This is a genomic window from Aeromicrobium sp. 636 (assembly GCF_024433585.1).
Taxonomy (GTDB): Bacteria; Actinomycetota; Actinomycetes; order Propionibacteriales; family Nocardioidaceae; genus Aeromicrobium; species Aeromicrobium senzhongii.
In genome coordinates this window covers 1,241,515-1,299,185 of the sequence record NZ_WNJU01000001.1, presented here as the reverse complement: position 1 = coordinate 1,299,185, position 57,671 = coordinate 1,241,515, and the positions used below count along the sequence as shown (strand labels likewise).

Below are 57,671 nucleotides of genomic sequence, written 5' to 3'. Positions count from 1 at the left end.
AAACGCCCCTGTCCCTACGAACTTTCGTAGCATGCGTGCCGAGTGTTGGGGAGGGCGGAGCAGCTGATCTGACGGTCTGAGTTGGAAGCCATCAGCGGTCATCGATGTTCGTGAGGCCAAGCACGAGCCCCATGTTGGTGCAGACCCTGACGAGACGCTTACGCGAGGGTGATGTTCTGGATGTACTGACGGTGTCCGTCGACCCGCTTGGAGACGTCTCGGTCCCTGATCTTCGGAAAACTAGTGCGGAAGCCCCGCAACCCGATTGGTGTGCTTCCTGCCTGCGCGATGCGATACATGTTCTTCAGCACGAGGTCATTGGACGAGTGGTAGTTGTACACGGACTTCGTCACGGCATCGTTGAGACTGCGCCAGTTACCCTTGGCTGCGATCGCCCCACCGAGCAGATGGATGGTTTCGATCTTCGGATTCGACGATCCGGCCGCCACAGTCTGAGCCGCGACAACCATCACCCGGGCGCCCAGGCTGTGCCCGATCAGCACGAATGCGTCGGCGTCCGTCCGAGTCAGCAAGTCTCCAAGCACGACGCCGGTCTTGTCAGCCCGTGATTTGGCGACGTGCCAAGGGTTCTTAGCGACGTCCGCCACGAGGAGCGCCGCAGCGGAAGGTCCGATTTTCTTCGCACCGAGCTTGGTTGCCTTGGCTGCAAACTTTGAGCCGACTACTGCCGCGCCGCCCTTCCCTAGAGTAGGGCTGATCAAGCCGGAGAGCTTTTTCAGTTCGCTGCTCCCCCAATTGACGAGGTAGACCGGCGAATCGGGGTACCTAGCCCGGACCATCGGCTTCCACTCCACCCAAGGTGACTTACCTTCATTCATGAAGCCGGCAGCGATCACGACCGGGATTCCCGCGCCCTCCCTCAGTTTCTGGATGTTGAAGGACTTGTCGTCCCGGGCGTAGGCGGTGGTCACCATGCTGCCAAGGCCCCCGCCCAGGATGCCTCCGCCGATCCCGATCGCTGCGGTCCCGCCCGCCACACCGAGGCCTCCCGACGCGATCGATCCGCCCCCAAGCAACGCCAAGCCGTAGCTGGTCGCTGCGGCGCCGCTGTATCCCCCAGCGAAGACGCCGATGGCACCACCGATCGCTGGGGCCATGAAGACGGCTCCGGTCGCGACAGCACCGGCGGCAGGGATAGCCATCGCGAGGGTCTTCGTCCCTCTCGACAGGTTCGGCTTGTCGAACGTCAGAAATTCGTTGGCGTCTGCCAGGTCACTGAAACCACTGGACGCCTTCTCGAAGCCGGTGATGTCGTGGCGATGCTCCGCGCAGTAGCGAGGCGTCTTCACCATTTTGAACGAGCGAACTGCCATGTTCGAACACGGCGGTGCGGCGCAAACCACTGTCGGTGAACCGCAAGAGCCGCAGAGGTACGCAGGAAGGCGCCCGAAATCCCCCTTTGATTTGGCATGGGTGGTCAAGGAGATGCAAGACGAGCACCAACCCTTCCTCACGCTGCTCGTTTGAGTTTCGATCAGATCGGCGATGTGTGCCGCAACCTTGTGGTGAGCCTTCGACTCCTTGAGGTGTGCCTCGACCTTCTCGGGCTTGCGCATGCGGCGACTCAGTTTGTGATGTTTCGCGTAGGCCCACGCATTGCGAACGAGCGCGGGATTGGCCGTGAGTTCGATGGCACCGGAAATCTCGGGTTCGACTGTGTCTAAGTCGCCTTCGAGGATCATTTCGCGACCCGACGGGGTGGTGACCTCACATCTCATGCCTGAACGACCGACGGTTACGAAGTCGACTGATGACCCCAACAGAGCCCTCCGTACCTAGTTCTCAAGGTTTTCGTCTGCATTGTCGTCCATTGACCGACGGAGGGTCAGACGAATCGACAATTCGCCGCCGGGCGAGTCTGTTGATGTGAGGATGGCGACCATGGACAGGGATCAGCTCGCCCACGATATGGCGATGGCCTACATCCACAACCGATACGGCGCTGAGGTATCGGGCGAGTTCTCGGTGAGTTCTTCGACCGACTACGACAGCGGAGCGGTCAACGACGTATCGGGCAAGGGAACCGTCGAAACGGATCGATTGCCCGAGGTCTTCGAGGTTGAGACGACTCGCGTCAAGACCGGCGAAAGACACCTCTTCGGGCTAGGCCCGGCGAAGACGATGGAAGTTTCGACGGGACAGTACGCCGTAGACCGAGTATTTCGTCGGATGATTGAGGACTATTAGGGCGCCTTCGCGCGGTTCCAGGAGTTGCTTGAGAACCGGTAGTCCTGTGAACCGTGCACGTTCGTTATCGGAGCGCTCCTGAGGTTCGCCCGCGTCGCCGGACCCGGTCAATACACTTGCGCTGTGTCCGACGAACTCTCTCTTTTCGGCGACGAAACATCCACGCCGGAGCCGGCGGATCAGGAACCCGCACCGATCAGCGACTGGCAGGTCCAGCTGCTGCGCAAGGCACTCGATTCCCGCGGCCTCACTGAGATGGTCGATCGTCAGAAGGCGATCGAAACTGCTGCCGGTCGCCCGGTCGAGTCGCTGAGGTCGCTCAGCCACGAGGAAGCCCTGCAAGTCCTGGCCCGGCTTGGGTCCGAGCCGCCCGCAAAGCCAGTCGTGACATCCGCGTGGGATGACCGAGAGGAGGACACGTGGATCGACCGTCTATGAGGCGCGAGCCTCACGACAGGCCAATCCCTCGTCCAGTCGGAGGCTGCGAGACGCCGCTTTTCTGCCACGACAACTTCGCGCGCGAATCTCGCGATCGAACTTCGCCAAGTCAGGGAGCTTCGCGAGAGCGCCTGATTGATCCCGCTGCGAGCTATGGACTCAGCAGTGACGTGAGGGTTTGCAGTTCATCCCGAATCTCCTCCAAGACGTGGACCACGTCCCAGAGGTCTTTGGAGAACCCCTTAACTCCTTGATGTCGGTGATTGCATCGACTACAGCGTGCAGATCGGCCATTCGCGGTCCCTCAACTCGTGGTAGTTGCTAACAGACGTTCGCGCTCCGCCGCGACGACTTCCCGCGCGATCTCCGCATCCGAAATATCAAATGCTTCCGGTGCGCTATCCGCAGTCTCCGATACGCGCGCGAAGTCGGCGAACAGCTCACTCTTTCTCGCCAGAATCTGAGTGATTCGACGGTCGACTCCATCTTCGGACAACAGCCGGTGGACCTGTACCGACTCGAGTTGCCCCATGCGGCGCGATCGCGCGATGGCTTGCCACTCCGTCGTGGGCTTGAGTTGCGGCTCGACAATCACCACGACGGAGGCGGCCTGAATGTTGAGCCCGACACCTCCGGCGACGATCTGAGCCACAAGCACCGCGCCGTGCGATGCGACCGAGAACTCATCGACCATCTGTTGGCGCTTCGCTGCGGGAACGGATCCCGTGAGCGGACCGAAGACCTTGCCAGGCAGGATCGACGCGATGTCGTCGAGAGCATCGCGGAAGTGGGAGAAGACCAGGACCTTCCGCTCGTTGTCTTCGGCTTCTTCCACGATCTCGAACAGTCGCTGCATCTTCTGGGACTTCGCGCCAGCACGCATCGCGGCTTGGCGCATCCCCATGAAGTTCCCCTCTACCACTGCCGCTCGGTAATGCTCGTAGTCCGACGATGAGAGCGGCATCCACTCGTCCACTTCTACGAGATCGGGAAGCTCGGTGAGGACGTCCTCCTGGTTCCGGCGGAGGTAGGCCGGGGCGACCTGTTTGCGGAACTGGCGCGGAGCGAATTCCGACGCGTTGACGGTGAGGTCTGGCCGGAGGTAACCCACGAGGTTGCGGAACTCCTCGATGCGGTTCTCCAGCGGCGTACCGGTGAGGAGAATCGCCCGATCTGCTTGCTCGATGAGGGCGCGTGAGCGACGGGTCCGTTTGGCATCGGGGTTCTTGATGTAGTGCGCCTCATCGAAGACGACGCACGCGGGCTGGGCCCGATCGGGGATCTGTCCGTCGAGCCAGGTCAGGCTGTCGTAGGTGGTGATCGCCACCCCTCCGCCACGGATCCACGCGGTGAGCGCGCCATCGCGCCCCGGTCCGTGAAGACGGTGGGCGCGCAATTTGGACTTGTCGGTCACCTCGCGCATCCAGTTCGTCACGACGGCGGCTGGGCACACGACGAGAAAGTGATGGGCACCCTTGGCGCGGAGGTGCGTGAGGACGGCGAGTGACTCGACGGTCTTTCCGAGCCCCATCTCGTCGCCGATGATGACCTTGCGCTGTACGACCGCGAAGCGCGCGGCGAACGACTGATAACCGCGAAGTGAGGCGTCAAGATGGGACATCTCAAGCTTGAGATCGCGAATCGCATCGAGAATCTCTTCGGGCAGGTCGCCCTCACTGGCCTTGTCGTCGTCAGGCAGGAAGCCGAGCTCAGAAAGCATGGCGTAGTAGTCAGCGGGCCGAGCCAGGAAGTCATCCCAGGGGTCTTTAGTCGAAGGACCCTTTTCGCCCGCGATCAGCGCGGCGCGTCTTGCGATGGCATCGATGGCTGCGCGAAGGTCCGGGGCAGGCCGTGAGTCCGCCTTGACCACCACGTGAGTGGTCTTGGGGTCTAGGGAGTTCAGCAGGAGACGGATGTCATTCGCGGCCGCGAGATCGTCGGTCGCGGTCTGGATGGATCGGGCGGCTTCCCAGCTCCGCATGGCGGAAAGGAGCTCCGCGGTCGCCTGCGTGCGGTTCTTAATGTCGATTCGCACAGGCATCTCATCGAGGGTGGTCTGCCAGATCGTCCGGGCAGCGCCAATCATCCGGCGGCCGGTTGTCTCACCGACTCCCGGTAGCGACTCGATGAGGAACTCGCGTTCGAGGACTTCGAGGACCGTCCCGATGCCGGCGGCAGTCAGAGCATTGATTCGTACCTGGCCGCTTGTCGCGTCTTTCAGCCGCTCGACAGGGATGTCCGCCACCATGGAGCGGGCCTCCGTCTGCCGAACGGCATTGGCAGCGGTAGTGACGGCGGACCTGAACTCGTGCTCCTGATCCAAAGCACGGTCGATCGTCCGGATGTAACGGTAGGCAGAGTCCAGGTCTGTCTGCGTTAGCAATTCGGGCGCCACGCCGAAGAGCCTTCTGAGGCCAGCAGCGTCATCAAGAACGGTCTCGGGTGGGTACTTCTTGGACGACTTGGTCCGACTCTCAAGCGCTCCCAGCTCCATGGTCAAGTCTTCGCGACTCAGTTCACCGTGAAGCTGAGTAAGGGAGTTCGTCGCCAGGACGCCGGCCTCCTTTTGGTCCCGTCCCGCGAACATCCGGCGCGCACCAACAGCGGCCTTCGCGTCTGCGAGGAATTTCAACGTCTCATCGCTGGTCACCCGTTTGACCGCACGCTGCATCGAAGAGGACAGCTTCGGGAGCGCGTGCGCGCGTGCACAGGCGGCAAGGATTTCGCCGTCTGAAGGCATGAGTCCGACGGTCCGCCAGGAAGGCTTTTTGCCAGTTGGGATGGGAGTGAATCGTGCTGAGATCTCGGCCGTGGCATCGGCCGCGGCAGTCATGATGCGCTGCCGTTCATCGAGGACCTTCGCGAGTCGGTCGACCCAGTCCTTGACGTCCTTGACTACGGCTTTGGCGCGCCGACGTTCTTCTCGGTCCATGTCTCCTGCTGACTCGAAGCTGGTGACTGCGAAGATAGGTGATGCGTCGAGGCGAGTTACGAGGAACCCCGAATTCGTCAGCGTCTTCGCTTAGCGTGCGGGGGTTGGCAATGAGGAGGTCAAGACGTGCAGCTAGAAGAGCTGAAGCCCGGGTTGCGGGTTGAGGGCCTGATCCCGTCCGATGTCATCACCGTCGTTTTTGCGCAGTGGCATGGAGCGGACGCCGTCGAGTTGACCTACAAGAACGGCGCGGGTGCGCTCGGTCAGCAGGTCGTGTTCCGCAAGGATCAGGACGCGCTGAGTGTCGCCCAGAGCGGCAGCCGAGCGTTTGATGCAAAGGCGAGCGACTTCAAGTTGGTCGCCGAGGCTCAGAGAATTTCGCTCGCCGGTCTCTTCGACCCGATGTTGGCTGTCGCCACCAGCGACGTGCAGCCTCTCCCACACCAGATCCGCGCCGTCTACGGCGAGCTGTTGCCGCGCACGCCGCTCCGGTTCCTGCTCGCGGACGACCCTGGCGCCGGCAAGACGATCATGGCGGGGCTGTACATCAAGGAGTTGCTGCTTCGTGATGACGTGAAGCAGTGCCTGATCATCGCCCCAGGTGGTCTCGTCGAGCAGTGGCAAGACGAGCTCTTCTTCAAATTCGGTCTCCGGTTCGACCTGCTGACCAATCAACTCATCGATGCCCAGGCGAACTTCAACGTCTTCGAGACCAACCCGTTGCTGATCGCGCGGATGGACCAGCTCTCCCGCAACGAGCAGCTTCAGGCGCAGCTCAAGGAGACAGAGTGGGACCTGATCATCGTCGACGAAGCGCACCGGATGGGCGCGCACTACTTCGGCGGCAAGCTCAACAAGACCAAGAGGTTCCTCCTGGGCGAGATGCTCGGCGAGATCACCCGTCACCTGCTGCTGATGACCGCGACCCCGCACTCGGGCAAGGAGGACGACTTCCAAGCCTTCCTGACCCTGCTCGATCGTGACCGGTTCGAGGGCAAGCGGACGAAGAGCGTTGACGTGAGTGGCGTGATGCGCCGGATGGTGAAGGAAGACCTCCTGACCTTCGAGGGGAAGAAACTCTTCCCCGAGCGCATCGCCGAGACCGTCCCGTACGAGCTCACGGCGATCGAGTATGACCTCTACGAGGACGTCACCCACTACGTCCGCGAAGGGATGAACCGCGCCGACCGCATCGGTGGCAAGCGCAAGAACACCGTCGGCTTCGCTCTCACTGTGCTCCAACGGCGGCTCGCCTCCAGCCCCGAGGCGATCTACAAGAGCCTCGTGCGCCGTTCGGAGCGCCTGGAGCGTAAGAAGCTCGAGATCCAGAACGGCACCTACCGCGAGACCGAGCCCACCTTTGACATCGGTGACATCGATGAGGACGAGTTCAACGCCGAGGAGCTGGAGCAACTCGAGGAAGACGTGATGGATGCGGCCACTGCCGCCCAAACAGTCGAGGAGCTCAACACTGAACTCCTCGAACTGGCCGAGCTGGTCAAGACCGCCAGGCGCGTCCGTGAAGCCGGTACCGACCGCAAGTGGACTGAGCTTTCGAAGATCCTTCAGGACAACGCTCTGGTCACGGACAGGAACGGCTGGCCGCGGAAGTTCATCATTTTCACCGAGCACCGCGACACGCTGGACTACCTCCAGAGCAAGATCGGCTCACTCATCGGAAAGCCCGATGCTGTCCGCGCGATCCACGGTGGTGTGCGCCGCGCCGAGCGTCGTCAAATCACCGAGGAGTTCACCAAGAACCGCGACTGCCAGATCCTTCTGGCGACTGACGCGGCGGGGGAAGGTCTCAACCTCCAGGCGGCTCACCTGATGGTCAACTACGACCTGCCTTGGAACCCCAACCGCATCGAGCAACGATTTGGCCGCGTCCACCGCATCGGGCAGGAGGAGGTTTGCCGCCTTTGGAACCTCGTCGCCGCCAACACTCGCGAGGGTGAGGTCTTCACCCGTCTGTTGGAGAAACTCGACCAGATGCGCGAGACCTACGGCGGCAAGGTCTTCGACGTCCTCGGCGAGGCCTTCAACGACACACCCCTGCGCAACCTTCTCCTCGACGCGATCCAGTACGGCGAACGCCCAGACGTGAGGGCAAAGATGCATGAGGTCATAGACGCCTCCGTCGGGGACGGGCTCAAGGATCTCCTTGATGAGCGTGCCCTCTCCACCGAGCATCTCGCCGACGCCGACCTTCACGCGTTGCGTGCCGCGATGGATGAAGCACAAGCCCGACGCCTTCAGCCGTACTACATCGAACTCGCCTTCAAGTCCGCGTTCACCAAGCTGGGCGGTCGCATCGTCAAGCGTGAGCAGGGTCGCTACGAGATCGCGAATGTGCCGCAGCACATTCGCTCCGCCGGTCCCGGACCGATCGCTACCAAGTACGACCGGGTCACCTTTGACCTCGCCCGCGTTCAGCCCGGAGACCTGAGCCGAGCGGACCTTCTCGCGCCGGGTCACCCGCTCCACGACGCGGTGATGGGCGAGGTGATCCGGAACTTTGGCGGCGCGCTGAACCAGGGCACAGTCCTCGTCTCGTCGACCCTGGAGGAGCCCCAGCTTCTCGTCGGAGTCGTTGAAGAGGTAGCCGACGCCACCGGCGACTCCGTCTCCCGTCGGTTTGGCTACGCCTACGTCGACCAGTTCGGCACAGTCCGGCCGGCCGGTCCGGCGCCGTACCTCGACTGCGTGGCCGCGCCTGCGAGTCCCGCGGTCGACGCCGCACGCAGCTTGGTCTGGCTCGGCGACGCCGAAGACAAGGCGATGAGCTGGATCATCGCGAACCAGCTTCCGGAATATCTCGAGGAGGTCCAACCGCGACGCCTCTCGGAGCTGGAGAAGGCCCGCGACCTGGTGACCAAGCGGCTCAGCTCTGAGAGCGAGCGCCTGCTGTTGGACGCTGCCGTCGCGTCGGAGAAGGAGCGGAAGGGCGAGAAGCCCAAGGAGTCCTCCGACAGCCTCAACAGGAAGGCCGTCGAGCTCGACGTTCGCCTTCGGAAGCGTCTTACTCTGCTCGACCAGCAGCAGCTCATGTCGACCAAGCCGCCGCGTATCGTGACGGCCGCCTTGGTCCTCCCTGTCGGGATGCTTGATGACGCGATCCCAGCCACCGCGCCCATGCACGCCAAGGAGACCAAGGAAGTTGAGCGCCGTGGAGTCGACCTCGTCCTGGCGCGTGAGCGCGAACTCGGTCGCAAGCCTGTCGAGCAAGTGTTCAACAATCCTGGCTTCGACATCCTCTCGACCGATGCGAACGGCGACACGTTCCGGATCGAGGTCAAGGCGCGCATCGAGGGAGCCACGGATTTCCTCGTCACGCACAACGAGGTCATGACTGGCAAGAACGCCGTGCCGCGCTACCGCCTCGCGCTCGTCAAGGTCGATCCACGGGGTCCGAAGTTCGACGAGGTCCGCTACCTAGGCGACCCCTTCTCAACGACTGACCTGGGTGACTTCGAGGCCACGGGCATCCGGGGCGACTGGGCCAAGACGTGGACTAAGGGCGCGGCGCCCTTCTGAGGCTCGCTCGCCCCACGGATCGCTCGGGTTCCACCCAATGCGAAGCGGCCCGCAGGTAGATTCATGTACACATCACTCGCCGCAGCAGCGGCGCGGTTCGCCCGTCAACTCGGGCATGGAGGGTCAAGGAACTAGTGCACAAGCGCAAACTGATCGAGGTGGCTCTGCCGCTAGAGGCGATAAACAGGGAGTCCGCTCGCGAGAAGTCAATTCGCCACGGCCATCCGTCCACGCTCCACCTTTGGTGGGCAAGACGACCACTCGCCGCTGCCCGAGCCGTGCTCTTTGCGCAACTCGTTGACGACCCTTCCTCCCGACCTGACGAGTTTCCCACGGAAGAGCTACAACGAAAAGAACGTGAACGATTGCACGAACTGATCGAACGTCTCGTTTTGTGGGAGAACGTCAAGAATCATCGAGTGCTCGCGGAAGCGCGAACCGAGATTCTTCGGTCGACGGGTGGAAATCCTCCTGCGATCGTGGATCCGTTCGCGGGAGGGGGAACCATTCCATTAGAAGCCGAGCGGTTGGGCCTCGAAGCGCACGCATCCGATCTGAACCCCGTCGCTGTCTTGATAAATAAGGCGCTCATCGAGTTCCCGCCGAAATTTCGAGGTCGCAAGCCCGCATTCCCAGGTCTGGCGGACTCCCAAATTCGCACGTGGGAGGATGTCGAGGGTCTCGCCGCTGACGTAAGGGCGTACGGACAGTGGATGCGCGACGAAGCGCAGAAGTCACTGGGTGATCTCTACCCGCGAGCTGTGTTGGCCGATGGTGGATCTGCAACGGTCATCGCTTGGATCTGGGCGCGGTCGGTTACCTGCCCGAACCCGGCGTGCGCGATCGACATGCCCCTCGTGCGCAGCTGGTGGCTGGGCAAGAAAAAGGGCAAAGAGGCGTTCGTAGTTCCATCTGTCGTGAAAGACCCGAGTCACCCGTCCGGGCAGCGGGTCGAATTCGCGATCGGGAGGGATAAGGCCGGGGCTCCGACTCCGCAGAATGACGGCACTGTCGGCCGGTTGGGTGCAAAGTGCCTTGCCTGTCATGGCGCTGTCGAACTCGCCTATATTCGTTCGGAAGGGCAGAGCGGTCGACTACGAAGCCAGATGATGGCCGTAGTGGCCGAGGGGAACCGTCAGCGCATCTATTTGCCCCCTCGCCAGGCGGACATCCTAGCCGCGAAGGTTGGCCGGCCTGACGACGTGCCGACGTCCAGCCTGCCCGCTGGGGCGCCGGGTTTCCGGGTTCAGTTATATGGGATGACGCAATGGGCGGACCTCTACACGTCGCGGCAGCTGACTTCGCTGGGTGTGTTTTGTGATCTCGTGCCCGAGGCCCGAAAGCGTGTGCTTGAGGACTCCGGAGATCCTGAATACGCCGATGCCGTTGCGACTCTGCTGAGCTTCGGTGTCTCCAAAGCGGCTGACTATCACAATGCCCTTTGCGCTTGGCGATCCGACGTCAAGAACGAAGGGGTGGGTCACCTCTTCTCTCGTCAGGCAATCCCGATGATATGGGACTACTGCGAGGCAAACCCCCTCTCGGAGTCGTCCGGGAATATGCGGGATCAGTGGGTCTGGGTCAGCAAAGCCCTAGAAAAGCTAGTCCCGGCTGGTAGTGGCTACGTTGAACAAGCCGACGCAGCAACCCGCGGATATGACGGGCTCGTCATTGCAACGGACCCGCCGTACTACGACAACATCGGTTACTCGGATCTGTCGGACTTCTTCTATGTTTGGCTGCGTCGAGCTCTTAGGCCGATTTATGGCGACCTTCTATCCACAGTGCTCGTCCCCAAGGACGAGGAACTTGTAGCGAACCCACACCGACACGATGGGCGCAAAGGTGCCAGAGATTTCTTCGAGTCGGGTTTCAGATCGGTCTTTACACATGCCCGCCAAAGCGCTTCTGACGAGTATCCCATCACGGTTTGGTACGCGTTCAAGCAGAGCGACTCGGACGAAATGGGTGACGCGTCCACGGGGTGGGAGACGCTTTTGGATGGCATGATCGGCGCGGGTTGGGAAATCACCGCCACTTGGCCGAATCGCTCGGAACTTAGTAATCGAATGGTGGCGTCCGGGGCGAACGCACTTGCGTCTTCGATTGTTCTCTCGCTTCGGCCCCGTCCGATCGACGCGCCCACAACTGATCGTCGAGGGTTCATCGCGGCGCTTTCTGCAGAATTGCCTGATGCACTTCGAAAGCTGCAGCAGGGCCGGATCGCTCCGGTAGACCTGCCGCAGGCAGCAATTGGGCCCGGCATGGCCGTATTCAGCCGGTACAGTGCCGTCCTCGAGGCGGACGGATCCTGGATGACTGTTCGATCTGCGCTGTCGCGAATTAACGAGATTCTGGATCAAGTGCTCAACGAGCAGGAGGGCGATTTCGACCCCACGTCGCGCTTCGCTATCGCTTGGTACCGGCAGTTCGGCTATGGCCCCGGAAGATTCGGGGACGCAGATAGCTTGGCACGCGCGCGTAACACGAGTGTGGAAGCAATGGACCGCGACGGGATCCTCACGAGTCGCGCCGGTTCCGTACGGCTCACGAGACCAGCGGACCTTGCGTGGGGATATGACGTGCTCGAGGATCTGCACACCAGCAACTGGGAAGCGCTACATCATCTGATTAAGGTCTTAGAGCGCGACGGCATTGAAGCAGCCGGCGCTTTTCTCCAAGCAGCGTTGGCTCGGCAGGACGGGGCCGTTGATGCAGACCTGGCGAAGGAACTCGCGCACTTGTTATTCCGCATCGCCGAGGGTAACGGCTGGACGAAGGATGCACTCAGTTTCAATGCTTTGGTAACCAGTTGGCCCGAAATTCTTGAAGTCGCGCGGACTGCTACGAAGACAACGGTAGAACAAGAAGCGTTCTCCTTCGGCGAGGAAGACAACTGACATGGCACTGAGTAACCGCGATCGCATCGACCGCATGTTCCAGGTGTTGGCGCCGGCACTCGATGACTTCATCGCGACCGTCGTTGGTCAGGGGGACCCCTCGCTCGGTGCCGTCTGGACGAAGCTCGTTCAGGCGAAGGACAGCAAGAACGGAGCGTCGTCGACGAAGACGTATGACGCGCTCGACCCGCAGGTGCAGTTTAGGATTCTGACTGAAGGGAACATCACCGCAGGCTTCAAGCCGGGGTGGTATCCCTTCAATCAGGCCATCGGTCGCACGGGGGAGACCTTTGCCAGCGAGCTCCGCGAAGTGCGAAACGAGTGGGCGCACAACGGTACCTTTACAGATGACGATGCGTACCGCGCGCTCGACACTGGCGAACGACTTCTCAAGCTGATCGGGGCCGGTAAGGAAGCTGACGAAGTCCGTGGCATCCGGTTAAACCTCCGACGTGTGACCGCGAACAAGGACGACAAGAAGGTCCTCAAGGCTGCTGTCGACAACCCCGAAGCTGCTGGTCTGCGCCCATGGCGCGACGTGCTTCCACCCCACGACGACGTCGCCACCGGCAACTTCCACGCCTCTGAGTTCGCGGCCGACCTCTACAAGGTCGCGACGGGTGGTGAGGTGGATGCCGATTACGCAGACCCGGTCGAGTTCTTCCGCCGCACCTACCTGACCGAGGGCCTGCGCGATCTCATCGGACGAGCTGTCCGTCGGCTGGCGGGCGACGACAACGCTTCGCCTGTCATCAACCTCCAGACCAACTTCGGTGGTGGCAAGACGCACTCGATGCTGTCGTTGTGGCACGTCGCCGCGGGTCTACCCGTCGGCAACTTCCCGCAGGAGACCCAAGAACTGCTGACCGCCAGCGGCTACGCGGCGACCAAGGTTAATCGGGTCGCCATCGTCGGCAACCACTTCAGTCCCTCAGGCGAGACGAAGGACGACGGCACCCAGGTCAACACCATCTGGGGCGAGCTGGCGTGGCAACTCGGTGGTCCCGAGGCTTACTCTGTGGTGGCCAAGGCCGACCGAGACCGGACTCACCCAGGTGACTCCCTCCATGAGCTGCTCGCAAGTTACGCGCCCGCGGTGATCCTTATCGACGAGTGGGTCGCCTACGCTCGCTCTCTCGTCGGTCGCGACGATCTGGCCGGCGGCACCTTCGACGACCAGTTCACCTTCGCCCAGTCGCTCACTGAGGCTGTGAAGGGCACCAAGGGAGTCCTGCTCGCCATTTCGATTCCGGCCTCGGAGACAGGTGACGCGAACGACAAGCTCGCCGTTGGCAATGCCGAGGAAGTCGGTGGCCAGAACGGACTCGAAGCGCTCAGGCGACTCCAGAACGTCGTACGGCGCGTTGCCGACCAGTGGCGCCCCGCTTCCTCTGACGAGGCCTACCACATCGTCAAGCAGCGACTCTTCAAGGAACCTGACGCCGCCTCCCTCGCGGCCATCGGTGCGACCGCCCGCTCGTACGTTGAGATGTACCGCAAGTACTCCGCCGACTTCCCCCGGGAAGCGCGAGATTCGGCCTACGAAGATCGCATCAAGGCTACGTATCCCATTCATCCAGAGCTTTTCGACACCCTCTACGAAGAGTGGTCCTCGCTCGAGCGGTTCCAACGCACTCGCGGTGTGCTCCGACTGATGAGCACTGTGATCCACGCGCTCTGGACCGGTGAGGACGCGTCGCCTCTGATCATGCCCGGGTCGATCCCGTTGGCGACGTCAAACGTGAACTCTGAGCTCACCCAATACCTCCAGGACCAGTGGAAGCCGATCATCGACGCCGACGTTGATGGCTCAAACTCTGAACCAGCTCGTATCGACAAGGAGAAACCGTTGTTCGGTCAGCGGGCGCTGACTAGGCGACTCGCCCGCACGGTTTTCTTTGGTGCGGCGCCCACCGTCGCACCCGGTTCTGTACATAAGGGCATCGCGACCCAGCGGGTGTTCCTCGGAACCGCGATTCCGGGGGATGTACCGGGCAACTTCCACTCTGCGCTCACGCAACTCGGGGACCGCGCGACGTACTTCTACTCGGGGTCGGGCAAGTACTGGTATGACGTGCAGCCCAACATCACCCGGACGGCGAAGGACCAGGCCGAGCGGCTTCACAGGGAAGACGTCTGGGCCGAGATCGTCCGGCGGCTCCAGGATCAAGGTCGCAAGCGCGGCGATTTCGCAGGCGTCCACGTCTGTCCTGAGTCAAATGCCGACATTCCCGACACCGACGAGGCGCGCCTCGTCATTCTGCATCCGAAGGTCGCGCACAAACGCGGCACGGACTCCGCGGCGAAGGAATTCGCGCAGAAGGCGACTGAGCACAGGGGCAGTTCGAACAGGACTTACCGCAATATGCTTGTGTACTTGGCCGCCGACGAGACTCGACTGGAAGAACTCGACAACGCCACACGCGATTACCTCGGGTGGAAGCATGTCCTTTCAGACCAGGCAGACCTCGACCTCACCCAAAATCAGAAGAACCAGGCATCTCAGCGGGCAACGCAGGCCGATCAGACCGTCACCGCGCGGTTGCTGCAGAGTTTCACGTGGGCGTTGGTCCCGGCTCAGCCTGACCCGGGAGCGCCATTCCTGATCAAGGAGACGAAGGTTGAGGGGCAGTCCGACGCCCTGGCTGACCGCGTCTCGCGGCGTCTCGGCAACGACGGTGACCTTTCAACGCGTCAGGCCGCAGCGACGATCCGTCTCGCGATTGGGAAGATCCCGCAGATCTGGAAAGACGGTCACGTATCGGTTGGCGCGTTGTGGCGTCTTTACGCGGAGTACCCCTACATGCCGCGTCTGCGCGACCGGTCTGTCCTGGATGCAGGCATCCTCGACCTGCCGATGATCTGGCAGACGGACGCCTTCGCTCTCGCCGCTGCCTATGACGCGGATGCTGGTCGTTATATCGGCTTGTGGACTCCGGATGACAAGGAGAGTGCTCCGGTCGCGACCGATTCGCTGTTGTTGGTGCGCCCCGATTTAGCGCAGAAGCAGCGTTCGGATGAGCCGGGACCTGTTCATACGCCCGAAGCCGGGCACGGTGAGCTCCCGCCCGCCACGACCCAGCCGGGCTCTGACTCGTCGGCGCCTACGAAGGCCGACATGGTCTGGCCGACTCGCTTTTACGGGGTCAAGACTCTCAACTCCGACAAGATCGCACTTGACTTCAAGAACGTTGCCGACGAGGTGCTCGCGCACCTTCGATCGGGCGAAAACACCAGCGTGACGGTTCGGATCGAGATTGAGGCGACTGACTCCGACGGGTTCAACGAGAGCCGCGTCCGGACCGTCTCCGAGAACGCCCGAACGCTCAAGTTTGACCAGTCCGGATTCGAAGAGAGTTGAAGTCGTGCCTGACAGGTCTCGCCCTGAGGGTGCGAACGCGTCGACGAGAACGCCAGCGCGCCATGACTGATCCACTGACGTCTCAAACGCCGGCAAGTGTTCTGGGAGCCCGGGTCGCCGTCGATGCTGCGGGGCCGCTTCCGAAGGTCGACGATCTTGGATTGAGCTACGCGAAGGCTCAGGCGTTCGATTGGCAACGGCAACGGAGTCATGCCAAATGGAACGATATGGCCGGGACGCTCACTGGTCGGCCGGGAGCTCGGTGGGTCCTTGAGACCCACGCGATCGTCGGCGTCGTGGGCGAGCAAGTACTACTTGCGATCGAACTAGAGGTTGAGAAGACGATCGTGAAGGCGGCGATCGACCGGCTACCGGACGCCGACTTCAAGCACAAGCCCTCGGTCGCCGCCCACTATGCGCGTTCGCTGCGATTCTTTGCTGAAGGCCAATCGAACGCAATCGTGATCGCGCTTCACGGTTTGGCGAACCTTGGCGTGAGAACACTGGAGTTTGATTCTGACATCAGTACCGACGATCTCAGGAAGCTCGGAATGAGCAGGACCGACTTTGCCCCAGGATCGCTTTCGAGGAGGTCGTGGGTGTCATGGACCCAAAAGCTGGTCGACTCTGTCATCACGGGTGCATCTGCGCGGTCCGTCCCTGTGCAGGAGTTTGCCGCCAAACTTGGCTTGCTCGCGGGCGAGCAGGCGATCATCGACCTACTGGACCTACGGAACACCCAATACCACAGGTGGCGAGGAGAATCAGCCGGAGTCACCGGGATCGCCTTCGGTGAACTGCCGGCCGCGGATATTCTTGCGTCAGGTCAGGCTGTGGATTTCGGGGGCGAGTTGCTCCCGCCTTACTCCCAAGGGCAGGACACGCTCGACGACGTTGTTGTCACAGGTCGGCAGGCGCTGGACGCTTTCGTCCTACATATGGAGCCGTTGCTCGAGACTTGGGGCAAGACGTTGCCGCGAGCCTGAGGGTCATCGCCGACTCGCCAGAGCGCCGCAACGGGACGGATCTGTTCGAGGGTCATGCGGTCACCGTTCTGTCGTGCCAAGTGCAGCGAGTGAGGAAGCGGCAACGGTTGGACCGCCTGGGTCCACGTCGGACGGTGTCGTTGAGATGGTAGGCGGGTCTCGTCCATGACGCTGAGATCGCTTAGGCAGTACGAAGGAAGCAGGTCGGTTGCAGTCGGGGTACGAGACGATTGTTCGCAAGGAGTTATCTCGCGGCCGACTTCTCACCGAGTCGCGGAGGTCGTCCTCGCCTGCCCGGACGTAGTGGCTGAGGACGGTGGTGAGCTTGTCGCCGATGCATCGGGCAGCGACCTCCGAGGCTCGCGGAAGGGGCATTCTGCTCGCTGGGCGCGGGGCGCCGAAGCGTCCTTTTGGGGCCCGTCTCGGATGGAGCAGGCCAAGAGCCGAGTTGGCAGGTCGCTCCGCTCGCTCCGCGAGGTGCTCGTTCGGCGCCCCCGGTAGCGTGAACGAATGGCCAATCGTCTCGCCCGGTCCCAGTCGCCGTACTTGCGTCAGCACGCTGATAACCCGGTCGACTGGTGGGAGTGGAGTCCGGAAGCTCTCGCGGAGGCACAGCGGCGCGACCTGCCGATCCTGCTGAGCGTCGGATACGCGGCGTGCCACTGGTGCCACGTGATGGCGCACGAGTCGTTCGAGGACCCGGCGACGGCGGCCTACATGAACGAGCACTTCGTCAACATCAAGGTCGATCGCGAGGAACGCCCCGACATCGATGCCGTCTACATGCGGGCCACCCAGGCGATGACGGGCCAGGGCGGGTGGCCGATGACGTGCGTCCTGACGCCGACGGGGGAGCCGTTTTTCGCCGGCACATACTTCCCGCCCGAGCCGCGGGGCGGGCACCCGGCGTTCAGCCAGGTCCTGCAGGCGCTGGCCGATGCGTGGGAGAACCGGCGCGAGGAGGTCCTCTCGTCCGCCGGGCAGGTGCTCGACTTCCTCTCCGAGGCCGACGACTTCGGCGGCGAGCCGCTCACGTCCGAGGACCTCGATCGCGCGGCCGCCACGCTCGTGAAGCAGGGCGACCCGGAGGCCGGTGGTTTCGGTGACGCTCCGAAGTTCCCGCCGTCGATGGTGCTCGAGTTCCTGCTGCGCCAGCATGCGCGGACGGGGAACGAGGAAGTCTGGTCGATCGTCTGCCGCACCTTCGAGGCGATGGCGCGTGGCGGCATGTACGACCAGCTGAGCGGCGGCTTCGCGCGATACAGCGTCGACCGCTTCTGGCGGGTGCCCCACTTCGAGAAGATGCTCTACGACAACGCCCTGCTGCTGCGCGCGTACCTGCACTGGGCCCGTGCACTGCGGGCGCGGGGCGGCTCCGAGGAGCGGCTCGCCCTGGCCGAGCGCATCTGTCACGAGACCGCCGACTTCATGCTGGCCGAGCTGCGCACCGAGCAGGGCGGCTTCGCCTCGGCGCTGGACGCCGACAGTGACGGCCACGAGGGCACGTACTACGTGTGGAACCCGCACCAGCTGATGAAGGCGCTGGGCACGAGCGACGCCGCCTGGGCCGTGCAGCTGCTCTCGGTCACCGGAGGCGGCACCTTCGAGCGTGGCTTCTCGACATTGCAGCTCCTGCAGGACCCCGACGACCCGCAGCGCTGGGAGCGCGTGCGCGCCCGACTGCTCGAAGTACGGGCCGAGCGCACCCGCCCGGCCCGCGACGACAAGGTCGTGGCCGCGTGGAACGGCTACGCCGTCACCGCGTTGGCCGAGTGCGGCATCCTGCTGGACCGCCCCGATCTCGTCGACGCGGCCGCCGAGGCAGCGACGCTGCTGTGGGACCTGCACATCGAGCCAGGGTTCGTCCGCACGTCCCTGGGCGGCGTCCGCTCCGAGCACGCGGCGGTGCTGGAGGACCATGGTGCGGTCATCGAGGCGTTCATCGCCGTGCTCGGCGCCACCGATGATCCCCGCTGGCTGGACCGTGCGCGGCACGTGGCCGACCGCGCGCTGGCGCACTTCCGCGCCGAGGACGGCGGTTGGTACGACACGGCCGACGACACCGAGGCACTGGTCGTGCGACCGCGCGACGTGTCCGACAACGCCAACCCGTCAGGCTCCTCGGCTCTCGCGCACGGGTTGCTCGCCCTGGCCGCGGTCACCGGCGACCATGACGTGCGAGCCGCCGCGGTCGACTGTGTCGAGTGCGCCGCTGCGCTGGCCACCGGAGCTCCGCGGTTCGCGGGATGGACCCTCGCCGCCGCTGAGGCGCTGCACGACGGGCCCGCCGAGATCGCCGTCGTCGGCGAGGTCGCCGGTCCGATGCACCGGGCCGCGCTCGGCCTGACGGCGCCGGGCGCCGTCGTGGTCGCGACGCGCGAGGGCTCGCCCGTGCCGCTGTTCGAAGGACGGCAGGCGATCGGCGGGCATGCCACCGCCTACGTGTGCCGCGACTTCGTGTGCGCGCTGCCCGTCACCGATCCCGCGGAGCTCGCCGCAGGGAACCAGGTCAGGACTGGTACACGAGGAAGCTGACGCCGATGTAGTGGACGATGAACGCCGCGATCGTCAGCGCGTGGAACACCTCGTGGTACCCGAACCACCTCGGGTTCGGGTCCGGCCACTGGAACGCGTAGACCAGGGCGCCCACGGTGTAGAAGATCCCGCCCAGTACGAGCATCGCGAACACGGTCGTGGACGCGGCCGCCATGAAGTCGGGCAGGTAGATCAGCGCCGCCCAGCCCAGGGCCAGGTAGAGGGGCACGTAGACCCAGCGCGGTGCCGACAGCCAGAAGACCTTGAACAGCACGCCGAGGATCGCGCCGCCCCACACCAGCGAGAGCAGCGTGATGGTCTGTCGCTCGTTGAGCAGCAGCAGCGAGAAGGGCGTGTAGGACCCGGCGATCATGATGAAGATGTTCGAGTGGTCCAGTCGCCGCAGGACCTGCTTGGCGCGCTCGCGCCACGGCACGGTGTGGTAGACGGCGCTCACGCCGAACAGCAGCAGTGCGCTGAGCATGAAGACCGCCGCGCCGGCGCGAGCGGCGAGGCTGTCGGCGAAGACGAGCATGATCAGGAAGGAGATCAGCGCCAGCGGTGCAGTCGCCGCGTGCAGCCATCCGCGAAGGCGAGGCTTCATCTCCTCGACGGTGTCGCGAATGCGATCCCCCACCTCGTCGACGGTGGTGTCGGGCTTCGGGGACGGCATGTGCCCATGGTAGTCCTCACGCCGTCGGGAGCCACCCGGACGAGTGCGTGACAGTCGTCCCATCGCGCGGGGCCGCCGCGTACTCTGGACGCCATGCCGGTCAGCGATCTCCTCTACGGCGTGTACGAGCGTCGCCTCGCCAAGGGACTCGACCCCGAGCACCTCCCGCGCCACGTCGGGGCCATCGTCGACGGAAACCGTCGCTGGGCCCGCGGTGCGGGCGCCGGCGTCGACCACGGGTACCAGGCCGGCGCGGACAAGATCGCCGAGTTCCTCGCCTGGTGCGACGAGCTCGGCGTCGAGATCGTCACCCTGTGGCTGCTGTCGACCGACAACCTGCGCCGCCCCGCCGACGAGCTGGCCGCGCTGCTCGTCGTCATCGAGCGCCTCGTCGAGGACCTCGCCACCGGCGGCTACCGCATCCGCCTCATCGGCAACCTCGACATGCTCCCGGCCGAGAGTGCGGCGCGGATGAAGCGCGCCGCCGACCTCACCGTGGGCGCCGAGTCGAGCCTCTCGGTCAACATCTGCGTGGGCTACGGAGGTCGCCAGGAGCTGACCGACGCGATGCGCTCCCTGCTCATGGAGCAGGCCGGCTCCGGACGGAGTCTGGAGGACGTCGCGTCGACGCTCGAGGTCGACGACATCGCCGAGCACCTGTACACCAAGGGCCAGCCCGACCCCGACCTCGTGATCCGCACGTCGGGCGAGCAGCGACTGAGCGGGTTCCTGCTCTGGCAGAGCGTCCACTCGGAGTTCTACTTCTGCGACGCGCTGTGGCCCGCGTTCCGGCGCGTCGACTTCCTGCGTGCCATGCGCTCCTACGCCGAGCGCGAGCGCCGCTTCGGCGCCTGATCGACCTCTCCGCCCGTTCGCACAATCGTGGCGACACGCGGCGCGGCGTCCGATTCACCGCCTGCTCCGGTCGTACTTTCGGGGTGTGCCCTTGCTCCATCACGAGCCCTCAGGTGACCGGGAGGCTCAGCCCCACTTCCACTAGTGAGAGCTGGGCGCCGGGCGCGCGCGTGGCTCTCGAGGAGACAGCCGTGGCTGCTACGAAGAGCAACACCCCGCCCCGCCGCACCTACGTCCTCGACACGAGCGTCCTGCTGGCCGATCCGGCCGCGATGCAGCGCTTCGGCGAGCACGAGGTCGTCCTGCCGGTGGTCGTCATCACGGAGCTGGAGGCCAAGCGCCACCATCCCGAGCTCGGGTACTTCGCCCGCAACGCGCTGCGCTTCCTCGACGACCTGCGGGTCCAGCACGGCACGATCGACGTCCCCATGCCGATCGGGGTCGAAGGCGGCAGTCTGCGGGTCGAGCTGAACCACACCGACCCGTCCTCGCTGCCCTCGGGCTTCCGTCAGGGCGACAGCGACACCCGGATCCTCTCGGTGGCCCGCAACCTCGCGAACGAGGGGAACGACGTCGTGCTGGTCTCGAAGGACCTGCCGATGCGCATCAAGGCGTCGGCGGTGGGGCTGACCGCCGAGGAGTACCGGGCCGAGTGGGCCCTCGAGACCGGCTGGACGGGCATGACCGAGCTGGACGTCGACAGCGCCGATCTGGACGACCTGTACGAGCAGGGCACCGTCGAACTGGAGGCCGCCCGCGAGCTGCCCTGCCACACCGGCCTGGTGCTGCTCTCCGACAAGGGCAGCGCTCTGGGCCGGGTGACGGCCGACAAGCAGGTCCGTCTGGTCCGCGGCGACCGCGAGGCGTTCGGCATCCACGGGCGCTCCGCCGAGCAGCGGGTGGCACTGGACCTGCTGCTCGACCCCGAGATCGGCATCGTCTCCCTCGGTGGTCGCGCCGGCACCGGCAAGTCCGCGCTGGCGATCTGCGCCGGCCTCGAGGCCGTCATGGAGCGCCGCCAGCACCAGAAGGTCATCGTGTTCCGCCCGATGTACGCCGTCGGCGGCCAGGAGCTGGGCTACCTGCCCGGCAGCGAGTCCGAGAAGATGGGCCCCTGGGGTCAGGCCGTGTTCGACACGCTCGGCGCCGTGGCCTCACCGCACGTCGTGGAGGAGATCGTCGACCGCCAGATGCTCGAGGTGCTGCCGCTGACGCACATCCGCGGCCGGTCGCTGCACGACGCGTTCGTCATCGTCGACGAGGCGCAGTCGCTCGAGCGCAACGTGCTGCTGACGGTGCTCTCGCGCATCGGGGCCAACTCCAAGGTCGTCCTGACGCACGACGTCGCGCAGCGCGACAACCTGCGGGTGGGCCGCTACGACGGCATCGTCGCCGTCGTCGAGAAGCTCAAGGGCCACCCGCTGTTCTCGCACGTCACCCTGACCCGGTCCGAGCGCTCGCCCGTGGCGGCGCTCGTGACCGAGATGCTGGAGGACGTGACCCTCTAGGGCGTCAGTTGATCTCGCGAGCGGCGAGCGCGCGGCGGAGGTCGTCACGGCCCTCCAGCACGTAGCGCTTCGCCGCGGCGGGCGCTTGGGTGCCGGCGAGCCAGGCGTCGACCTTCGCGAGCGTCTCGGCCGTCGGGTTGGGCAGCGGGAACAGGCTGATCAGCGCGACCTGGCCGATCCACACGCCCATCTCGTCGATGACCGTCTCGGCCATCTCGAGGTACTTGTCGACGTACGGTGCGAGCACCTCGGCCTGGCCGGAGACCTGGAAGCCCGAGGCGATCTGACGACGCGTCTCGTTGGGGGTGGAAGCGTCCTCGACGACGCGGCGCCACGCCTCGGCCTTGGCCTCGGCGGTGGGACGCAGGGCCTTGGCTCCGGCGGCGTGCTCACGGCCCTGGCTGGTGTTGTCGCGCTCCAGCTCGGCGTCGATCTCGGCCTCGTCGGCGTCGCCGAGCTTCGCCAGGCCGCTGATCAGCGTCCAGCGCAGGTCGGCATCGAGCTCGAGGCCCGAGATCCACCCGTCGAGCAGGTCGCGCAGCAACTTCGGCGACGTGGCCGCCGAGGCCAGCGCGCGGGCGAACGCCAGCTGGTGGTCGCTGCCGGGCTCGGCGTTGACCAGCAGGTCGGCCACGCCGGCCTCCCAGCGCGCGGCGAGCTCGGGACGGTTCTCGTCGGAGGTGAACTGGGTGACGGCCGTCTTTCCCTGGCGCAGCAGCGAGGACACCGCGGTCAGGTCCGTCTCGGTGCCCACGCCGGCCAGGACGAGGTCGACGAAGTCGGCCGACGGCAGCTCGGCATCACGCGTCATGTCCCACGCCGAGCCCCAGCACAGGGCACGGGGCAGCGACTCGGCGAACGAGCCGATGCTGCTCAGCAGGGTCTCGAACGAGCCCGCGTCGAGGCGGATCTTGGCGTAGGTGAGGTCGTCGTCGTTGAGCAGGATCAGGTCGGGGCGGGCCTTGCCGACCAACTCCGGGATCTCGGTGCGCTCGCCACGGACGTCGGTCTCGATCCGGTCGGTGCGCACGAGCCGGTCGCCCTCGCGGCTGTACAGGCCGATCGCGATGCGGTGACGGCGCAGCGTCGGGTACTCCTCGCTCGCGGTCTGCTCGACCTCGAAGCGGGTGAACGTGCCGGCATCGTCGACGTCGAAGTCGGCACGCAGCGTGTTGACGCCCGAGGTCTGGAGCCACTCCGCGGCCCAGCTGTCGAGCTCGCGGCCGGAGGCCTCGGAGAGCTCGGCCAGCAGGTCCTTCAGCTCGGTGTTGCCGTACGCGTACTTCGAGAAGTAGCTGCGCAGGCCGGCGAAGAAGTCCTCCTCGCCCACCCAGGCGACGAGCTGCTTCAGCGCCGAGGCGCCCTTGGCGTACGTGATGCCGTCGAAGTTCGCCTCGACCGCGTGCAGGTCGTAGTTGTCCGCGGCGATCGGGTGCGTCGTGGGCAACTGGTCCTGGCGGTAGGCCCAGTTCTTGCGGTTGTTGGTGAAGCCCGTCCACGCATCGGTGAACCGGGTGGCCTTGACCGACGAGTGGTGGGCCGCGAACTCCGCGAACGACTCGTTCAGCCACAGGTCGTCCCACCACTTCATGGTCACGAGATCGCCGAACCACATGTGGGCCATCTCGTGCAGGATCGTGTTGGCGCGCTGCTCGTAGGCCGAGACGGTCTGGCGGCTGCGGAAGATCATCTCGTCGCGGAAGGTGACGCAGCCCGCGTTCTCCATCGCGCCCATGTTGTACTCCGGCACGAAGAGCTGGTCGTACTTGCCGAACGGATACCCCATCTGGAAGGCGCCCTCGAAGAACTCGAAGCCCTGCTTGGTGATGAGGATGATGTCGTCGGCATCCAGGTACGGCACGAGCGACTGGCGGCAGAACACGCCGAGCGGGATCTGGCCGTACTCGCCGGCGTACGTGTCGCGGACCTCGTGGTAGTCGCCGGCGACGAGCGCCGTGATGTAGGTGCTCATGGTCTTGGTCGGCTCGAAGTGCCACACCGCCGCACCGCCGTCGAGCACGATCGGCTCGGGGGTGGGGGAGTTGGAGACGACCTTCCAGTGCGACGGCGCCGTGACGTGGAACGTGAACTGTGCCTTCAGGTCGGGCTGCTCGAACGTCGCGAAGACACGGCGCGCGTCGGGGACCTCGAACTGGGTGTAGAGGTACACCCGGTCGTCGGCGGGATCGACGAAGCGGTGCAGGCCCTCGCCGGAGTGCGAGTACAGGCACGTGCCGGTGACGACGAGCTCGTTGCGGGCCTCGAGACCGTCGATGGCGATGCGCTGGTCGGAGTAGGCCGAGAGGTCCAGTTCGCGACCGTTGAGGGTGACGGACTCCAGCTCGGCGTCGACCAGGTCGACGAACGTCGACGAGCCGGGCTGCGCGGCGAAGGTCAACGTGGTGACCGAGCCGAACCGCTCCCCGTCGAGGGTCAGGTCCAGAGCGATGTCGTAGGCGGCGTCGGAGACGACGGCTGCGCGCTGGCGGGCTTCTTCGCGGGTCAGATTGGTGCCGGGCATGCTCTTACTCTTTCACCCGTCCACGACTGCCCACCACCCGACGCTTCGTTGGAGATGGGTCACACCGGCCCTCTCGGGTGGGGCTTCGCGCCACGTGGTCGGGCAGGATGTTCACATGGACATCCCGTTCGCCGCCTCGGAGCGGTCGACGATCGGCGTGGAGTGGGAGCTCGCGCTGGTCGACCAGGACTCCGGGGACCTGCGCCAGGTCGCCCAGACGGTGCTCGAGGCGGTGGCGCCGGTCGGTGGCGGGGAGCACCCGCACATCAAGCAGGAGCTGCTGCTCAACACGGTCGAGGTCGTGACGGGGGTGTGCCGCACCGTCAAGGAGGTCACCCACGACCTCAGCCGCAGCATCGAGGCGCTCCGGCTGGTCACCGACCCGCTGCGGGTCGAGCTGATGTGTGCGGGCACCCACCCGTTCGCACGGTGGACCCAGCAGAAGGTCACCGACAAGGAGCGGTACGCGACCCTGATCGACCGCACCCAGTGGTGGGGCCGCCAGATGTTGATCTACGGCGTCCACGTCCACATCGGCATCGAGGACCGCGACAAGGTGCTGCCGATCAGCCGGGCGATGCTCACGCACTACGGCCACTTCCTGGCGCTCAGCGCCTCCAGCCCGTTCTGGGGCGGACAGGACACCGGCTACGCCTCGAACCGCGCGCTGATGTTCCAGCAGCTGCCCACGGCGGGCCTGCCGTTCCAGTTCGACCACTGGCACGAGCTCGAGCACTACGTCGGCGACATGATGCACACCGGCGTCATCGACTCCTTCGACGAGATCCGCTGGGACATCCGGCCCTCGCCGAAGTTCGGCACCCTGGAGATGCGCATCTGCGACGGCGTCCCGACGCTCTCCGAGCTGGGCAGCATCGCGGCTCTGACCCACTGCCTGGTCGAGCACCACTCGCGCGAGCTGGACGCGGGGCGCGAGCTGCCCTCGATCCCCTCGTGGTTCGTGCAGGAGAACAAGTGGCGGGCCGCCCGCTACGGCATGGACGCGATCCTCATCCTCGACCGCGAAGCCCGTGAGGAGCTCGTGACCGACGACCTCGAGCGGCTGCTGGTCCAGCTCGAGCCGGTCGCCGAGGACCTCGACTGCGCCGAGGAGCTGAACGGCGTCCGCGACATCATGGCCGCCGGGGGAGCGTCCTACCAGCGTCAGCGCGCGGTCGCCGCGCAGCAGGCCGGCGAGCTCGACGTGGTCGTCGCGGCCCTCGTCGAGGAAATGCGAGCAGGCCGCCCGGTGTTGGACCGGACATGACCTCCACCGAAACCGTCGACCTCTGGTTCGACCCGCTGTGCCCCTGGGCCTGGATGACCTCCCGCTGGATGCTCGAGGTCGAGCAGGTCCGGCCCGTCCACACCGTGTTCCACGTGATGAGCCTGTCCGTGCTCAACGAGGACAAGGACGTGCCCGACGAGTACCGCGAGGCGATCGAGCAGGGCTGGGGTCCCGTCCGCCTGGCCATCGCCGCCGAGCAGAAGTACGGCACCGAGGTGCTGCGCGACCTCTACACCGAGCTGGGCACGCGCCGCCACAACGAGGGCCGCGAGTTCGACCGCACCCTGTACGAGGAGGCGCTGGTCGCAGCCGGACTCCCCGTCGAGCTGGCGGACGCCGCTGACGACACGTCGCTCGACGACGCCGTCCGGGCCTCCCACGTCGACGGCATCAGCCGCGTCGGCGAGGAGGTCGGCACCCCCGTGATCTCGATCGGCGACACCGCCTTCTTCGGCCCGGTGCTCTCGCCGGCGCCCAAGGGCGAGCAGGCCGGAACGGTGTTCGACGGTGCTCGCGCCCTGGCGTCCTACGACGGCTTCTTCGAGCTCAAGCGCACCCGGACCCGCGAGCCGATCTTCGACTGAGGGAGCCGGGCCGGGATACTGGGCGCGATGACCGACCAGCTGCCAAGTCTCGCTGCACGTCTCCGCGCTCGCCGGGACCGGGAGGTCGACGACCTCCGGCACCGGTTCCGCACGGACCTGGGGACGCGCAACCGCGTCTTCGCCTGGTCCTCTGCGGGACTGGTCCTCGTCGCCGCGCTGGCCCTGACGATCCGGGCCGTCGTGCACGGACTGGGCCCGGGCGCGGTCCTGGCGGCGGTGCTCGGTGTCGTGCTCGTCCGGGCCGCCATGCTGCGCCCGGCCGCCCCGCCGCACGTGCACGGCCTTCCCGGCGTGCCCGAGCCCGCCGTCTGTCCCACGCCCGACCCGCCCGACCGCAGCCCGTTCGTCCTGGCCGTGCGCTGGCTCGGCGCCGTGCTCGCCTTCGCGCTGGCCCTGGCCTCGCTGCCCGTGGTGCTCGTCGTCCTCGTCGTGCTGGCCGTCGCGGCCGCGCCGGTCGTCGCCGACAAGGTGCGGTTGTGGGGTGCCCGCCGGACCCTGCGCCGCGCCCTGCTGGCCTACGAGCCACGGTTCGTGCTCGGCTACGGCGGGTACGGCGGCGGGCCGATCCACGTCGGGATGTGGGAGCCGCACCTGCTGGCCTCGGGGGACCGCGGCGTGATCGTTGGGCTGCGGTCGCACTACTGCGCCGAGTTGCGTGCCGGGATCCGCCCGACGATGCCGTGGATCTCGGCCGGCTCGGACGTGCTCGGGGACATGCGGGTCCTGACGGTCCCGTCCATGACGACGTTCTTCTACGTCCACAACGCGCCCGGGCACCTCAAGCTCATGGGCATCCGCTCGGTCCGGCACGTGTGGCTGGGTCACGGCGACTCCGACAAGTCCGGCAGCCACCACAGCCGTCACCTGCGCTACGACGTGCTGGTGGCGTCGGGTGAGGCGGCGATCGACCGGTACACACGGCACGGGGTCGACATCCCGCGCGAGCGCTTCGTGCTGCTGGGCCGTCCCCAGTCCGGCGACGTGCTGCCCGCCGCCACGCCGGTCACCGAGCTGGAGCGGCCGACCGTGCTCTACGCGCCCACCTGGACCGGCAACGGCAAGATGACGAACTTCTCGTCCATCAAGGTCGCCGACCGGATCCTGCGGGCGCTCATCGACGCCGACGTGAACATCATCTTCCGGCCCCACCCGGTCTTCCTGCGGGCTCCCTCGTGGACGGACCGGCTGGCGGCGCTCGACGCGATCCTGCAGGCCGATCACGACGATCCGACGAACGCCCGCCGGCACCTGTGGGGAGAGGAGGCCGTCCGCGGGCTCTCGGTCGCGGACTGCATGAACCGCGCCGACGCGCTGGTCTCGGACGTCTCGAGTGTGGTCTCGGACTGGCTCGCCTCGGGCAAGCCGTACCTCATGGTGAGCATGGCCCACGGTCTCGACGAGTTCGCCGAGGCCGTCCCGGTCGCCGCGGGCGGTTACATGGTCGACAAGCGACTGACGGGCCTGGCCGACGTCCTCGACGACATGCTGCGCCGCGACCCGCTCGCCGATCGGCGGCGACTCCTGAAGGTGCACGTCCTGGGCGATTACGAGGGTGACGAGTCGGCCCGCGCGTTCGCCGCCTGGGTGCACGAGATGGCACACACGCCCCTGGTCCGGTCCTGATCCGACCTGACAGGATGGACCCATGCGCGTCCACCTCGGTGCCGATCACGCCGGCTACGAACTCAAGAACCATCTCGTCACCTGGCTCACCGAGCACGGTCACGAGCCCGTCGACCACGGCGCCCACAGCTTCGACGCCGAGGACGACTACCCGCCGTTCTGCGTCGACGCGGCCCAGGCGGTCCTCGACGACAAGGGCTCGCTCGGCATCGTGATCGGCGGATCCGGCAACGGCGAGCAGATCGCCGCCAACAAGGTCCCCGGCATCCGCTGTGCGTTGACCTGGAGCGTCGAGACCGCCCAGCTCGCGCGCCAGCACAACAACGCCCAGGTCATGGGCATCGGCGCCCGGATGCACTCGCTCGAGGAGGCCGAGCAGATTGTCGAGGCCTTCCTCACGACGCCGTGGAGCGAGGCCGATCGCCACCAGCGTCGGATCGACCTGCTGGCGACGTACGAGGAGACCGGCACCTTTGCCTGAGGGGCACACCCTCCACCGCCTCGCGTTGGACCTGACCGGGACGTTCGGCGACAAGGTCGTGCGCTCCGGGAGCCCTCAGGGCCGGTTCGAGGCCGCCGCCCGGCTCGACGGCCGCACCCTGCTCGAGGCGACGGCTCATGGCAAGCACCTCTTCGTGGCGTTCTCCGACCTGGAGGAGCAGGTGCACGTGCACCTGGGTCTCTACGGCGCGTTCACCTTCGTCGAGGACCCCGAGCCGCCCGTCGTCGGCCAGGTCCGCTGGCGGCTCTCCTCGGGCCGCGCGACGGCCGACCTGCGCGGGCCGACGGCCTGTGAGCTGCTGGTCCCCGACGAGATCGAGGCGATCCACGCCCGGCTCGGCGCGGACCCCCTCGATCCCGCGGCGGACGTCGAGAGGGCCGCGGCCGTCGTGGCGGCGTCGCGGGCGCCCATCGCGACCCTCCTGATGGACCAGCGCGTCATCGCGGGCGTCGGCAACGTGTATCGCGCCGAGGTGCTCTTCCGGCACCGGATCGACCCGAAGGTGGCCGGTCGCGACCTGCGGCCGGGCACGTTCCTGACGCTGTGGGCGGACCTCGTCGACCTGATGGGCGGAGGTGTGCGCACCGGCCGGATCGACACCGTGCGCCCCGAGCACGAGCCCGAGGCGATGGGCCGCGAACCGCGGGTCGACGACCACGGCGGCGAGGTCTACGTCTATCGGCGGGCCGGTCAACCGTGCCTGGTCTGCGGAACCCGCGTGCGCACCGAAGTCGTCGCCGGCAGAAACCTCTTCGGGTGCCCACGTTGTCAGCGGCGCCGGTAGGGTCGGTCCGTGAGCACGACGAAGGGTCCGCGGCGCGATCCGGTCGGCAGGTACCTGTCGACCAACGCCCGCGAATGGCGGTCAGGATCCCGGGACGGCCAGATGGCCGTTCTCGCCGCCCTGATGCTGCTCACCGGCGCGATGTTCATCGTCAGCCTGCAGTGGTACTGGATCATGCCCGTCGCGATGTTCATCGTGCCGCTGATCGTCGGCGGGATGCTGTTGCAGTGGCGGCTCCACGCGGCCCTGACGGTCATCGTCCTGTTCGCCGCCACCGTGTCGGCGCTGGTCTACTCGGTGGACACCGGCTTCAACTCCTCGCGTCCGGCCTCCGCGGCGGCGCTCTACATCGCTGCGGGAATCCTGTTGTACAGCTCTTCGCGCAACCGCTCCGGACTGCCCGCCGCGCTCGGTGAGGCGATGCTGATGGAGTTGCGCGACCGGCTGCAGGCCCAAGGTGCCGTCCCGCCGCTGCCCGACGGTTGGGTCAGCGAGTCGGCGATGGAGTCGGCCGGCTCGGCCAAGTTCGCGGGCGACTTCCTCGTGGCCAACCTGTCCAAGGACGAGAAGTACCTCGAGATGGTGCTCGTCGACGTCTGTGGCAAGGGCGTCGCGGCCGGCACGCAGTCCCTGCAGCTGGCCGGTGCGCTGGGTGGGCTCATCGGATCCCTCCCGCCGCTGGGCCTGTTCGCCGCCGGCAACGACTACCTGATGCGCCAGTCGTGGGACGAGGGCTTCGCCACGGCCGTGCACGTCCTGGTCAACCTCGAGACGGGTGGCTACGAGGTGCTCAACGCCGGACACCCGCCGGCCATGCACTGGAAGCGCGACCAGAAGGAGTGGGTCGTCTCCGGTGCGCGCGGACTGGCGCTCGGCATCATCGACCGTCCGGAGTTCCACGGCACCTCGGGTGTCATCGAGCCGGGCGAGGCGCTGATGTTCTACACCGACGGCGTCGTCGAGACCCGCACCCTGGACCTCACCGTCGGGGTCGAGTGGCTGCGCGGGGCCGCCGCGATCGCGATCTCCCAGGAGATGGCCGGCGCGCCGCGTCGCATCCTGGACCAGACCGAGCCGGGCGAGGACGACCGCGCCGTGCTGATCCTGCATCGACTCCCGGCCTGACGGGTTCCGCATGGACGAGCAGCCCGGACCGGTCACCTGGCCGTTCTACGCGACCTGCGCCGTCATCGTGGCGATGGGGATGTTCCTCATGAACGGGGGGAACAGGCCGCTCGCGGGCTGGCTGTTCGTGATCTTCGGTGCCGTGGCGATCGTCGGCTCCCTGGCGCGGGCGGCGGTGGACCGCCTGCGCGGTCACCGCGACTGAGTGGAGCGGACGACGAGATTCGAACTCGCAACATCCTGCTTGGAAGGCAGGGACTCTAGCCATTGAGTTACGTCCGCGCGGCGCCGAAGCGCCAGCACCATGATGCCACAACCACCCGTGCGGGTTCGACTCAGCGGGCGGTTCGCGAGTCCGACGTCGTGGAGATGACCAGGTCCGCCGCGGCGGGGGTGCGGTCGGTCGTGAGGTACTCCTCCTCCTGGGCGGCCCACACGTCCCACCAGGGCTCGTACGTGTCACCGTCGCGGGCCAGGGCGCGGCGGCGACGCTCGGTCTCGTCCGCCTCCAGCCACACCAGGTGGCTGAGGAACGGCCGCAACGGCAGCGCGCCCGCACCGACGCCCTCGATGATCAGGTCGGGAGTGGGCCGGACGGTCAGCCACCGCCCCGGCCGGTCGGCCGCCCAGTCCCACTGACGCGCGCGCCCCACCTCGCCGATCGCCAGGTCGGCCAGCAGGGCCCGGACGACCGCCGGGGTCTGCGCGAGTCCGTGCCATCCGGGATAGAGCCGCTCGAGGTGCAGGATCGGCGCGCCCGTCAGGTCGGCCAGGTCGAGGGCGAGGGCCGTCTTGCCCGCTCCGCTGCGCCCGTCGATCGCGACGACGCGGGTCGTTCCGCAGGCGGGTGCGCGCAGGCGGACCTGCTCGGCCAGGTGTCTCGCGGGGCTGGTGGGTTCCACTGGATCGACGCTAACCTGCTCGCCCCGTCGTGGCCAGAGCGCCGGCGGGCTACGTTGGGCCCATGGAGCCCGTCCACGTCCGACTCTTCGCCGCCGCGCGTGAGGCCGCGGGGACGTCCGAGACGTCGCTCGTCGCCGGCACGCTCGGCGAGCTCCTCGACGGCCTGGCCGAACGGTTCGTGGACCTCGGGCCGGTGCTCACGCGGTGCTCCGTGCTGGTCGAGGGGATTCGCACGACCGATCGGGAGACCGTCCTGCCGCCGGGCCTCACCGTCGACGTGCTGCCGCCGTTCGCGGGAGGCTGAGTCAGCCGCCGATCGCGCTCATCGGGCGCGTCGGCTGGACGAACGTCGGCGAGTCGATGCCGTGCCCGGCACGCTTCGCGGCGATCGACGACTCGAAGATCCGGGCGAGGTCGGCATCGGTGCCGCCGCCGCGCAGCACCGGGACGAGATCGGACTCATCGCGCGCGAAGAGGCAGTTGCGCACGTGCCCGTCGGCAGTGATCCGGATGCGGTCGCAGGCCGCGCAGAACGGTGCGGTGACCGAGGCGATCACGCCCACGGTGGCCGGGCCCCCGTCGATCGTCCACAGGTCGGCGGGGGAGGAGCCCCGGCCGGTCACGGGCTCGAGCTCGAACCGGGTGCGCAGGGTCTGCAGGATCTCGGCGCCCGGCACCATGGTGGCCCGGTCCCAGGTGTGACCGGCGTCGAGCGGCATCTGCTCGATGAACCGCATCTGGGCGCCGGCACCGATCGCGAACTCGACCAGGTCGACCAGCTCGTCGTCGTTGACGCCGCGCATGGCGACCGCGTTCAGCTTCAGCGGCGCGAAGCCGGCAGCACGGGCGGCCTCGATCCCGGCCAGGACGTCGCCCAGCCGGTCGCGTCGGGTCAGCGCTGCGAAGCGCTCGGCGTCGAGCGTGTCGATCGAGATGTTGAGCCGGGTCAGCCCCGCCTCGCGCAGCGGGACGGCGAGCTCGGCCAGGCGCAGGCCGTTCGTCGTCATCGAGACCTCGGGTCCGAGGGCCGCGAGCCGGCGGACGACGTCGACGGCATCCTTGCGCACGAGCGGCTCGCCCCCGGTGAGCCGGATCGTGGTGACGCCCAGCGAGACGCAGACCCGGGCGATGCGCTCGATCTCGTCCGTCGTGAGGATGCTGTCGCGCTCGATCCACGGCACGCCCTCGGCGGGCATGCAGTACGTGCAGCGCAGCGAGCACTTGTCGGTGAGGGAGATCCTCAGGTCGCGGTGGACCCGGCCGAAGCCGTCGACGAGGCTCACAGTCCGACCCAGCCGCTCCGGCCGCTGGCGTCGGTCTGGCGCTTCCAGATGGGGACTTCGGTCTTGATCAACTCGATCAGTGCCCGGGTCGATTCGAGCGCCTCGCGCCGATGCGCGGCGCTGCTGGCGACGACCACGGCCACGTCCCCGACCCCGAGGGAGCCGACGCGGTGCGACACCGCGATCGTGGCGCCGGTGTTGAGCGCCACCGTTCCCGCGAGCGCCGTCAGGATTCCCTCGGCGTCGGGGTGCGTCTCGTACTCCAGTGCGACGACGGCGCCGTCGGCCCCGGGGTCGTGGTCGCGGATCGTGCCGATGAAGACGTCGGTGGCTCCGACGGTCGGACCGGCGACGGCGGCGAGGTGGGAGGCGACGTCCAGGGACGCGTCCACCACGCGGGCCAGGGCCACGCGTCCGGCGGCCGCCTCGGTGATCATGACTTCAGCCTAGGCGTCCTGCGTCGGGATGACAGGATTTGAACCTGCGGCCCCCTGCTCCCAAAGCAGGTGCGCTACCAAGCTGCGCCACATCCCGTGGGCACGGACAGTGTACGGCGGCCGGGCGGCGGCCCGTTTGACCCACCGCCACTGCAGCCCCGTAGACTGAACGCTGGCCTGCGTGAGGACTCCGTGGGCTGGACACGCCCAACGACGCAGGAGTCATCACGTGAAGAGCAGCACCGAATCGCTGAGCCCGACGCGGGTCAAGCTGACCATCGAGGTGCCGTTCGAGGAGTTCAAGCCGAACCTCGACAAGGCCTACAAGACCATCGGTGCCCAGATCCAGGTCCCCGGCTTCCGCAAGGGCAAGGTCCCGGCGGCCATCATCGACCAGCGCGTCGGCCGCAGCGCGGTCCTCGACGAGGCGCTGAACTCGGCCCTGCAGGGCTGGTACACCCAGGCGCTGCAGGACACCAAGACCACGCCGCTCGGCCAGCCCGAGATCGACCTGACGAAGTTCGTCGACGGTGAGCCCATCGAGGTCACCGCCGAGCTCGACGTCCGGCCCCAGCTCGAGATCCCGGATGCGTCCGAGATCGCCGTGACGGTCAAGGACATCGAGGTGAACGACGACGACGTGAACGAGCAGCTCGACCAGCTGCGCGAGCGCTTCGCCACCTTCACCGACGTCGACCGCCCGGCCGCCGACGGCGACTCGATCACGATCGACCTCTCGGCCGCCCACAAGGACGGCACGCTGATCGACGAGGCCCAGGCCGAGGGCCTGCCCTACGTCATCGGCAAGGCCACCATGCTCGACGGTCTCGACGAGGCCGTCACGGGACTGTCGAAGGGCGAGTCCGCCACCTTCTCGACCACCCTCGTCGGTGGCGACCTGGCCGGCGAGGAGGTCGACGTCACCGTCACGCTGCAGGACGTGCGTCAGACCGAGCTGCCCGAGCTCGACGACGAGTTCGCCCAGATGGCCTCCGACTTCGACACGATGGACGAGTTCCGTGCCGACCTGGTCGAGCGCCTGACGCGCGGCAAGCGCATCGAGCAGGCCGCCGAGGCCCGCGACCTCGTCCTGGAGGAGCTCGTCTCCCGGGTCGACGCCCCGATGCCCGACGGACTGGCCGAGGCCGAGCTGGCGAACCGTCGTCAGCAGATGGACCAGCAGCTCGCGATGGCCGGCCTGACCCTCGAGAACTACCTCGAGGACCAGGAGGACGGCAAGACGGTCGACGAGTTCGAGTCCGAGCTCGAGCGCGACGTCCGCGAGTCGATCGTGGCGCAGTTCGTCCTGGACCAGCTGGTCGAGGAGAACGAGTACGACATCGACAACGACGAGCTGAGCCAGCACATCATGCGTCGGGCCCAGCAGTCCGGCGAGGACCCGAACTCCTACATCCAGCACATCATGGAGCACAACCACGTGCCCGAGATGATCAGCGAGGTGCTGCGCGGCAAGGCGCTGGCGTCGCTCGTGGAGTCGGCGAAGGTCACGGACCAGTCCGGCAACGTCGTCGACCTGGCGAACCTGCGTGCCGACGGCACGGTCGGCGGCGACGAGCCGGCCGACGAGTCCGCCTCGGAGTGACCCTCCGGCGGGCCCTGCCCGCCCGAACGACAGAGCCGGTGCCCTTCGGGGCGCCGGCTCTTTCGTCGTCCGGGCGCGACACGCCGCGCGGGCCTTGACCGCACTGCGTGGGCCGGGCAGAGTAACCGAGTGTTACGCGCCACCGGAACCTGATGCCGTGGCTCTCGGGATAGCTCGAGACCCCGCAGGAGAAGATCCGTGAAGGTGCGCCCCCTCGCCGCCAGCGCCGTGGCCTTGCTGGCCGGCCTCCTCACCGTCTCCCTGACGTCCGTACGGGCGTATGCGATCGAGGACGGCGGTGTGTCCGCAGCCGCCGCGACGGCCTCGCCCGGCTCGGTCCTCGAGCAGGCTCCGGCGCCCGGGGCCCTGGCCGCCCTCGGGATCGCGCCGGCGGATGCGACGGCCACCCGGGTGCTCTACGCGTCCACGGGCGTCCGGGGTGAGGCGACGCCCGTCTCCGGCCTGGTGATCGTCCCGAAGACCCCGTGGCGCGGGCCGGGGGAGAGGCCGCTCGTCGCGGTCAGTCCTGGCACGCAAGGCCTCGACGACCGCTGCGCCGCCAGCCGGCTGATCGAGTCCGGCCGGCTCAACGACGGCACGTGGATCAAGCAGTTCCACACGGCGGGCTACGCGATCGCCATGACCGACTACGAAGGACTCGGCACGCCCGGCGACCACCCGTACGCCGACAACGTCGTCCTCGGCCACAATGCCCTCGACGTGGTGCGGGCCGCGCGACAGCTCGGTGTCTCGGTGACCGCGCCCGTGTTCCTCCAGGGATTCTCCGAGGGCGGCGGCGCGACGGCCGGGGCCCTGGAGCTGGCCCCGAGCTACGCCCCCGAGCTGCCCATCGCGGGCGGCCACGCGACCGCGCCCACCGGCGACCTGACCGCGATCGGCGTGCGCCGTGGTCCCGACGTGTACCGGCCGTTGCTGCTCCTCGCGGTGGGCGTGCTCGACGACGACGCTCCGGCGTCCGGATGTCCGCCGGTGGGACTGCCGCGCGGGCTGACCGATCCTGAGGCGTTCGGTCCCACCGCCACGGCGACCCCGGAGCCGCCGCCGACGAGCCGGTCGCGCATCGAGGTGCCGTTCGCGGTGACGGCCGCATGGGCCGACGAGATCGTCCCTCTTCGCTCGGTCAAGGAGGCCGCGAAGCAGTGGTGCGCCCGGGGCTCGCGGATCGTCTACTCGACGTCGTGGGCGCCCTCTCACCTCGCCTCCGGGTACGAGGGTGGCGGCCAGGCCGTGCGGTTCTTCGACGACGTCCTGCGCGGCAAGTCCTTCGAGTCCACCTGCGACTGGCTGTTCTGAGGTCCGCGCCCCGAGATCGGGGCGGGAATCGCTGGGCGCCTGGGGCACCATGGACGCATGACCTCGACCGCTCGCACGACCGACGTCGCCGCGCTCGCGCTCGAGTACGGCGACCGGGTCGTCCTGGGCACGGTCCGCGACGTCCACACGGCGGTCGCCCACCGCGTCTTCGGTGCCACCCGGATCGTCGGCAGCCGGGTGCCGGAGGCGATCCACGACGCGGTCGCGGGCACGGTCTACGGCTCCCTCTCGCGGGCACTGCGGGCCTCGGGCACCGCCGCCCGGTCGATGGCGGCGCACGGCGTGGGTGCCCCGGTGGATGGTTCGAGGGTCGGCCGCCAGGTCCGCTCCGCGGTCAACGGGCTGGTCGGCGACGAGCTGCGCCTCATGGGCGATCCCCAGGCGATCACGATGTCCCTGCGCCGCGACGGCACGGACATCGCGGCGACACCGTGGAAGCTGCGCCAGGCCTATCCCGACGCGACCGGCCACCTCGTCGTCCTCGTCCACGGCCTGTGCGAGAACGACGAGTCCTGGCTGCGCCGGGGACCGAGCGCCACCTACGCCGAGCGCATCGCGGCGGACACCGAGGCCACGACCGTCCTGCTGCGGTACAACACCGGCCTGGACGTCTCCGAGAACGGCCAGCACCTCGACGAACTGCTCGAGCAGGTCGTCGCCAACTGGCCGATCGCGGTGCATCGGATCACGCTGGTCGGGCATTCGATGGGCGGACTGGTCGTCCGTGCGGCGACGAACCGGGCCACCGTGGCCGGGCACCTGTGGCCGCACCGGGTCGGTGACGTCGTCTGCCTCGGCACGCCGCACGCCGGTGCGAACCTGGAGAAGGCCGCGCACCTGGGGTCGCGCGTGCTGGGGTTCTGGCCCCGGTCCACGCCGTTCGGTACGATCCTGGACTCCCGCTCGGCAGGCATCGTCGACCTGCGCCACGGGTACATCTCGGCCGACGAGTGGGAGGGCCAGGACCTCACGGCTCGCTGGGGCCTGGACCGCATCGCGGCGGCGCCCCTGCCACATGCGGAGTACCACTTCGTGGCGGCCGGGCCCGTCGCGCCGGCCGCGCGGTCGGAGTACCTGCCGTCGGCGCACCACTTCGCGCTGTTGAACCATCCCCGGGTCGGCGACTGGCTGGTGGCCTGGATCAATGCCAAGCCGCGTCAGGTGCGCAGCCTCGGCTCCTGATCTGCGTGTGAGACAGGTCACCCCCATGTGACACCTTCGCTGTCACGGTCGGTTAGGCTCGCGGAGCACCGACCGACGAACCAGGGAGACGACTGTGGCGAACCGTGACGAGATCTCGGCGACGATCGACATCGAGGCGCCCCCGGAGCGGGTGTGGGAGCTGGTGAGCGACCCGGCGCAGATGCCCCGTTGGAGCCCGCAGTGCCGCAAGACGATCGTGCGCGGCAAGGGTCCTGTCGGCGTCGGCACGACCACGGTCAACATCAACCGCCGCGGTCCGCTGTTCTGGCCCACGCGCTCGAAGGTCGTGGAGTTCGTGCCCGCGAAGCGCTTCGCCTTCTCGATCGCCGAGAACGGCACCGTGTGGTCCTACGACCTCGAGGCCACGGCGACGGGCACCCGCCTGACCGAGAGCCGTCACGCGCCCCACGGGGTCTCGGCCCTCTCGAACTTCCTCACCAGCCGCGTGCTCGGCGGCACGGACAACTTCGAGAGCGAGCTCGAGGACGGCATCCGCCAGACACTCGACCGGATCAAGGCCGCAGCCGAGGGCGGTGTCCCGCCGGGAAAAGCCTGAGCGGCGGGGTCCCGCCGCTGGAGACCTCGACGTTCATCCCCGCTCCGGCCGAGCGGGTCTGGGAGGTCCTGCAGGACCAGCGACGGATGCGCCGCTGGAGTCCCGAGACGTGGGCCCAGCTCTTCCTGCCGCGTCGGCTGGCCCCCGGCCAGCTCTCGGTGAACCTCAACAAGCGCAAGGCGTTCATCTGGCCGACGCTCAGCCGGTACGTCGCCGTCGACCCGCCCGAGCTGCTGGCGTTCCGCGTCTACGGGCCGGGCGCCCGCTGGTCCTACCGGCTCGAGCCGCAGGACGGCGGCACCCGCCTGGTCCTGCGCCGCGATCTCCTCGGTGGCCGGCGCACCCTGATCAGCCGCGTCATCGCGACGCTGGCCCTCGGTGGGATCGAGGAGCACGACGACGAGCTGGTGGCCGGAATGGACCGGACCCTCGACGCGATCTCGGCCGACGTCACCGTGCGCGGTGCATGACGTGCTGTACGCCGATGGCGAACACGGGTGTCGGGCGCGTGTCTGTGTCCGTCCCGCGGTCTAGGGTCGGTGACGTGAACGCACCCATGAACCCCCAGATGGCCGTCGAGGCGGGTCCCTCCGACCTCGACGGGCACATCTACAACCGTCTGCTGAAGGAACGCATCGTCTTCCTCGGCTCGGAGGTCCGCGACCAGAACGCGAACGCGATCTGCGCGCAGCTGCTGTTGCTCAACGCCGAGGACCCCGAGGCCGACGTGTACTTCTACATCAACAGCCCCGGCGGCTCCGTCGACGCGGGCATGGCGATGTACGACACGATGCAGTTCATCTCGAACGACGTCGTCACCGTCGGCATGGGTCTGGCCGCCTCCATGGGCCAGTTCCTGCTCGCGGCGGGCACGGCCGGCAAGCGCTTCGCGCTGCCGCACACGCGCATCATGATGCACCAGCCCTCGGGCGGCATCGGTGGCTCGGCCTCGGACGTCAAGATCCAGGCCGAGCAGTCCATCCTGCTGAAGAAGCAGCTCAACGAGCTCCAGGCCAAGCACACCGGCCAGAGCGTCGAGCAGATCGAGGCCGACGCCGACCGTGACCGCTGGTTCACGCCCGCGCAGGCCAAGGCGTACGGACTGATCGACGAGATCGTCAACACGGCAGGAGACGTCCGATGAGCTACTACATGCCCCAGTGGGAAGAGCGCACGTCCTACGGCTTCCGTCGGATCGATCCCTACACGAAGCTGTTCGAGGACCGCATCATCTTCCTCGGCACGCCGATCAGCGACGACGTCGCCAACGCGGTCACGGCCCAGTTGCTGTGCCTGCAGTCGATGGATCCCGATCGTGACATCAGCATCTACATCAACAGCCCGGGCGGCTCGTTCACCGCGCTCACGGCGATCTACGACACGATGCGCTACATCAAGCCGGACGTGCAGACGTTCTGCCTGGGCCAGGCGGCCTCGGCCGCCGCGGTGCTCCTCGCCGCCGGCACCCCGGGCAAGCGCTTCGCCCTGCCGAACAGCCGCATCCTGATCCACCAGCCCTACACCGAGGGCACCGGTGGTCAGATCTCCGACCTGGAGATCCAGGCCAACGAGATCATCCGCATGCGCGAGTTGCTCGAGAAGATGCTCGCCGAGGCCTCCAACAAGACGCCCGAGGAGGTCAGCCGGGACGTCGAGCGCGACAAGATCCTGACGGCCGCCGGTGCTGTCGAGTACGGGATCATCGACCAGGTGCTCGACACGCTCAAGACGCCGCTCTGAGCGACACGCTCCGACGCAAACGCCGGTGACGTTCCCTCCACGGTGCACAGCTGTGGCATCGTGGGGGGACCGTTCGGAAACGACAGGAAAACACACGCATGGCACGCATTGGTGAGACGGCCGACCTGCTGAAGTGCTCGTTCTGCGGCAAGAGTCAGAAGCAGGTCAAGAAGTTGATCGCCGGTCCCGGCGTCTACATCTGCGACGAGTGCATCGACCTGTGCAACGAGATCATCGAGGAGGAGCTGGCCGAGGGCGCCGAGGTCAGCCTCGGTGAGTTGCCGAAGCCGGCTGAGATCTACGAGTTCCTCAACACGTACGTCGTCGGCCAGGAGGGCGCGAAGAAGTCGCTCGCGGTCGCGGTCTACAACCACTACAAGCGTGTCCAGGCCCAGGCCTCGGGTCGGATCAACAAGGACGAGACGGTCGAGCTGGCCAAGTCCAACATCTTGATGGTCGGCCCCACCGGCTGCGGCAAGACCTACCTGGCCCAGACGCTGGCCCGCATGTTGAACGTCCCGTTCGCGATCGCCGACGCCACGGCCCTGACCGAGGCCGGCTACGTCGGCGAGGACGTCGAGAACATCCTGCTGAAGCTGATCCAGGCGGCCGACTACGACGTCAAGAAGGCCGAGACGGGCATCATCTACATCGACGAGATCGACAAGATCAGTCGCAAGAGCGAGAACCCGTCCATCACGCGCGACGTGTCGGGCGAGGGCGTCCAGCAGGCCCTGCTGAAGATCCTCGAGGGCACGACCGCCTCGGTGCCCCCGCAGGGCGGGCGCAAGCACCCGCACCAGGAGTTCATCCAGATCGACACCACCAACGTGCTGTTCATCGTCGGCGGCGCGTTCGCGGGCCTGGACCAGATCATCGAGCAGCGCAGCGGCAAGAAGACCCTGGGCTTCAACTCCGACCTCGCCCCGGTCGTCGAGGAGAAGGACTCCGAGCGGCTGTCGAAGGTCGTCCCGACCGATCTGCTCAAGTTCGGCCTGATCCCCGAGTTCATCGGCCGTCTGCCGGTGATCGCCGCGGTCAACAAGCTCGACAAGCCGGCTCTGATCTCGATCCTCACCGAGCCGCGCAACGCGCTCACCAAGCAGTACGTCCGACTGTTCGCCATCGACGACGTCGAGCTGGAGTTCACCGAGGAGGCGTGCGAGGCGATGGCCGATCTGGCCCTCGAGCGCGACACCGGTGCTCGTGGTCTGCGGTCGATCGTCGAGGACGCCCTGCAGGACATCATGTACGAGATCCCCAGCCGCGACGATGTCGCCAAGGTCATCGTCACGGCCGAGACCGTGCGCGACCACGCGGAGCCCACCGTGATCACCCGCGACGAGGCCGACAAGAAGGCCAGCTGACTTCCGTATAGCGTCGACCCATGGTCGACATCACGCTGCTCGGAGCCACCGGGTTCACCGGCGGACTCACCGCCGACTACCTGGCCGTCCATCTGCCCGAAGACGCCTCGTGGGCGATCGCGGGGCGGACCCGCGCCAAGCTCGAACAGGTGGCCGCGCGGATCGCCGCGACCGGTCGTGAGGCCCCCGAGATCGTCATCGCGGACCTGGCCGATCCGGACTCGATGGCGAAGATGGCCACGGACACCCGCGTCCTGATCAGCACCGTGGGTCCGTACCTCCAGCACGGCGAGCCTGCCGTCAAGGCGGCCGCCGAGGCGGGCATCGACTACGTCGACCTGACCGGCGAGCCGCAGTTCGTCGACGAGATGTGGCTCAAGTACCACGAGACGGCCGTCCGCACGGGCGCCCGGCTCGTGCACGCCTGCGGCTTCGACTCCATCCCCTACGACCTCGGCGTGCTCTACACGGTCGACCAGCTCCCGGCGGGTGTCCCGCTGATGATCCGCGGCTACATCCGGGCCAAGGCCACGTTCTCGGCCGGGACGTATCACTCGGCCGTGGGCCAGATCGCGCAGTTCCGCCAGTCGCAGGCCGCGGCCAAGCAGCGCCGGGCGCGTGAGGGGCGTCCCACCGGGCGCCGCATCCACGGGGGTGGCCACCTCGGACGTGCTGAGCCGCCCGTCAAGGGCTTCGGGGTACCGCTGCCGACGATCGACCCGCAGATCGTGCTGCGCTCGGCGCGCGCCCTCGAGCGGTACGGCCCCGAGTTCACCTACGAGCACCACGCGCACTTCCGGACCCGACGGATGATGGCCATGGCCGCTCCGGTGCTGGCGGCGGTCGCGGTGGGTGCCCAGATCCCTCCCGTCCGCGCGGCGCTGCTGAAGCTCAAGGCCTCGGGCGACGGGCCCTCGGAGGAGCAGCGCGCCGGGTCCTGGTTCACCCTGACCTTGGTCGGACACGGCAGCGACACCAAGGTGGTCACCACGGTCCGGGGCGGCGATCCGGGCTACACCGAGACCGCCAAGATGCTGGCCGAGTCGGCGATGTGCCTGGCCTACGATGACCTGCCCGAGGTCGTGGGCCAGACCACCACGGCCGTGGCGATGGGCTCGGCCCTGATCACCCGGCTGCAGAACGCCGGGATCGACTTCTCCACCTCGACCGTCGACTGACCCCGAGATTTGCTCCTATTTGGACCTTTGAACGCGGTTCGAAGGTGAGTTGGGGAGCAAATCTCGGGAGCGGTGGTCAGGCGACGACGACGTCGACGCCGGCCTCGTGCAGCATGGCGCGGTCCTGGGGCCGGATGCCGTCGTCGGTGACGACGACCGTGACGTCCTCCAGGTCGGCGAAGGAGAAGACCTGGTGCGGGCCGAACTTGGTGGAGTCGGCCAGGACGACCTGGGTGCGGGACGACCGCACGAGCGCGCGCTTGACGGCCGCCTCCTCCGAGTCGGCGGTGCTGAAGCCGTGGTCGGAGGCGATCCCGTTGGTCCCCAGGAAGGCCACGTCGGCGCGAGTGGTGCCGAACGTCTCAACGGTCCGCTGACCGACCGCGACCCCCGTGACATCACGGACGCGACCACCGACGGTGTGCAGGGCGATGCCCTCGTGGCCGAGCAGTTGATGGGCGATCGCGACGCTGTGGGTCAGCACGGTCAGTCGCAGGTCGGACGGCAGCACCGAGACCAGGTGGGCGATGGTGCTGCCACCGTCGAGCAGGACGCTGCCGCCGGCCGGGGGCAGGAACGCCAGGGCGGCGGTGGCGATCCGCGCCTTGAGGTCGGGCCGCTCGGAGGTGCGCTGCGACAGGCTCGGCTCGATCCGCGAGTAGGCCGAGGACAGCACCGCCCCGCCGTGGACCCTCCGGGCCGTTCCCGCGCGCTCCAGCACCGTGAGGTCGCGTCGAATGGTCTCGGTCGAGACCTTCAGCTCGTCCGCGACCTCGTTGACCGCAAGGCGCCCATGGCGCTCCAGCAACTCCGTGAGCAACAACTGACGTTCGGCGGCGTACACCCCTGACCTCCCCGAAGATCGTGTGGGTTCATGTGGTTTCCCTCGGAGACTACGCCTCCTCAGGCGTCGGCGAGTGTGGTTTCGACGCGCAACGCGTCACCCTCGGCCTCGGCGGTGGCGAACTCGCCCACGACGCGGCCCGCAGCGCGCAGGTCCGGCACAGCGGCCTCCAGCAGGTCCAAGGTGGCACGGGGACCCGACACGGTGACCTGGGTGACCTCGGTGCGCTGGCTCACCTTCGCCGTCGACTTCGCGCCGCGGATGCCGGCCAGTGCCTCGCCCGCGATCGCCAGCAGACGGCCGTCGAACGGGTCCACTGCGAGGTCGTCGGTGGTCGGCCAGGCGGCACGGTGGATCGAGCCCTCCTGCCACCAGGACCAGACCTCCTCGGTCACGTAGGGCAGGAACGGCGCGAGCAGTCGCAGCTGGACCGACAGGGCCAGCACGAACGTGGCCTTCGCCGACGTGCCGGACTGGTCCTCGCGGCGGGCGCGCTCCTTGACCAGCTCGAGGTAGTCGTCGCAGAAGTCCCAGAAGAACTTCTCGGTGACCTCGAGGGCCGAGGTGTAGTCGTACGCCTCGAAGTGGCTCGTCGCCGTCTCGACGACGTCACGCAGCGCGGTCAGCAGGGCGCGGTCGAGGGGCTCGGTGACCAGCGAGGCGTCAAGCAGGGAGGCGTCGGCGCCCAGGCCGTACTGGTCGACGGGAGCCACCACGAACTTGCTCGCGTTGAGCACCTTCATCGCCAGGCGGCGTCCGACCTTCATCTGGGTCTCGTCGAACGGCGAGTCGGCACCCGGGCGGGCGCCGGCGGCGCGCCAGCGGACCGCGTCGGCGCCGAACTTCTCGAGGATCTCGTCGGGGACCACGACGTTGCCCTTGGACTTGCTCATCTTCTTGCGGTCGGGGTCGACCACGAAGCCCGAGAGCGCCGTGTGCTTCCACGGCACCTGGCCGAACTCCTGGTTCGACCGCACGACCGTCGAGAACAGCCACGTGCGGATGATGTCGTGGCCCTGCGGACGCAGGTCCATCGGGAAGGTGCGCTCGAACAGGTCGAGGTCGCGCTCCCAGCCGCACACCAGCTGCGGCGTCAGCGAGGACGTGGCCCACGTGTCGAGCACGTCGGGGTCGGCGATGAAGCCGCCGGGCTGTCCGCGCTGCGACTCGTCGAAGCCGGCCGGGGGCTGGGACGCCGGGTCGACGGGCAGGTCGTACTCGGGCGCGAGGAGCGGGTTCTCGTAGTCGGGCTCGCCGGCCTCGTCGAGCAGGTACCAGACCGGGAACGGGATGCCGAAGAACCGCTGGCGGCTGACCAGCCAGTCGCCGTTGAGGCCCTCGATCCAGTTCGTGTACCGCGACTGCATGTAGCCGGGGTGCCAGTCGATGTCGTTGCCGAGCTCGACCAGCTGCTGACGCAGCTCGGCGTCACGGCCGCCGTTCTTGATGTACCACTGGCGCGTGGACACGATCTCGAGCGGCTTGTCGCCGCGCTCGTAGAAGTTCGCCATGCGCTGCGTGGGCGTCGGCTCGCCGTCGAGGTCGCCGGACTCCTTGAACGCAGCGGCGATCGCCTCGCGGGCGCTGAAGGCGGTCTTGCCGGCCAGCTCGGCGTACACCGACTCGCCGGGGCCGCCGGCGATCCACTCGGGCACCTCGCGCAGGATGCGGCCGTCGCGGCCGATCACCGTGCGGTTGGGCAGGTCGAACTCGCGCCACCACTGCACGTCGGTCAGGTCGCCGAACGTGCAGCAGTGCACGATGCCGGAGCCCTTCTCGGGGTCGGCCAGCGTGTGGGCCAGGACGGGCACCTCGACGCCGAAGATCGGCGAGTGGGCGGTCGTGCCGAACAGGTGCTGGTAGCGCTCGTCGTCCGGATGCGCGATCAGGGCGACGGCGGCCGGGGTGAGCTCGGGCCGGGTGGTCTCGATGAAGACCTTCTGGCCATCGGCCAGGTGGTACGAGACGCGGTAGTAGTGACCCGGGTAGTCGCGCGCCTCGAGCTCGGCCTGGGCGACGGCGGTCTGGTAGGTCACGTCCCACATGGTCGGGGCGTCCTGGCTGTACGCCTCACCGCGCGACAGGTTGCGCAGGAAGGCGCGCTGGCTGGTGGACTGGGCGTCCTGACCGATCGTCGTGTAGGTCTGCGACCAGTCGACCGACAGGCCCAGCGTGCGCCAGAGCTTCTCGAAGACCTGCTCGTCGCGCTCGACCAGCTCGTTGCACAGCTCGATGAAGTTGCGCCGGCTGATCGGGATCTGCTTCTTGGGATCGGGCTTGGCCGGCGGGGTGAAGTCGGGGTCGTACGGCAGCGAGGGGTCGCAGCGGACGCCGTAGTAGTTCTGCACGCGACGCTCCGTGGGCAGGCCGTTGTCATCCCAGCCCATCGGGTAGAAGACCTCGAACCCGCGCATGCGCTTGTACCGCGCCATGAGGTCGGTGTGCGTGTAGCTGAAGACGTGACCCACGTGCAGGGAGCCCGAGACGGTCGGCGGCGGGGTGTCGATCGAGTACACCTGGTCGCGCGTCTTGGTCCGGTCGAAGGCGTACGTGCCCTGCTCGGCCCATACGCCCACCCACTTCTCCTCGAGACCTTCGAGGACGGGCTTCTCGGGAACGCGGTTCTGTGTGGTCACAAGCGCCGATTCTACGTGGGTCGCCGGGCGCCGGTTTACCACGGGACCGTGGTAAACCGGCGCCTCCCCGGGGAAGTTCACCCAGGGAGGCGCCGGCTTGCCCGGGGGAGTCCAGGAAGATGGACGGCGGAGGCGATCAGATGAGCGACGGCAGCAGGCCGACGATCCACGTCGTGGCGGCGTTCACGACCGATGCGGACGGCCGGATCCTCGTGGTCCGCAAGGCCGGGTCCGAGATCTTCATGCAGCCCGGTGGCAAGCCCGAGCCCGGCGAGCAGCCGGTGGAGGCGCTCGTGCGCGAGCTCGCCGAGGAGCTGCTGATCGACGTCGATCCGGACGACCTTGCGGCGTGGGGACGGTTCGAGGCCGACGCCGCGAACGAGCCGGGCCACCACCTCGTCGCCGACGTCTTCGCCCTGCGCCTCGACCGCGAGGTGACCGCTGCGGCCGAGATCGCCGAGGCGCGCTGGTTCACCCGGGACGAGGCTCGCGACCTGGGCGATCGCCTGGCGCCGTTGGCGCGCCGGATGCTGGAGCTGCCGCCGACCCGCTCGCAGTTCCGGCCCTTCCGCTTCACCGAGCCGATCGAGACGGCGCGGCTGCGCTTGCGACCGATCACGGTGAACGACGTGGACGCCTTCCACGAGTACCAGTCCCGCGAGGACGTCGCCCGCTTCATGCTGTTCGAGCCGCGAAGCCGCGAGGAGATGGCCGCCAAGGTGGCGGAGTGGTCGTCGCACACCGCGCTCGAGCGCGACGGTGACTACCTGGAGATTCCCGTCGAACTCCGCACCGGCGGACGCATGATCGGACACCTCTATCTGAGCCTGCGCAGCGTTGACCACCTCACCGCCGAGATCGGTTGGGGCCTCCATCCGGACTTCCAGGGGCAGGGGTTCGCCGAGGAGGGTGCCCGTGCGCTGCTCCAGCTCGCTTTCGAGCGGATGCGGCTGCACCGCGTCGTCGCCGAGCTGGATCCGCGCAACGACGCCTCGATCGCACTGTGCCGGCGCCTCGGCATGCGCGAGGAGGCCCACTTCCGTCAGGACATGTGGTTCAAGGGCGACTGGGCCGACACCGGGATCTACGCGGTGCTGGCCGAGGAGTTCTCGGCCCGCTGACCGTCGGTGCGCCAGAGGGCGCTCGGCCACCAGATCCGCCGGCCGATGTCGAGGTTCAGCGCTGTCACCAGCACCGAGCGCACGATGATCGTGTCGAGCAGGACGCCGATGGCCACCGCGAAGCCCAGCTCGGCCAGGAACACGACCGGCAGCGTCGCCAGTGCCGAGAACGTGCCCGCCAGCACGAGCCCCGCCGAGGTGATCACGCCGCCGGTCGCGGCCAGGCCGATCAGGGCGCCGCGCCGCGTGCCGTGCACGAGAGCCTCCTCGCGCACCCGGGTCATCAGGAAGATGTTGTAGTCGATGCCCAGCGCGACGAGGAACACGAACGCGAACAGCGGGAACGACGAGTCCGCTCCGGCGAAGTCGAACACGTACCGGAACACGAGCGCGCTGATGCCCAGCGCGGCGGCGAAGGACAGCACGACGGTGACCAGCAGGATCACCGGCGCGGCCACGGAGCGCAGCAGGATCATCAGCACGAGCAGGACCACCACGAGGATGATCGGGATGATGAGGCGGTTGTCAGCCGCCGAGGCCTGCTGGACGTCCAGGTTGAGCGCCGTGTTGCCGCCGACCAGCGCGTCGGCCCCGTCCACCGCGCCGACCGCGTCGCGGATGTCCTCGATGGCGTCCTGAGCCGCGGAGGAGTCGCTGGGCACCGACAGGGTCGCCTCGATGTAGGACACGTCGCCCTTGGTCCGCGGCGGCGTCACCGTGGCCGGGTCGACGCCTTCGACGCTGGCCAGGGCCGAGCGCACCTGCGGCGCGCCGTCGGCGGTGGAGATCACCTGGACGGGGTCGCCTGCGCCGGCCGGGAAGTGCTCGGCGATCCGCTCCTCGGCGATGACCGAGTCCGGCGTGCTGGTGAACGCCTCCTCGTTGCTCAGGCCCGTCGCGTCGAGCTTCACGACACCGAACGAGAGCGCCACCAGGACGAGGGTCGTGACGACCCACACGACGCGGGGCGCCTTGGCGATGCGGCGGCCCACGCCGGACCAGAAGCCCCGGTCCGTGCGCTCGGGATCGCCGAAGTGCGGGATGAACGGCCAGAAGACCCAGCGGCCGAAGATGACCAGGAGCGCGGGCAGGAGCACCAGCATGATCAGCAGTGACACGGCGATGCCCGCCGCGCCCACCGGTCCGAGTCCGGCGGTCGAGTTCATCTGGGCGAACAGCAGGCACAGCAGTCCGATGACGACCGTGCCGCCGCTGGCGATGATGGCCGGTGCGGCCCGGTGCAGGGCATGGGCCATCGCCTCATGGCGGTCCTCGTACCGGCGCAGCTCCTCGCGGTACCTCGCGACGACGAGCAGGGCGTAGTCGATGCCCGCGCCCAGGACCAGGACGCTCAGGATGCCGGCGCTCTGCCCGTTGACGGTCAGGCCGCCGTACTTCGCCAGCAGGTAGACCAGTCCCTGGGAGGCGAACACGCTCATCAGGCCGCAGAACAGCGGGATCAGCCACAGGATCGGGCTGCGGTAGGTCAGCAGCAGCATCACGACCACGACGCCCACCGCCGACAGCAGCAGGATGCCGTCGATCCCCGCGAACGACTCCGCCTGGTCCGCGCTCAGGGCGGCGGGTCCGCCGATGTCGACCTGCAGGTCGGTGTCGGCGATCCCGGACTCCGACGCGTCGCGGATCTCGTCGATCCAGTCCGGGAGCTTCTCCCAGGAGTCGTCGTCGAGCGTCATCGGCACAACCAGCTCGATGGCCTGGCCGTCGCGGCTGGGGATCGGGGGAGTGATCTCCCCGAGGGGAACGTCCTCCAGGGCCGCGATCTCACGAGAGACGGCCTGGGCCGCGGCGAGGTCCTGCGGGCCGAGCCGCTCCGAGGACGACAGCATGACGATCGCCGGGACGCTCTCCTCGTCGTAGAAGGCCCCGGCCTTCTTGATCACCTGGGTCGACTCGGCGTCGTCCGGGAGCCAGGCCGCGACGTCGTTGTCCTGCACGCTGGTGAGCTTGCTGGCGAACGAGCCGAGGGCGCCGATGAACAGCAGCATGACGACCAGGACCACCCATTTGGCCCACCGATGCGTGATCCACCCTGCCGCCTGACGATTCATTCCCTCAGTGTGTTCCCGGCTCCGGAACGCTGACCATGGGTGGAATCACCCATTTCCGGTCGGGGTCGTCAGCCTGGTCCCGCCCGCCTCACCAGCCTCATTCGCGGCGGTGTGACAACCCTCGATGCCCGCACTGGGATACTGGCAGGGATGAGGCCCACCTACCCCGATGTCGAGCTCGCCCTGCTGTCCCGTTGGCCCGAGACCCGGCTCGAGCCGTCGCTCGACCGGATCCGCGCCGTGTGTGAGCTGATGGGTGATCCGCAGAACGCGCAACCGGTCATCCAGCTGACCGGCACCAACGGCAAGACCTCGACCAGCCGCATGATCGATGCGCTGCTGCGCGCCCTCGACCTGCGCACCGGCCGCTTCACCAGCCCGCACCTGCAGCGCATCAACGAGCGCATCTGCATCGACGGCGAGCCGCTCAGCGACGACCTCTTCGTCGACGCCTACGCCGATGTCGCCGTCTACGCGGACCTGGTCGACCAGAACCAGCCGCACCGGCTGAGCTTCTTCGAGATGCTCGTCGCGATGGGCTACGCCGCGTTCGCCGACGCGCCCGTCGACGTCGCGGTCGTCGAGGTGGGCATGGGCGGCGCATGGGACGCCACGAGCGTCGCCGACGCCGCGGTCGCGGTCATCACCCCCATCGACGTGGACCATGCCTCCTACCTGGGCGACACGCCGGCCGACATCGCTGTCGAGAAGGCCGGGATCATCAAGCCCGGCACCCGCACCGTCCTGGCCTCGCAGTCCGAGGAGGTCCTCGAGGTCATGCTCGGCCGCGCCAACGAGGTGGGTTCCCTGCTCGTGCTCGAGGGCGCCGACTTCGGCGTCGAGTCGCGCACCACCGCCGTGGGCGGCCAGCTGTTCACGATCCAGGGCGTCAAGGGACGCTACGAGGACATCCTGCTGCCGCTGCACGGCGCCTTCCAGGCCCGCAATGCGGCGCTCGCGCTGGCGGCGGTCGAGGTGTTCACCGGCGAGGCCCAGCTCGACCCCGACCTGGTGCGCGCCGGTTTCGGCGCGGTGACGTCGCCCGGACGGCTCGAGGTCGTCCGGCGCAGCCCCACCGTCGTCCTCGATGCGGCCCACAACCCGCACGGCGTGCGGGCGATGGTCGAGTCGCTCACCGACGAGTTCGCCTTCAGCCCGCTGATCGGGGTCGTCGGGATCATGGCCGACAAGGACGCCGAGGAGATCCTGCACGAGCTCGAGCCCGTCGTGGCGCACCTCATCTGCACGCAGAACAGCACCGAGCGCTCGCTCGCGGCCGGCGACCTCGCCGAGATCGCCGCCAGCGTGTTCGGGGCCGATCGGGTCGAGGTCGTGCCTCGCCTCGACGACGCGCTCGAACGGGCGATCTCGTTCGCCGATGCGCCGGGCGAGGAGTTCGGCGACTCGATCGGCTCGGCCGGGGTCCTGGTGACGGGCTCGGTCGTGACCGTCGGCGAGGCGCGCACCCTGCTGCGCGGCGGAGAGGGCGGTGCGGCATGAGGCACATGTGCGCGACGATGCTGACGCTGCAGGCCATCATCCTGGGCCTGTCCATCCCCGTGATGATCGCGGTGCAGGACGTCGAGCCGCTCACAGCGTCGCTGCTGGGCGGTGGACTGGCGGTGCTGTGCCTCGTCACGGCGGGCCTGCTGCGCCAGCCGTGGGCCTACTGGATCGGCCACGCCATCCAGGTCGCCACCATCGCCCTGGGCTTCCTGGTGCCGATCATGTTCTTCATCGGCCTGATGTTCGCGGCGCTGTGGCTCGGGGCGTTCTTCCTCGGGCGCAAGATCGAGGCGGACAAGGCACGCTGGGCCGCGGCCGGCGAGTAGCGCCGACCGTGAACGGGAATCTCGCGATGTGACATGGGTCACCCACCGGCCCGGTACGGTGGATGCATGGCGCGTGTCCTCGTGGTTGCAGACGAGATCTCGCCGGTGATCCATGACGCCGGCGTGCGGCGGATGCGCCCGGACGTCGTTCTCGGCGCGGGCGACCTGCCGTGGGACTACCTGGAGTTCCTCTCCTCGATGCTCGACGTGCCGGTCGTGTTCGTGCCGGGCAACCACGACCCCGAGGTCGACGCCCCGCTGTCGGGATTCCGCGGCTGGTTGACCGGCAACGGCCTGCCCCGGGAGGACCCGCGTCCGCTCGGCGGGACGAACGCCGACGAGTCGATCATCGACGTGGCCGGACTGCGCATCGCCGGGCTCGGCGGCAGCATCCGCTACAACGACGGCCCGAACCAGTACACCCAGGAAGAGTTCACCAAGCGCGCCAGGCGGTTGCTCAGGGTGGCTGCCAAGCGCGGAGGCGGGGTCGACGTGCTGCTGACCCATGCGCCGCCCCGAGGGCTCGGCGACGGCGACGACCCGCCGCACCACGGCTTCGAGGCGCTGCACGAGGTCATCGAGACGCTCAAGCCCACGTGGCACCTCCACGGGCACATCCATCCGTACGGTCAGCCCCAGCCCGACCGGACCCTGGGGTCCACCACCATCCGCAACGTTGTGCCCTACCGGCTCATGGAGATCGAGCCGCACCTCCAGTCGGTGGAGGGCCATGGCTGATTCAGGGTCCCCGCGGATCGACGCCGAGAGCGACTTCCTGCGCTCCCGGCGCCTGCAGACCCTGTCGTCACTGGCGGCGATGCTGCGCGGTGACCGCGACACGACCAAGGCGCTCTCGTTCGACGAGGTCGCCGATGCGCTGGGCCGGCGGGGTGAACGGCGCGTGGGGCTGCAGCTGATCCCGCTCGACGCGATCATCGGGTCGGTCGACAAGGTGCGCGACTTCGATCGTCGGTTCCGGCCCACCTCGGACCGCAGCCGGGCCCGTTGGGAGCGCATCGCCCGGGCCAGCCGGATCGGCGAGGAGATCCCGCCGATCGACGTCTACAAGCTGGGCGACTACTACTTCGTGCGCGACGGCCACCACCGCGTGTCGGTCGCCCGCGCCCTGCACCTGCGGCTCATCGAGGCCGAGGTCACCGAGGTCCAGACGCTGCTCGAGCCCCGCGACATCGGCCGGCGCACCGACCTGGAGATGAAGCACTGGCGCAAGCTGTTCCTGCAGCGCGTGCCGCTCGAACCGAGGATCCGCGGAGCCGTCACCGTCACGGACCCCTTCGCCTACGGCCTGCTCGCCGAGATGGTCGAGGCCTGGGGTGCGCGCTGCATGCAGGCCGAGGGCCAGTTCATGGACAAGCAGACGATGGCCCGCCGCTGGCTGGACGAGGAGTTCCTGCCGGTCCTGCAACTGGTCGCCGACGCCGGACTGAAGGGCGAGGACGAGACCGACGCCGACGCCTACATCCGCATCGCGGGGGAGCGGTACCGCCTCATCGGCGAGCACCTGTGGGACCGCGACATCATGGCCGAGGTCGCCAAGCGGCGTGGGCGTCGCTCCTCGCGCCGCCGGACCTGAACCCTCCCCGGGCTCAGTGCGTGATGTTCTCGCCGCTGGACGCGTCGAAGATCTGGATCTTGCTGGTGTCCACGTACAGCTCGGCGCGCTGACCGCTCGCGACCTTGGACTCGGCGCTGAGCCGGGCGTTGACCTGCGTGCCGCCGCCGGTCATGTCCTGACCGGAGTCCTTCGCCAGGTCCTCCAGGTCGGCGTTGTCGGCGCTGTTGCCCTCGACCGAGAAGTACGCGTAGACGTCGGAGCCCATCTGCTCGACGAGGTCGACCGTGACGTCGACCCGGGCGCCGGGGGAGTCCGCGGCCACCAGCGAGGCGTCCTCGAAGTGCTCGGGGCGGATGCCGACGATCACGTCGCGGCTGGCACTGCCCGAGCGCAACGCCTCGCGAGCCGTGTCGGGCACGGGCAGGTCGCCGATCGAGGTCCGCAGTGTGTCGCCCTCGATCGTGGCGGGCAGGAAGTTCATCGACGGGCTGCCGATGAAGCCGGCCACGAACAGGTTGACGGGGTTGTCGTAGAGCTCGGCGGGGGAGCCCACCTGCTGGATCTTCCCGGCGCGCATCACGACCACCCGATCGCCCAAGGTCATGGCCTCGGTCTGGTCGTGGGTCACGTACACGGTGGTGGTGCCGAGGTTCTTCTGGATGCGTGCCACCTGGGTGCGCATCTGCACGCGCAGCTTGGCGTCGAGGTTCGACAGCGGCTCGTCCATGAGGAACGCCTTGGGGTTGCGCACGATGGCGCGGCCCATGGCGACGCGCTGGCGCTGGCCGCCGGAGAGGTTGGACGGCTTGCGGTCGAGGTGGGCCTCGAGCTCGAGCATCCGCGCCGCCTCCATCACCTTCTCCTTGATCTCGGCCTTGTCCATCCCGGCGAGCGTCAGCGGGAACGCCATGTTCTCGTAGACCGTCATGTGCGGGTAGAGCGCGTAGGACTGGAACACCATCGCGATGTCGCGGTCCTTCGGCGCCTTGTCGTTGACGACCGTGCCGTCGATCTTGAGCTCGCCGGTGGTGATGTCCTCGAGCCCGGCGATCATGTTCAGCGTGGTCGACTTCCCGCAGCCCGACGGGCCGACGAGGATGATGAACTCACCGTCGGCGATCGTGAGGTTGAAGTCCTCCACGGCCAGGGCTCCGTCGGGATACCGCTTGTTCACGTGGTCCAGGACGATTTCAGCCATGATGATTCCTTTCAGCCCTTGACGGCGCCGCTGGTGAGGCCGGCAACGATCCGGCGCTGGAAGAACAGGACGAAGATGACGATCGGGATGGTGATGACCACGGCGGCCGCGGCAATCGACTGCGTGGGCTTCTCGAACGTCGTGGCGCCGGTGAAGTAGCTCAACGCCGCCGGCACGGTGCGTGAGCGCTCGCTGGAGGTCAGCGAGATGGCGAACAGGAAGTCGTTCCAGCAGGAGATGAAGACCAGGATCGCGGTGGTGAACACACCCGGCATGGCCAGCGGCGCGATCACCTTGCGGAAGGCCTGGAACGGCGTGGCGCCGTCCATCTTGGCGGCCTTCTCCAGCTCCCAGGGGATCTCCCGGAAGAAGGCGCTCAGGGTGTAGATCGCCAGCGGCAGCGCGAACGTGATGTAGGGGATGATCAGGCCGGCCCACGTGTCGAAGAGGCCGAGGCTGGTCTCGATCTTGAACAACGGCGTGACCAGGGCGATCTGGGGGAACATCGCGATCAGCAGCGAGGCACCCACGACGAGCCGCTTGCCCGGGAAGTCCAACCGCGCGACCGCGTAGGCGGCCATCGTGCCGACCAGGATCGCGATGAACGTCGAGATCAGGCAGATGCCGATCGAGTTGATCAGCGAACGCGTGAAGTCGTTGTTGTTGAAGATCGCCTCGTAGTGCTCACCGGTGAACTGGCTCGGGAAGAAGCGCCCGTCATTGAGGGTGGCGTCCGGTTTGAACGACAGCGACAGGATCCAGATGACGGGCACGAAGGCGTAGATCAGGACCAACGCGTTCACGCCCCACCAGATCGCCTTGGTCTTCGGCGTCTCGATCACGGTGCTCATCAGCGCCTCCCCTCATCGGAACCGGGTGCCGCAGCTCCGAAGAGCTTCACGAACGCGAAGGCGATGATCGCGATCGTGATGAAGATCAGCACCGACATCGTGGAGCCGATGCCCAGGTTGAGCCCTCGGATCAGGTTGTTGTAGGCGATGATCGAGACGCTGGAGGTCTCGTTGGCGCCGCTGGTCAGGATGTAGATGTTGTCGAAGACGCGGAAGGCGTCCAGCGTGCGGAACAGCACCGCCACCAAGATCGATGGCTTGATCAGCGGGACGGTGATCTTCCAGAACCGCTGCCACGGGTTGGCGCCGTCCATCGACGCGGCCTTCATCAGGTCCTCGGGCACCAGGGCCAGGCCCGCCATGAGCAGCAGTGCCATGAACGGGATCGTCTTCCAGACCTCGGCCAGCACGATGATCCAGAACGAGCTCCACTGGCCGGTCAGGGGTGCGCTGTCGCCGGCCAGCCAGCCCATGCCCTGACTCCAGGCGAAGCGCCAGCTGAAGGCGGCGACCACGGTGACGATGGCGTAGGGGACCAGAGCCGACGTCCGCACCAGGCCACGTCCGACGATCGTGCGGTGCATGACGATCGCCAGGGCCATGCCCAAGATCAGCTCGAAGATCACGCTGACGACGGTCAGCAGCAGGGTGAACCCGAAGGCCCTCCACCAGATGTCGCTGGACAGGACCGTCGCGTAGTTGTCGAACCAGATGAACTTGTTGTCATCTGGTGTGCGCAGGTCGGCCCGGAACAGCGACAGGTAGAAGGCGTAGGCGATGGGGTAGGCGGTGACCGCCAGCATGATGATCACGGCGGGTGCCACGAGCATCAGGCCCAGCCGGCGCTCGGCCTTCTTGCCCTCGCTGTGACGCTGGCGCGCGATCCGTGCGCCCTCGTCCTCACCCTCGGTCTCGGTGACGGCCTCGATGATGCTCATGGCAGGATCCCCTTCCCGTCGATCGCGTCCTGGATCGAGGTCTTGAGCTCCTCGGTCGTCTTCTTCGGGTCGATCGCCGACGGCGGCGACAGTGTCGACGAGATGATCGTCGAGATGTTCTGGTAGACCGGCGAGATCGGTCGCGAACTGGCCGTCTCGAGGGCGTCGAGGAGCACCTGCGCCTGCGGGTACGCCTCCTTGAACTCCGCCTCGTTGAACACCGCCTCAAGCGTGGGCGGCTCGCCGGCGGACAGCGCGTGCTGGAGCTGGTGCTTCGGCGAGCGCAGGCACATCGCCGCGTCGTAGCTCTCCTGCTTGTGCTCGCTGTACTCGCTGATCCCGAAGTTCATGCCGCCGACGGTGACCCGGGACGGCTCGCCCGCGATCGTCGAGGGGAAGGTGGCGAAGCCCAGGTCCTGGGCGACGTCCTTGTTGGCCTCGCGCATCGCGGCCAGGACGTACGGCCAGTTGAGGCTGAACGCCGAGTTCTCGTTCTGCAGCTGGGCGAACACCTCCGGCTCCTGGGAGTTCGACAGCGACCGGCTGGCCAGGCCCGACGTGGCCAGTCGCTTCAGCAGCGCCAGCGCCTCGGTGGTCTTGTCGTCGATCGTGACCTTGGTGCTGTCCTCGTTGACGATCGTGCCGCCGTAGGAGGACAGGATCGTGTTGAAGCCGACGACCAGGCCCTCGTAGCGGGCACCCGTGAAGCCGATCTCGTACGGGTCGCCCTCGGCCTTGAGCTTCTCGGCCATGTCGAACATCTCGTCCCACGTGTCCGGCGGGCCGTCGCCGACCTTGTCGACCAAGGACTTGCGGTACCACATCAGCTGGGCGTTGGTGTGCTTCGGGATGCCGTAGACCTTGTCCTTCCAGGTGGCCGTCTCGAGCGGCACCTCGAGGGTGCCCTCGGTGACCTGGGCGGCCTGCTCCTCGTTCAGCGGCACGATCCAGCCGGCCTCGGCGAACTCGGCGGTCCACACGACGTCCATGCCGAGCAGGTCCATGCCCTTGTCCTTGGCGGCGAGGCGCCGGACCAGCTGCTCGCGCTGGCCGTCGGCGTCGCTCGGGACGAGGTTGCCGACGATGCGGTAGGCGCCGTCGGCCTCCTTGTTGCACTCGTCGATGATCTTGTCGAAGCCGGTGGCGGAGGCGCCGCCGAAGAGGTTGATGACGGGCGTTCCGCCGTCGTCACCGCTTCCGCAGGACGCCAGGGCCCCCACGAGCGTGGCAGCGGCGGCCAGGCCGACACTGCGGCGGATGAACTTCGTTCGCCTTGTCACGTGCACCACTCGACCTTCCCCCGAGAGTCCGCGGCGTGCGACCGGTGAAAATGTGACGCCGCTCACATGAACCTAGGGGTGTAGCGGGCGGGCCGCAAGTCCAACGGCCCGTGCGCCGATCAGCCGGGAGCGACCCAGGCCGTGGTGTCGGTGGGGAGGCGGTGTCCCTCGAGGGATCCGCTGGCCACCAGCAGCTCGCCGTGCGGCAGGTCGATCGGCGTGGGGCCGAAGTTCGTCACGACCAGGACGCGGCGACCACCGTCGGCCACGACCATGAACGCGAGCACGTCGTCACCGAGGTCCTGCCAGTGCAGCTCGCCGTGGCCCAGCCCGTACTTGCGACGCACGGTCAGGAGGCGCCGGTAGAGCTCCAGCGTGCTGCCGGCGACGCCGTCCTGGCGGTTCGGGGCCAGGTCGCCGTAGACCTCGGGCTGCGGCAGCCAGCTCTCGCCCGTGGGGCTGAAGCCGAACGCGGGCTGGTCGGCATGCCACGGCACGGGCACGCGGCACCCGTCGCGGCCCACGTCCTCCCCGTTCGTCCGGACGAAGGTCGGGTCCTGGCGCACCTCCGGCGGCAGGGTGGTGGCCTCGGGCAACCCGAGCTCCTCGCCCTGGTAGAGGTACGCCGAGCCGGGCAGCGCGAGCATCACGGTGGTCGCGGCGCGAGCGCGGCGCAGGCCCAGCTCGGGGTCGGGCTGCGGGTGGTCCGGGCCGATGCCGAGCACGCGGGTGGGGCGATCGATGTCGTAGGACAGTCGCGAGGCGTGCCGCGGCACGTCATGGTTGGACAACACCCACGTCTGGGGCGCCCCCACGGCCGTCGCCGCCGCCAGCGCGGCGGTGATCGAGTCGCGCTGGTCCTTGGCCCGCCACGGGGTCATCAGGTAGCCGAAGTTGAACGACTGGTGGAGCTCGTCCGGCCGCACGTACTTGGCCAGCGCCTCGTCCGGGACGACCCACGCCTCGGCGACCAGGATGCGGTCGGCGTCCTTGCCCTCCACGCGGTACTCGTCGACCAGTCGGCGCCAGTCGCGGTAGACCTCGTGCACGGCGGGCTTGTCCCACATGGGCTGCAGCGAGGTCGCCTCGTTGGCGATGTCGTAGTCGGTCGGGGCGTCGGGCAGCCCTTCGGCCTTGTGCAGGCCGTGGGCGACGTCGATGCGGAAGCCGTCGACCCCGCGATCGAGCCAGAAGCGCAGGACGGAGCGGAACTCCTCCTGGACCTCGGGGTTGTTCCAGTCGAAGTCCGGCTGCGTCGGGTCGAACAGGTGCAGGTACCACTGGCCGGGCGTTCCGTCGGGGTTGTCCACGCGCGTCCACGCCGGTCCGCCGAACGT

General features: G+C 67.6%; 46 protein-coding genes and 2 tRNA genes (1 of these 48 running past the window's edge). 31 read left to right on the top strand and 17 right to left on the bottom strand.

Annotated elements, in window-relative coordinates; all coding sequences use genetic code 11:
• Positions 1-158: 158 nt before the first annotated feature.
• Positions 159-1,703 (bottom strand): DUF726 domain-containing protein, encoded by a 1,545-nt coding sequence (locus GL325_RS06430; protein ID WP_223110976.1) that lies wholly within the window; start codon positions 1,701-1,703, stop codon positions 159-161.
• A 199-nt stretch (positions 1,704-1,902) separates the two neighbouring features.
• Here GL325_RS06430 and GL325_RS06425 point away from each other — a divergent pair, with 199 nt between their 5' ends.
• Positions 1,903-2,208, top strand: coding sequence for a hypothetical protein (locus GL325_RS06425; protein WP_187768944.1), 306 nt, complete (start codon positions 1,903-1,905; stop codon positions 2,206-2,208).
• Between the two features lie 123 nt (positions 2,209-2,331).
• A complete protein-coding gene (locus tag GL325_RS06420) occupies positions 2,332-2,646 on the top strand; it encodes a hypothetical protein (RefSeq protein WP_187768943.1) in 315 nt (104 codons plus the stop codon).
• Positions 2,647-2,950: 304 nt separating this feature from the next.
• Here GL325_RS06420 and GL325_RS06415 read toward each other — a convergent pair whose 3' ends face one another.
• Positions 2,951-5,578 (bottom strand): DEAD/DEAH box helicase, encoded by a 2,628-nt coding sequence (locus GL325_RS06415; RefSeq protein ID WP_187768942.1) that lies wholly within the window; start codon positions 5,576-5,578, stop codon positions 2,951-2,953.
• Between the two features lie 126 nt (positions 5,579-5,704).
• Between GL325_RS06415 and GL325_RS06410 the strand changes: the two genes are divergently transcribed.
• The 5 genes from GL325_RS06410 (at position 5,705) to GL325_RS06390 (ending at position 18,897) form a co-directional block, all read left to right on the top strand.
• Positions 5,705-9,115, top strand: a complete 3,411-nt coding sequence (locus GL325_RS06410) for a helicase-related protein (protein ID WP_187768941.1) — start codon at positions 5,705-5,707, stop codon at positions 9,113-9,115.
• 134 nt (positions 9,116-9,249) lie between these two features.
• Complete coding sequence (locus tag GL325_RS06405) at positions 9,250-12,015, top strand: DUF1156 domain-containing protein (protein WP_187768940.1); 2,766 nt, start codon at positions 9,250-9,252, stop codon at positions 12,013-12,015.
• A gap of 1 nt (position 12,016) precedes the next feature.
• On the top strand, positions 12,017-15,376 hold the full coding sequence (locus GL325_RS06400) for a DUF499 domain-containing protein (protein WP_187768939.1): 3,360 nt from the start codon (positions 12,017-12,019) through the stop codon (positions 15,374-15,376).
• Positions 15,377-15,438: 62 nt separating this feature from the next.
• Entirely contained in the window at positions 15,439-16,362 is a 924-nt protein-coding gene (locus GL325_RS06395; protein WP_187768938.1) for a hypothetical protein, read from the top strand.
• Between the two features lie 510 nt (positions 16,363-16,872).
• Complete coding sequence (locus GL325_RS06390; protein ID WP_187768937.1) at positions 16,873-18,897, top strand: thioredoxin domain-containing protein; 2,025 nt, start codon at positions 16,873-16,875, stop codon at positions 18,895-18,897.
• Here the strand turns inward: GL325_RS06390 and GL325_RS06385 are convergent.
• Positions 18,872-19,570: a hemolysin III family protein gene (locus tag GL325_RS06385; RefSeq protein ID WP_154595663.1), complete on the bottom strand. Its 699-nt coding sequence runs from the start codon at positions 19,568-19,570 to the stop codon at positions 18,872-18,874. The two genes, GL325_RS06390 and GL325_RS06385, sit on opposite strands and share 26 nt — an antisense overlap.
• Before the next feature lie 93 nt (positions 19,571-19,663).
• Between GL325_RS06385 and GL325_RS06380 the strand changes: the two genes are divergently transcribed.
• Together GL325_RS06380 and GL325_RS06375 are read left to right on the top strand one after the other, a co-directional pair.
• Positions 19,664-20,425: an isoprenyl transferase gene (locus GL325_RS06380; protein ID WP_154595662.1), complete on the top strand. Its 762-nt coding sequence runs from the start codon at positions 19,664-19,666 to the stop codon at positions 20,423-20,425.
• 191 nt (positions 20,426-20,616) lie between these two features.
• The gene (locus GL325_RS06375; RefSeq protein WP_255955676.1) at positions 20,617-21,933 is read left to right on the top strand and encodes a PhoH family protein; all 1,317 of its coding nucleotides are present in this window, start codon (positions 20,617-20,619) and stop codon (positions 21,931-21,933) included.
• 4 nt (positions 21,934-21,937) lie between these two features.
• Here the strand turns inward: GL325_RS06375 and pepN are convergent, their stop codons facing one another.
• Positions 21,938-24,454: an aminopeptidase N gene (gene pepN, locus GL325_RS06370; protein WP_187768935.1), complete on the bottom strand. Its 2,517-nt coding sequence runs from the start codon at positions 24,452-24,454 to the stop codon at positions 21,938-21,940.
• A gap of 115 nt (positions 24,455-24,569) precedes the next feature.
• On the opposite strand from pepN, the gene GL325_RS06365 reads away from it, so the two are divergent.
• From GL325_RS06365 to GL325_RS06335, 7 genes are read left to right on the top strand one after another with little or no spacing between them, the layout of a single operon-like run.
• Positions 24,570-25,721 (top strand): glutamate--cysteine ligase, encoded by a 1,152-nt coding sequence (locus GL325_RS06365; RefSeq protein ID WP_187768934.1) that lies wholly within the window; start codon positions 24,570-24,572, stop codon positions 25,719-25,721.
• On the top strand, positions 25,718-26,326 hold the full coding sequence (locus GL325_RS06360; protein WP_154595659.1) for a disulfide bond formation protein DsbA: 609 nt from the start codon (positions 25,718-25,720) through the stop codon (positions 26,324-26,326). The genes GL325_RS06365 and GL325_RS06360 overlap by 4 nt, the downstream gene beginning before the upstream one ends.
• A gap of 27 nt (positions 26,327-26,353) precedes the next feature.
• Entirely contained in the window at positions 26,354-27,970 is a 1,617-nt protein-coding gene (locus GL325_RS06355) for a CDP-glycerol glycerophosphotransferase family protein (protein ID WP_187768933.1), read from the top strand.
• A 22-nt stretch (positions 27,971-27,992) separates the two neighbouring features.
• On the top strand, positions 27,993-28,451 hold the full coding sequence (locus GL325_RS06350) for a ribose-5-phosphate isomerase (RefSeq protein ID WP_154595657.1): 459 nt from the start codon (positions 27,993-27,995) through the stop codon (positions 28,449-28,451).
• A complete protein-coding gene (locus tag GL325_RS06345) occupies positions 28,444-29,256 on the top strand; it encodes an Fpg/Nei family DNA glycosylase (protein ID WP_187768932.1) in 813 nt (270 codons plus the stop codon). The genes GL325_RS06350 and GL325_RS06345 overlap by 8 nt, the downstream gene beginning before the upstream one ends.
• 9 nt (positions 29,257-29,265) lie before the next feature.
• Positions 29,266-30,381, top strand: a complete 1,116-nt coding sequence (locus GL325_RS15930) for a PP2C family protein-serine/threonine phosphatase (protein WP_154595655.1) — start codon at positions 29,266-29,268, stop codon at positions 30,379-30,381.
• A 10-nt stretch (positions 30,382-30,391) separates the two neighbouring features.
• Positions 30,392-30,586, top strand: coding sequence for a hypothetical protein (locus tag GL325_RS06335; RefSeq protein ID WP_187768931.1), 195 nt, complete (start codon positions 30,392-30,394; stop codon positions 30,584-30,586).
• A 1-nt stretch (position 30,587) separates the two neighbouring features.
• Here the strand turns inward: GL325_RS06335 and GL325_RS06330 are convergent.
• Positions 30,588-30,663, bottom strand: a tRNA-Gly gene (locus GL325_RS06330).
• A 53-nt stretch (positions 30,664-30,716) separates the two neighbouring features.
• Positions 30,717-31,283, bottom strand: a complete 567-nt coding sequence (locus GL325_RS06325; protein WP_154595653.1) for a hypothetical protein — start codon at positions 31,281-31,283, stop codon at positions 30,717-30,719.
• A 62-nt stretch (positions 31,284-31,345) separates the two neighbouring features.
• Between GL325_RS06325 and GL325_RS06320 the strand changes: the two genes are divergently transcribed.
• The gene (locus GL325_RS06320; RefSeq protein WP_154595652.1) at positions 31,346-31,588 is read left to right on the top strand and encodes a MoaD/ThiS family protein; all 243 of its coding nucleotides are present in this window, start codon (positions 31,346-31,348) and stop codon (positions 31,586-31,588) included.
• 1 nt (position 31,589) lies between these two features.
• On the opposite strand, the gene moaA is transcribed toward GL325_RS06320, so the two are convergent.
• From moaA to GL325_RS06305, 3 genes are all read right to left on the bottom strand, one after another.
• On the bottom strand, positions 31,590-32,567 hold the full coding sequence (gene moaA / locus GL325_RS06315; protein ID WP_255955671.1) for a GTP 3',8-cyclase MoaA: 978 nt from the start codon (positions 32,565-32,567) through the stop codon (positions 31,590-31,592).
• Positions 32,564-33,004 carry a molybdenum cofactor biosynthesis protein MoaE gene (locus tag GL325_RS06310; protein ID WP_154595650.1) on the bottom strand — a complete coding sequence of 147 codons (441 nt, stop codon included), beginning with the start codon at positions 33,002-33,004 and terminating at the stop codon, positions 32,564-32,566. Before GL325_RS06310 ends, moaA begins: the two co-directional genes overlap by 4 nt.
• Positions 33,005-33,027: 23 nt before the next feature.
• Positions 33,028-33,101 (bottom strand) — tRNA-Pro (locus GL325_RS06305).
• A 132-nt stretch (positions 33,102-33,233) separates the two neighbouring features.
• Between GL325_RS06305 and tig the strand changes: the two genes are divergently transcribed.
• The 9 genes from tig (at position 33,234) to GL325_RS06260 (ending at position 41,986) form a co-directional block, all read left to right on the top strand.
• Positions 33,234-34,607, top strand: coding sequence for a trigger factor (gene tig / locus GL325_RS06300; RefSeq protein ID WP_187411762.1), 1,374 nt, complete (start codon positions 33,234-33,236; stop codon positions 34,605-34,607).
• A 198-nt stretch (positions 34,608-34,805) separates the two neighbouring features.
• On the top strand, positions 34,806-35,921 hold the full coding sequence (locus tag GL325_RS06295; RefSeq protein ID WP_187768930.1) for a lipase family protein: 1,116 nt from the start codon (positions 34,806-34,808) through the stop codon (positions 35,919-35,921).
• Between the two features lie 57 nt (positions 35,922-35,978).
• Complete coding sequence (locus GL325_RS06290; protein WP_187768929.1) at positions 35,979-37,124, top strand: alpha/beta hydrolase; 1,146 nt, start codon at positions 35,979-35,981, stop codon at positions 37,122-37,124.
• A gap of 94 nt (positions 37,125-37,218) precedes the next feature.
• Positions 37,219-37,701: an SRPBCC family protein gene (locus tag GL325_RS06285; protein ID WP_187768928.1), complete on the top strand. Its 483-nt coding sequence runs from the start codon at positions 37,219-37,221 to the stop codon at positions 37,699-37,701.
• Positions 37,698-38,171 carry an SRPBCC domain-containing protein gene (locus GL325_RS06280; RefSeq protein WP_255499425.1) on the top strand — a complete coding sequence of 158 codons (474 nt, stop codon included), beginning with the start codon at positions 37,698-37,700 and terminating at the stop codon, positions 38,169-38,171. Before GL325_RS06285 ends, GL325_RS06280 begins: the two co-directional genes overlap by 4 nt.
• 98 nt (positions 38,172-38,269) lie before the next feature.
• On the top strand, positions 38,270-38,845 hold the full coding sequence (locus tag GL325_RS06275) for an ATP-dependent Clp protease proteolytic subunit (protein ID WP_373681478.1): 576 nt from the start codon (positions 38,270-38,272) through the stop codon (positions 38,843-38,845).
• A complete protein-coding gene (locus GL325_RS06270) occupies positions 38,842-39,441 on the top strand; it encodes an ATP-dependent Clp protease proteolytic subunit (protein WP_154595645.1) in 600 nt (199 codons plus the stop codon). The genes GL325_RS06275 and GL325_RS06270 overlap by 4 nt, the downstream gene beginning before the upstream one ends.
• Before the next feature lie 98 nt (positions 39,442-39,539).
• Positions 39,540-40,808, top strand: a complete 1,269-nt coding sequence (gene clpX, locus GL325_RS06265; protein ID WP_154595644.1) for an ATP-dependent Clp protease ATP-binding subunit ClpX — start codon at positions 39,540-39,542, stop codon at positions 40,806-40,808.
• Positions 40,809-40,828: 20 nt separating this feature from the next.
• Positions 40,829-41,986, top strand: coding sequence for a trans-acting enoyl reductase family protein (locus GL325_RS06260; protein ID WP_187768927.1), 1,158 nt, complete (start codon positions 40,829-40,831; stop codon positions 41,984-41,986).
• A 76-nt stretch (positions 41,987-42,062) separates the two neighbouring features.
• Here GL325_RS06260 and GL325_RS06255 read toward each other — a convergent pair whose 3' ends face one another.
• Together GL325_RS06255 and valS are read right to left on the bottom strand one after the other, a co-directional pair.
• Positions 42,063-42,830, bottom strand: coding sequence for a DeoR/GlpR family DNA-binding transcription regulator (locus GL325_RS06255; RefSeq protein ID WP_187411764.1), 768 nt, complete (start codon positions 42,828-42,830; stop codon positions 42,063-42,065).
• Between the two features lie 59 nt (positions 42,831-42,889).
• On the bottom strand, positions 42,890-45,466 hold the full coding sequence (valS, locus tag GL325_RS06250; protein WP_187768926.1) for a valine--tRNA ligase: 2,577 nt from the start codon (positions 45,464-45,466) through the stop codon (positions 42,890-42,892).
• Between the two features lie 140 nt (positions 45,467-45,606).
• Between valS and GL325_RS06245 the strand changes: the two genes are divergently transcribed.
• The gene (locus GL325_RS06245; RefSeq protein WP_187768925.1) at positions 45,607-46,587 is read left to right on the top strand and encodes a GNAT family N-acetyltransferase; all 981 of its coding nucleotides are present in this window, start codon (positions 45,607-45,609) and stop codon (positions 46,585-46,587) included.
• On the opposite strand, the gene GL325_RS06240 is transcribed toward GL325_RS06245, so the two are convergent.
• Positions 46,551-48,659 (bottom strand): MMPL family transporter, encoded by a 2,109-nt coding sequence (locus GL325_RS06240; RefSeq protein WP_187768924.1) that lies wholly within the window; start codon positions 48,657-48,659, stop codon positions 46,551-46,553. The two genes, GL325_RS06245 and GL325_RS06240, sit on opposite strands and share 37 nt — an antisense overlap.
• 150 nt (positions 48,660-48,809) lie before the next feature.
• On the opposite strand from GL325_RS06240, the gene GL325_RS06235 reads away from it, so the two are divergent.
• From GL325_RS06235 to GL325_RS06220, 4 genes are all read left to right on the top strand, one after another.
• Entirely contained in the window at positions 48,810-50,159 is a 1,350-nt protein-coding gene (locus tag GL325_RS06235; protein ID WP_187768923.1) for a folylpolyglutamate synthase/dihydrofolate synthase family protein, read from the top strand.
• Positions 50,156-50,491, top strand: coding sequence for a DUF4233 domain-containing protein (locus tag GL325_RS06230; RefSeq protein ID WP_154595637.1), 336 nt, complete (start codon positions 50,156-50,158; stop codon positions 50,489-50,491). Before GL325_RS06235 ends, GL325_RS06230 begins: the two co-directional genes overlap by 4 nt.
• Positions 50,492-50,557: 66 nt before the next feature.
• Positions 50,558-51,229 carry a metallophosphoesterase gene (locus GL325_RS06225; protein ID WP_223110975.1) on the top strand — a complete coding sequence of 224 codons (672 nt, stop codon included), beginning with the start codon at positions 50,558-50,560 and terminating at the stop codon, positions 51,227-51,229.
• Positions 51,222-52,085 carry a chromosome partitioning protein ParB gene (locus GL325_RS06220; protein ID WP_154595635.1) on the top strand — a complete coding sequence of 288 codons (864 nt, stop codon included), beginning with the start codon at positions 51,222-51,224 and terminating at the stop codon, positions 52,083-52,085. The genes GL325_RS06225 and GL325_RS06220 overlap by 8 nt, the downstream gene beginning before the upstream one ends.
• A gap of 13 nt (positions 52,086-52,098) precedes the next feature.
• On the opposite strand, the gene GL325_RS06215 is transcribed toward GL325_RS06220, so the two are convergent.
• From GL325_RS06215 to GL325_RS06195, 5 genes are all read right to left on the bottom strand, one after another.
• A complete protein-coding gene (locus tag GL325_RS06215) occupies positions 52,099-53,265 on the bottom strand; it encodes an ABC transporter ATP-binding protein (protein ID WP_154595634.1) in 1,167 nt (388 codons plus the stop codon).
• An 11-nt stretch (positions 53,266-53,276) separates the two neighbouring features.
• Positions 53,277-54,116: a carbohydrate ABC transporter permease gene (locus GL325_RS06210; protein ID WP_154595633.1), complete on the bottom strand. Its 840-nt coding sequence runs from the start codon at positions 54,114-54,116 to the stop codon at positions 53,277-53,279.
• Positions 54,116-55,054: a carbohydrate ABC transporter permease gene (locus GL325_RS06205; RefSeq protein ID WP_154595632.1), complete on the bottom strand. Its 939-nt coding sequence runs from the start codon at positions 55,052-55,054 to the stop codon at positions 54,116-54,118. The genes GL325_RS06210 and GL325_RS06205 overlap by 1 nt, the downstream gene beginning before the upstream one ends.
• Positions 55,051-56,334 (bottom strand): ABC transporter substrate-binding protein, encoded by a 1,284-nt coding sequence (locus tag GL325_RS06200; protein ID WP_223110974.1) that lies wholly within the window; start codon positions 56,332-56,334, stop codon positions 55,051-55,053. The genes GL325_RS06205 and GL325_RS06200 overlap by 4 nt, the downstream gene beginning before the upstream one ends.
• Positions 56,335-56,453: 119 nt before the next feature.
• Positions 56,454-57,671: the 3' portion of a glycoside hydrolase family 13 protein gene (locus GL325_RS06195; protein WP_187768920.1), read on the bottom strand. It continues 459 nt past the right edge of the window; only the last 1,218 of its 1,677 coding nucleotides appear in the window; the start codon falls outside the window, past its right edge — the gene reads right to left on this strand; its stop codon occupies positions 56,454-56,456.

What these genes read in the sequence shown, in the direction of transcription:
- GL325_RS06430 (WP_223110976.1), bottom strand. Translation starts at nt 1,703, where the DNA reads ATGATCCTCGAAGGCGACTTAGACACAGTCGAACCCGAGATTTCCGGT.
- GL325_RS06425 (WP_187768944.1), top strand. Translation starts at nt 1,903, where the DNA reads ATGGACAGGGATCAGCTCGCCCACGATATGGCGATGGCCTACATCCAC.
- GL325_RS06415 (WP_187768942.1), bottom strand. Translation starts at nt 5,578, where the DNA reads ATGGACCGAGAAGAACGTCGGCGCGCCAAAGCCGTAGTCAAGGACGTC.
- GL325_RS06400 (WP_187768939.1), top strand. Translation starts at nt 12,017, where the DNA reads ATGGCACTGAGTAACCGCGATCGCATCGACCGCATGTTCCAGGTGTTG.
- GL325_RS06395 (WP_187768938.1), top strand. Translation starts at nt 15,439, where the DNA reads ATGACTGATCCACTGACGTCTCAAACGCCGGCAAGTGTTCTGGGAGCC.
- GL325_RS06390 (WP_187768937.1), top strand. Translation starts at nt 16,873, where the DNA reads ATGGCCAATCGTCTCGCCCGGTCCCAGTCGCCGTACTTGCGTCAGCAC.
- GL325_RS06385 (WP_154595663.1), bottom strand. Translation starts at nt 19,570, where the DNA reads ATGCCGTCCCCGAAGCCCGACACCACCGTCGACGAGGTGGGGGATCGC.
- GL325_RS06380 (WP_154595662.1), top strand. Translation starts at nt 19,664, where the DNA reads ATGCCGGTCAGCGATCTCCTCTACGGCGTGTACGAGCGTCGCCTCGCC.
- pepN (WP_187768935.1), bottom strand. Translation starts at nt 24,454, where the DNA reads ATGCCCGGCACCAATCTGACCCGCGAAGAAGCCCGCCAGCGCGCAGCC.
- GL325_RS06365 (WP_187768934.1), top strand. Translation starts at nt 24,570, where the DNA reads ATGGACATCCCGTTCGCCGCCTCGGAGCGGTCGACGATCGGCGTGGAG.
- GL325_RS06360 (WP_154595659.1), top strand. Translation starts at nt 25,718, where the DNA reads ATGACCTCCACCGAAACCGTCGACCTCTGGTTCGACCCGCTGTGCCCC.
- GL325_RS06355 (WP_187768933.1), top strand. Translation starts at nt 26,354, where the DNA reads ATGACCGACCAGCTGCCAAGTCTCGCTGCACGTCTCCGCGCTCGCCGG.
- GL325_RS06350 (WP_154595657.1), top strand. Translation starts at nt 27,993, where the DNA reads ATGCGCGTCCACCTCGGTGCCGATCACGCCGGCTACGAACTCAAGAAC.
- GL325_RS06335 (WP_187768931.1), top strand. Translation starts at nt 30,392, where the DNA reads ATGGACGAGCAGCCCGGACCGGTCACCTGGCCGTTCTACGCGACCTGC.
- GL325_RS06320 (WP_154595652.1), top strand. Translation starts at nt 31,346, where the DNA reads ATGGAGCCCGTCCACGTCCGACTCTTCGCCGCCGCGCGTGAGGCCGCG.
- GL325_RS06310 (WP_154595650.1), bottom strand. Translation starts at nt 33,004, where the DNA reads ATGATCACCGAGGCGGCCGCCGGACGCGTGGCCCTGGCCCGCGTGGTG.
- GL325_RS06290 (WP_187768929.1), top strand. Translation starts at nt 35,979, where the DNA reads ATGACCTCGACCGCTCGCACGACCGACGTCGCCGCGCTCGCGCTCGAG.
- GL325_RS06275 (WP_373681478.1), top strand. Translation starts at nt 38,270, where the DNA reads ATGGCCGTCGAGGCGGGTCCCTCCGACCTCGACGGGCACATCTACAAC.
- GL325_RS06270 (WP_154595645.1), top strand. Translation starts at nt 38,842, where the DNA reads ATGAGCTACTACATGCCCCAGTGGGAAGAGCGCACGTCCTACGGCTTC.
- clpX (WP_154595644.1), top strand. Translation starts at nt 39,540, where the DNA reads ATGGCACGCATTGGTGAGACGGCCGACCTGCTGAAGTGCTCGTTCTGC.
- GL325_RS06260 (WP_187768927.1), top strand. Translation starts at nt 40,829, where the DNA reads ATGGTCGACATCACGCTGCTCGGAGCCACCGGGTTCACCGGCGGACTC.
- GL325_RS06245 (WP_187768925.1), top strand. Translation starts at nt 45,607, where the DNA reads ATGAGCGACGGCAGCAGGCCGACGATCCACGTCGTGGCGGCGTTCACG.
- GL325_RS06240 (WP_187768924.1), bottom strand. Translation starts at nt 48,659, where the DNA reads ATGAATCGTCAGGCGGCAGGGTGGATCACGCATCGGTGGGCCAAATGG.
- GL325_RS06235 (WP_187768923.1), top strand. Translation starts at nt 48,810, where the DNA reads ATGAGGCCCACCTACCCCGATGTCGAGCTCGCCCTGCTGTCCCGTTGG.
- GL325_RS06230 (WP_154595637.1), top strand. Translation starts at nt 50,156, where the DNA reads ATGAGGCACATGTGCGCGACGATGCTGACGCTGCAGGCCATCATCCTG.
- GL325_RS06225 (WP_223110975.1), top strand. Translation starts at nt 50,558, where the DNA reads ATGGCGCGTGTCCTCGTGGTTGCAGACGAGATCTCGCCGGTGATCCAT.
- GL325_RS06220 (WP_154595635.1), top strand. Translation starts at nt 51,222, where the DNA reads ATGGCTGATTCAGGGTCCCCGCGGATCGACGCCGAGAGCGACTTCCTG.
- GL325_RS06215 (WP_154595634.1), bottom strand. Translation starts at nt 53,265, where the DNA reads ATGGCTGAAATCGTCCTGGACCACGTGAACAAGCGGTATCCCGACGGA.
- GL325_RS06210 (WP_154595633.1), bottom strand. Translation starts at nt 54,116, where the DNA reads ATGAGCACCGTGATCGAGACGCCGAAGACCAAGGCGATCTGGTGGGGC.
- GL325_RS06205 (WP_154595632.1), bottom strand. Translation starts at nt 55,054, where the DNA reads ATGAGCATCATCGAGGCCGTCACCGAGACCGAGGGTGAGGACGAGGGC.